Here is a 56642-nt window from a genome sequence, read left to right on the forward strand (position 1 = left end):
GCCGGGCCTCCGAGGGCAGCGCCGCCTCCCGCGACGAGGGCCTCTACATCGTCGGCGAGGACAACAAGCCCGGCGCCCACGCCCCCGCGCAGGCCGTGTCCACCGGCGGTGCCTCAGCCATCCACGTCCTGGCTCCCGGCCGGACGGCCGCCGCCCAGAGCGCCGCCCTGCGCCGTCAGGCCGGCGCCCTCGGCGAGGGCGGCGCCGTCTCCGCCCAGGACAAACAGCCCGGGGGAGCCGCCGGAGCGTACGCCCCCGTCGGCACCGCCGCCCCGGCGCCCGCGGCGGCCAAGGGACAGCTCGGCAAGGACGGCAAGGCGCTGACCCTGCGCTTCGTGCTCCCCTCCGGACCCGGCTCCCAGTCGCTGCGCGGCGTCGGCGACAAGATCGCGGTGATGCTGGAGAAGATCGGCATCGGCACGGAGATCATCAAGGTCCCCGACGAGAGCTACTTCAAGGACCACGTCGCCTCCGGCGCGTACGACCTGGCGCTCTACTCGTGGCCCGCCACCGCCTACCCGGCCACCGACGGACGCCCGATCTACGCCAAGCCGGAGCCCGCCACCGACGGGTCGCTCCTCGTGGAGCAGAACTACACCCGGGTCGGCACCGACCACATCGACCAGCTCTTCGCCCAGGCCGCCGCCGAACTCGACGAGAAGGCCGCGCGGGAGCTGATGAAGCAGGCGGACGCCCGGATCTGGGCCGCCGCCGGATCGATTCCGCTCTTCCAGCGTCCGCAGCTGGTCGCGGTCGACAAGAAGCTCGTGAACGTGGGGGCGTTCGGTTTCGCGGCCCCCCGGTACCAGGACATCGGGTTCAAGAACCGGCAAGCGGCAGGTTCTCCCGCAGACCGCAAGAAGTAGCGGGGAACCACCCCAACGCCCCGCCGCCAAGCTCAGATGCACCTCAAAACCCTTGCCCGCCGGTTCCGCCGGCGGGCAATGTGGTGTCTGCCCTGACCCGGGCCGTTCATCGCTTCACCGCTCCTCACCCCCCCACAGCTCCGCCCAAATCCGGCCACACCGATGGCTCGACTGCACCTTGACACCGGCTGAATATTGCCTGAATCACAGGGGAAGACCGCCTCCGCGGATCGGTCCGGGAAGCCCGGTGGGCCCCGGGCCCGTACGATGGGACGAGCCGTGGCGTGCCGCCCGGCGGGCGTACGAGGACTCGAAGACCGACTGAGACGCCTGATCCCACGATCCGAGAGAAGCGCAAGCCACCCATGCCCACGCGCCACGACATCCGTAACGTAGCCATCGTCGCCCACGTCGACCACGGCAAGACCACGCTGGTCGACGCCATGCTCAAGCAGGCCGGAGCGTTCGCCGCCCACGCCGCCGAGCACCTCGACGACCGCATGATGGACTCGAACGACCTGGAGCGTGAGAAGGGCATCACGATCCTGGCCAAGAACACGGCCGTCAAGTACCACCCGAAGGATGGCGGCGACGTCATCACCATCAACATCATCGACACCCCGGGCCACGCCGACTTCGGCGGCGAGGTCGAGCGCGGTCTGTCGATGGTGGACGCGGTCGTGCTGCTCGTCGACGCCTCCGAGGGCCCGCTCCCGCAGACCCGCTTCGTGCTCCGCAAGGCGCTCACGGCCAAGCTGCCGGTCATCCTCTGCATCAACAAGACCGACCGTCCGGACTCCCGGATCGCCGAGGTCATCGACGAGACGTACGACCTCTTCCTGGACCTGGACGCCGACGAGGACCAGATCGAGTTCCCGATCGTCTACGCCTGCGCCCGTGACGGCGTCGCCTCGCTGACGAAGCCGGAGGACGGCACCGTCCCGCCGGACAGCGACAGCCTGGAGCCGTTCTTCAACACGATCCTCTCCACGGTTCCGGCCCCGGAGTATGACGCGGACGCCCCGCTGCAGGCCCACGTCACCAACCTGGACGCCGACAACTTCCTCGGCCGTATCGCGCTCTGCCGTGTCGAGCAGGGCGAGCTGCGCAAGGGCCAGACGGTCACCTGGATCAAGCGCGACGGCACGATGTCCAACGTCCGCATCACCGAGCTGATGATGACCGAGGCGCTCACCCGCAAGCCGGCCGAGATGGCGGGCCCGGGTGACATCTGCGCCATCGCCGGTATCCCGGACATCATGATCGGCGAGACCCTGGCCGACCCCGAGAACCCGATCGCGCTGCCGCTGATCACGGTCGACGAGCCCGCGATCTCGATGACCATCGGCGCGAACACCTCGCCGCTGGTCGGCAAGGGCGGCAAGGGCCACAAGGTCACGGCCCGCCAGATCAAGGACCGCCTCGATCGCGAGCTGATCGGTAACGTCTCGCTGCGCGTCCTGGACACCGAGCGCCCCGACGCCTGGGAGGTCCAGGGCCGCGGTGAGCTCGCGCTCGCCATCCTGGTCGAGCAGATGCGCCGTGAGGGCTTCGAGCTGACGGTCGGCAAGCCGGAGGTCGTCACCAAGCAGATCGACGGCAAGACGCACGAGCCGATCGAGCGCATGACGATCGACTCGCCCGAGGAGCATCTCGGTGCCATCACGCAGCTGATGGCCACCCGCAAGGGCCGTATGGAGACGATGACGAACCACGGTTCGGGCTGGGTCCGCATGGAGTGGATCGTTCCTTCCCGGGGCCTCATCGGCTTCCGTACGGAGTTCCTGACGCAGACCCGCGGTACGGGCATCGCGCACTCCATCTTCGAGGGCCACGAGCCGTGGTTCGGCGATCTGCGCACCCGTCACAACGGCTCGCTGGTCGCGGACCGCTCGGGCACGGTGACGCCGTTCGCGATGGTCAACCTCCAGGAGCGCGGTGTCATCTTCACGGAGGCCGGCACCGAGGTCTACGAGGGCATGATCATCGGCGAGAACTCCCGCGCCGACGACATGGACGTGAACATCACCAAGGAGAAGAAGCTCACCAACATGCGTGCGGCTTCCGCGGACACCACCGAGAACGTGGTGCCCGCGCGCAAGCTCTCCCTGGAGCAGTCCCTGGAGTTCTGCCGCGACGACGAGTGCATCGAGGTGACCCCGGTGACCGTGCGTATCCGCAAGGTGGTCCTGGACGCCAAGCAGCGTGGCCGCACGGCCTCGCGCGCCAAGAACGGCTGACACCAGGCCCGTGCACGGCTGACACGTGGCCCGTACGGTTGACACGTGGCCGGCCAGCAGCCCTGAGGACCGCCCGGACGCCCCTGAGGGCTCCGGGCGGCCCTGTGTGCCCAGCCGGAAGCCGGGGAGGCTCGGGAGCTCCCGGAACCCTCTGTGCTTCCCGGAGCCGCACACTCCGTATGGGGAGACGCTCCGCGCCCTCCCGGGGGCCCGTCGGACGGGCCGTCAGTACAGGCATGGACAGAGGCCCGACCCGCCACGGAAACTGTGGGGGCCGGGCCTCCGTCAATCCCTTTTTCTGACCAAGGTGTCCGGATATCGGGGGTCGCTCTCCGGAACATGTGTTAACAGTCCGTTTCGGGTGTGTCTGTCTGGGATCGCTTTGTCCGGATTTCGGGCACGCAGAGGGTACTGATGTTGTCAAACCGAGACCCTTTAAGTGTGGTTTACAGCCCGGCCGTACCCAATAGTTGGCTCCATTGAGCTCGGGTCAATGGGTCACGCACTGTGGGGAGTGCCGACTCACGAGCACACTCGGGGCACTGAACGATCACCGTCAGGGGTGTCGGTGGATCTCTCCAGTGCCCTTCTTGTAGTCAAAAGTGGACTCATGAGGAGGAAACCCATGCGCGGTGCCAAGAGCGCCAAGTGGGTCGCGGGAGCGGCCGTCATCGCCCTGGCCGCGACTGCCTGTGGCGGCGGCGACAGCAGCGACGAAAACAAGAAGAACACGTCGGGGCAGCCCGCCGGTTACGTCTCGATCGACGTCGGCGAGCCCCAGAAGCCTCTGATGCCGGCCGACACGAACGAGGCCAACGGCTCCTACGTCATCCAGTCGCTGTTCACCCAGCTGCTGGACTTCGACAACAAGGGCGAGATCGTTCTCACGAACGCCGAGTCCGTCGAGTCCGAGGACTCCAAGACGTGGACCGTCAAGCTCAAGGCCGGCTGGAAGTTCCACAACGGTGAGGCCGTCACCGCGCAGTCGTACATCGACGCGTGGAACTGGTACGCCAACATCGACAACAAGCAGCAGAACGCGTTCTGGTTCTCCGACATCAAGGGCTACACGGACGTCCACCCCGAGAAGGGTGCGGCCAAGTCCAAGGAGATGTCGGGTCTCAAGGCCGTGGACGACACCACGTTCACGATCGAGCTGACCGACAAGGTCCCGTACTTCAACTACAAGCTCGGTTACGCGACGTTCGCGCCGCTGCCCAAGGTCTTCTACGACGACCCGAAGGCGTTCGGCAAGAAGCCGATCGGCAACGGCCCGTACTCGTTCGAGAAGTGGACCCACAAGAAGCTCATCCAGGTCAAGGCCTATGACGAGTACCAGGGTCCGAACAAGGCTGCCAACAAGGGCATCCAGTTCAAGAACTACTCGACCGTCGAGGCCGCGTACGCGGACGTCATCTCCGGCAACCTGGACATGATCCGCCAGGTCGGCCCGCGTGACCTGCCGAAGTACAAGACGGACCTGGGCGACGGCGCGATCGAGCAGCCCTACGCCGCGATCCAGACGCTGGTCCCGGCCTTCTACACGGACACGTTCAAGGACATCGACCCCAAGGTCCTCCAGGGCCTGTCCATGGGCATCGACCGTGACACGATCACCAAGACCGTCCTGAACAACACCCGTACCCCCGCGACGAGCTTCACGCCGCCGCAGGTCAAGGGCAACCAGCAGCTCGAGTCGGACTTCCTGAAGTACGACCCGGTCCAGGCGAAGGCTCTCATCAAGGAGGGCGGCGGTGTTCCCGGTAACAAGTTCTCCATCCAGTACAACGCCGACGGCGGGCACAAGGAGTGGGTGACCGCGGTCTGCGAGTCCATCCGCAACGCCACCGGGGTCGACTGCGTGGGCGACGCGAAGCCGGACTTCCCGACCGACCTCGAGGCTCGTGACAACAACCAGGTCAAGGGCATGTACCGCGGTGGCTGGGTGGCCGACTACCCGGTCAACGTGAACTTCCTCAAGGAGCTCTACCACTCCAAGGCGGAGTCGAACAACGGTCGCTTCGCCGACAAGGAGATCGACGAGCTGATGGCCAAGGGCGACAAGGCCGAATCCCTCGAGGAGTCGGTCGCCGCCTACCAGGAGGTCGAGAAGGCGCTCGTCGAGAAGATGCCGGCGATCCCGCTCTGGTACTACCGCATCAACGGCGGCCACGGCAAGAACGTCGACAACGTCGTTGTCGACTTCCACGGTGACCTCGAACTGACCGGCGTCACCACCAAGTAACGCCTGCGGGTCATTCCCCAACTGGCCGTCATCCGCCCGTGCTGCCCCTCAGCACGGCCGGAGGCGCGGGGGTCGCCTCTCTTCGCAGAGGCGGCCCCCGCGCCGCAGTTATCCCCACACGGAGGCACCCATGGGGCGCTATGTCGCACGACGACTGCTCCAGATGATCCCGGTCTTCCTCGGGTCGACCTTGCTGGTCTTCCTGATGATGTACGCACTGCCCGGCGACCCCGTCAGAGCTCTTGCCGGTGAACAGCACGTAGACGCAACGCAGATCGCCGCGCTGAAGGCCCAGTACGGCCTCGACAAGCCGATCTGGGAGCAGTATCTGAACTACCTGGGCAATCTGTTCCAGGGCGATCTCGGCACACAGATCGGGACGCAGCGTCCGGTCGCCGAAGTCATCGCCGACGCCTACCCGATCACCGTCAGACTGGCGATCTTCGCCTTCGTCTTCACGGTGGTCGCCGGGATCTCGCTCGGCATCGTCGCGGGGCTGAAGGCCGAGTCCATCCGGGACCGCGGGCTGCTCGGCCTGACGCTGGTGCTGATCTCCATGCCGTCCTTCGTGCTGGGCTTCCTCGTCCAGTACCTCTTCGCGTTCCAGCTCGGCATCGCCAAGCCCAACGTGAGTCTCGAACCGACGAACACCGAGTTGATCATGCCGGCCATCGTGCTGGCATCGCTGTCACTCGCCTACGTGGCCCGGCTGACGCGTACCTCGGTCGCCGAGAACATCCGCGCCGACTACATGCGTACCGCGGTCGCCAAGGGCCTGCCGCGCCGCCGCGTCATCGGCGTGCACCTGATGCGCAACTCGCTCATCCCGGTCGTCACCTTCCTCGGCACCGACATCGGCGCCCTGATGGGCGGCGCGATCGTGACCGAGGGCATCTTCAACATCAAGGGCGTCGGATCGCTCGTCTTCGAGGCTCTCGGCAAGCGTGAAGGTGCCACCGTCGTCGGCGTCGTGACGCTGCTCGTCATCGTGTATCTCATCTGCAGCCTGCTCGTCGACCTGCTCTACGCGGTCCTGGACCCGAGGATCCGGTATGCCTGACACCACCGCACTCAAGAGCACCGACGGTCCGGCCGACGCCGTCGACGCGCCTCCCGCCACGGACGCCGGGCCCGCGCCCGGCAAGCCGCGCAGCCTCTGGTCGGACGCCTGGCACGACCTGCGCCGCAACCCGCTCTTCATCATCTCGATGGTGCTGATCCTGCTGCTCGCCGTCATGGCGATCTTCCCGAGCCTGTTCACCAGCGCTTCGCCGCGGGACGCCAACCTGGCCGAGCACTACCTCCAGCACCCGAAGTGGGGCAACTTCTTCGCCCCCGACTGGCTCGGGTACGACGTACAGGGACGCTCGATCTACGCGCGCGTCGTCTACGGGGCCCGCGCCTCGATCACCGTCGGCGTGGTCGTGACCATCGCGGTCACCATCACCGGCCTGGTGATCGGCATGCTCGCCGGCTACTTCGGCGGCTGGATCGACACGATCCTGTCCCGTGTCACCGACGTCTTCTTCGGCGTCCCCTTCATCGTCGGTGCCATGGTCATCCTGACCACCTTCGAGGAGCGCTCCGTCTGGGTCGTCATCCTGTCGATGGCCTTCCTCGGCTGGACGTCGATCGCCCGTGTCGCCCGCGGCTCGGTGATCACGATCAAGCAGGCCGACTACGTGGTCGCCGCCAAGGCGCTCGGCGCCTCCACCACCCGGATCCTGACGCGGCACATCCTGCCGAACGCCATCGCCCCGGTGATCGTGGTCGCCACCATCGCGCTCGGCGGTTACATCGCCGCCGAGGCCACCCTGTCGTTCCTCGGCATCGGCCTCGCCGAGCCGACGGTCTCGTGGGGCATCGATGTGTCCGCTGCGAAGGACCAGCTCCGCAACGCTCCGTTCGTCCTGGTCATCCCCTCGGTGATGGTCTCGGTCACGGTGCTGTCCTTCCTGATGTTCGGCGATGCGGTCCGCAACGCCCTCGACCCCAAGATGCGCTGAGGGAGGCGTTCGTGACCACCATCGACAAGACGGCTCACGTCCCCGCACCGCGGGAGTCCGTGAGTGGCGACGGTCCACTGCTCGACGTCCGTGACCTGCACGTGGAGTTCCACACCCGTGACGGTGTGGCCAAGGCGGTCAACGGTGTGAACTACACCGTCAGCGCCGGTGAGACGCTCGCGGTGCTCGGCGAGTCCGGCTCCGGCAAGTCCGTGACCGCGCAGACCATCATGGGCATCCTCGACATGCCGCCGGGGAGGATCACGCAGGGCGAGATCCTCTTCCGCGGCCAGGACATGCTGAAGATGTCCAACGAGGAGCGCCGGAAGGTCCGCGGCCGCAAGATCGCGATGATCTTCCAGGACGCGCTGTCCTCGCTGAACCCGGTCCTCTCCGTCGGCTACCAGCTCGGCGAGATGTTCCGCGTGCACCAGGGCCTGTCCAAGAAGGAGGCCAAGGCCAAGTCCATCGAGCTGATGGACCAGGTCAAGATCCCGGCGGCGGCGGCCCGTATCTCGGACTACCCGCACCAGTTCTCCGGCGGAATGCGCCAGCGCATCATGATCGCCATGGCGCTGGCCCTGGAGCCGGACCTGATCATCGCGGACGAGCCGACCACCGCGCTCGACGTGACGGTGCAGGCCCAGGTCATGGACCTGCTGGCCGAGCTCCAGCGCGAGTACAACATGGGTCTGATCCTGATCACCCACGACCTCGGCGTCGTCGCCGACGTCGCGGACAAGATCGCCGTGATGTACGCGGGCCGGATCGTGGAGACGGCCCCGGTCGGCGAGCTGTACAGCCGCCCGGCGCACCCGTACACCAAGGGTCTGCTGGAATCGATCCCGCGCCTGGACCAGAAGGGCCAGGAGCTCTACGCGATCAAGGGCCTGCCGCCCAACCTGACGCGTATCCCCGCGGGCTGTGCCTTCAGCCCGCGCTGCCCCATGGCACAGGACATCTGCCGCACCGACGTCCCGTCGCTCGCCCCGGTGAGCGAGCAGGACGGCCTCGAGCTCGTCGGCCGCGGCAGCGCCTGCCACTTCTGGAAGGAGACGATCCATGGCTGAGCTCAAGAAGGAGCCCGTGGACGCCACCCCGAACGTCTCCGACGTGGAGATCGTGGACGTCGCGACCGAGGCGGAGGCCGTAGCCGCCATCGACGCGCCCGTCAGCCAGGGCGAGCCGATCCTCCAGGTGCGGAACCTCGTCAAGCACTTCCCGCTCACGCAGGGCGTCCTCTTCAAGAAGCAGATCGGCGCGGTCAAGGCCGTCGACGGCATCTCCTTCGACCTGTACGCCGGTGAGACCCTGGGCATCGTGGGGGAGTCCGGCTGTGGCAAGTCCACGGTCGCCAAGCTCCTGATGACGCTGGAGCGGGCCACCGCCGGCGAGGTCTTCTACAAGGGCCAGGACATCACCAAGCTGTCCGGCCGGGCGCTGAAGGCCGTGCGCCGCAACATCCAGATGGTGTTCCAGGACCCGTACACCTCGCTGAACCCGCGGATGACGGTCGGCGACATCATCGGGGAGACCTTCGAGATCCACCCCGAGGTGGCCCCGAAGGGCGACCGGCGCCGCCGCGTCCAGGAGCTCCTGGACGTCGTCGGGCTGAACCCGGAGTACATCAACCGCTATCCGCACCAGTTCTCCGGCGGCCAGCGCCAGCGCATCGGCATCGCCCGCGGCCTCGCGCTCAACCCGGAGATCATCATCTGCGACGAGCCGGTCTCCGCGCTCGACGTGTCGGTGCAGGCGCAGGTCATCAACCTGATGGAGAAGCTCCAGGACGAGTTCAACCTGTCCTACCTCTTCATCGCGCACGACCTGTCCATCGTCCGGCACATCTCCGACCGGGTCGGCGTCATGTACCTCGGCAAGATGGCCGAGATCGGCACGGACACGCAGATCTACGACCACCCGACGCACCCCTACACCCAGGCGCTGCTCTCCGCGGTCCCGGTCCCCGACCCGTCGGCCCGCGAGGGACGCGACCGGATCATCCTGACCGGTGACGTTCCGTCGCCGGCGAACCCGCCCTCGGGCTGCCGCTTCCGCACCCGGTGCTGGAAGGCGGAGGAGCGCTGCGCGACGGAGGAGCCCCTGCTGGCGATCCCCGAGCGCTTCGTCGCGGGCACCACGCCCGCCACGCACGAGTCGGCGTGCCACTTCGCTGAGGAGAGGTCCGTTCTCGTCAGCTGAAGAAGCGCACGCGGTGTGACCGCTTCCGGTTCCTGAACGGCAGATGCCCGGTCCCCCGGCGGGGGACCGGGCATCGTCGCGTCTGCCCGCGGCCCTGCCCGTACGGGGTAAGCCCGCATGCGCTGTATAGCGTTTTGAGGTGATATGAGGCATTGGGCTACTCGATGACTCTAGGAGGCACTTCATGCGCGGAGCCACACAGGTCAGGTGGGCCGCATGTGCGGTGGCCGTCGCCCTGGCGGCGACGGCCTGCGGCGGCGGTGGCGGTGACGGCGGCAGCAGCGGCGCCGACGGCATCGTCAGCTCCTCCTGGGGAGACCCGCAGAACCCGCTGGAACCGGCCAACACCAACGAGGTCCAGGGCGGCAAGGTCCTCGACATGGTCTTCCGCGGACTGATCCGCTACGACCCGAAGACCGGCGAGGCCAAGAACATGATCGCCGAGTCCATCGACACGAAGGACTCACAGGACTTCACCGTCAAGCTCAAGGACGGCTGGACGTTCTCCAACGGCGAGAAGGTCACCGCCACGTCCTTCGTCGACGCCTGGAACTACGGCGCGGCCCTGAAGAACAACCAGAAGAACGCCTACTTCTTCCAGTACATCGAGGGCTACGACAAGGTCCACCCGGCGTCCGGCTCCGCCTCCGCCGAGACCCTGTCCGGCCTGAAGGTCCTCGACGACCTGACCTTCACCGCCAAGCTCAGCCAGAAGTTCTCCCTGTGGCCCGACACCCTCGGCTACTCCGCCTTCGTGCCCCTCCCGAAGGCGTTCTACGACAACCACGACGCCTGGCTCTCCAAGCCCGTCGGGAACGGCCCGTACACCATCGAGTCGTACGCCAAGGGCTCCTCGATGAACCTGCGCAAGTGGGACGACTACCCGGGCGACGACAAGGCGAAGAACGGCGGCGTCGACCTCAAGGTCTTCACCGACAACAACACCGCCTACACCGACCTGACGTCGGGCAACCTCGACCTCGTCGACGACGTGCCCGCCTCCCAGCTCCGCAACGTCGAGGCGGACCTCGGCAACCGGTACATCAACACCCCCGCCGGCATCATCCAGACCCTGGCCTTCCCCTTCTACGACAAGAAGTGGGACACCGACGACGCCCGCAAGGTCCGCCAGGGCCTCTCGATGGCGATCAACCGGCCGCAGATCACCGACCAGATCTTCCAGAAGACCCGCACCCCCGCCTCCGACTGGACCTCCCCGGTCCTCGGCGACGACGGCGGCTTCAAGAAGGGCCTCTGCGGCAAGGAGTGCACATACGACAAGGCCGCGGCCAAGAAGCTGATCGACGAGGGCGGCGGCATTCCCGGCGGCCAGCTGAAGATCTCGTACAACGCGGACACCGGCTCCCACAAGGAGTGGGTCGACGCCGTCTGCAACAGCATCAACAACGTCATGGGCGACAACAAGTCCTGCGTCGGCGGCCCCGTCGGCACCTTCGCCGACTTCCGCGCCCAGGTCTCCACCCAGAAGCTCAGCGGCGCCTGGCGTGCGGGCTGGCAGATGGACTACCCGCTGATCCAGAACTTCCTCCAGCCGCTCTACTACACCAACGCCCCGTCCAACGACGGCAAGTGGAGCAACAAGCAGTTCGACGGACTGGTCGACAAGGCCAACGCGGAGAGCGACAAGGCCACGGCCGTCAGCACCTTCCAGGACGCGGAGAAGATCCTCGTCGAGCAGATGCCGGTCATCCCGCTCTGGTACCAGAACGGCAGCGCCGGCTACTCGGACCGGGTGGCCAACGTCGCGCTGAACCCGTTCAGCGTCCCGGTCTACGAAGAGATCACCGTCAAGTGACGCGCTGAGACGCGGACGGCCGGGACGCCCGACACGCGCCCCGGCCGTCCGCGCACCCGCACCGCGCCCGCCGGGTCCGCCCCGGCCGTCCGCGCACCCCTTGCCCGGTACTGCTCGCCCCGACCCCCGGAGCCCCTCATGGGACGTTATGTGATCCGGCGGCTGCTGCAGATGATCCCCGTCTTCTTCGGCACCACGCTGTTGATCTTCCTCATGGTGAACGTGATGGGCGACCCCATCGCGGGCCTCTGCGGCGACCGCCAGTGCGACCCGGCCACCGCCGCCCAGCTGCGCTCCGAGTTCGGCCTCGACAAACCGGTCTGGCAGCAATACCTCACCTACATGGGCAACGTGTTCACCGGCGACTTCGGCACCGCGTTCAACGGGCAGAAGGTCACCGAGCTGATGGCCACCGCCTTCCCCATCACGATCCGGCTCACCATCGTCGCGGTCGTCTTCGAGATCGTCATCGGCATCAGCCTCGGCGTCGTCACCGGCCTGCGGCGCGGCCGGCCCATCGACACCACCGTCCTCATCCTGACGCTGGTCGTCATCGCCATCCCGACCTTCGTCACCGGTCTGCTGCTCCAGCTCCTCCTGGGCGTCAAGTGGGGCATCATCAAACCCTCCGTCTCCGCCGACCCCACCTTCGACGAACTCCTCGTCCCCGGGCTGGTCCTCGCCTCGGTCTCGCTGGCCTACGTCACCCGGCTCACCCGGACCTCGATCGCCGAGAACGCCCGCGCCGACTACGTACGCACCGCCGTGGCCAAGGGCCTGCCCCGCCGCCGGGTCGTCGTACGGCATCTGCTCCGCAACTCCCTGATCCCCGTCGTCACCTTCATCGGCACCGACGTGGGCGCGCTGATGGGCGGGGCCATCGTCACCGAGCGGATCTTCAACATCCACGGGGTCGGCTACCAGCTCTACCAGGGGATCCTGCGGCAGAACTCCCAGACCGTCGTCGGGTTCGTCACCATCCTCGTCCTCGTCTTCCTGGCCGCCAACCTGATCGTCGACCTCCTGTACGCCGTACTCGACCCGAGGATCCGCTATGCCTGAGCCGCAGTCATCGGACGGAGCGATCTCCCCGGCGGGCGCCGGCGGCCCCATGGACCTCGCCCTGGAGGAGGGCACCAGCCTGGAGAAGGGTCCGGGCGGCGCCGATGGCACGGGCCCGGCCGGCAAACCGCGCAGCCTCTGGTCGGACGCCTGGCGCGACCTGCGGCGCAACCCGGTCTTCATCGTCTCCGGGCTGGTCATCCTCTTCCTGGTGATCATCTCGATCTGGCCCTCGCTCATCGCGAGCGGCGACCCCCTCCAGGCCAACCTCGACGACGCCCAGAAGAGCTCCGAGCCCGGCCACCCCTTCGGCTTCGACCCGCAGGGCCGCGACGTCTACACCCGGGTCGTCTACGGCACCCGCACCTCGGTGACCGTCGGCGTCTGCGCCACCCTCGGCGTCGCCATCCTCGGCAGCGTGCTCGGCGGACTCGGCGGCTTCTTCGGCGGCTGGTGGGACTCGATCCTCTCCCGACTCACCGACGTCTTCTTCGGCATCCCCGTCGTCCTCGGCGGCCTGGTCTTCCTGTCCGTCGTCACCAGCTCCACCGTCTGGCCCGTCATCGGCTTCATCGTCCTGCTCGGCTGGCCCCAGCTCGCCCGCATCGCCCGCGGCTCGGTCATCACCGCCAAACAGAACGACTACGTCCAGGCGGCCCGCGCGCTCGGCGCCTCCAACTCCCGCATGATGCTGCGCCACATCACCCCGAACGCCATCGCCCCGGTCATCGTCGTGGCGACCATCGCGCTCGGCACGTACATCTCGCTGGAGGCGACCCTCTCCTACCTCGGGGTCGGCCTGAAGGACCCGGCGGTCTCGTGGGGCATCGACATCTCCGCCGCCTCCAACTACATCCGCAACGCCCCGCACATGCTGCTCTGGCCCGCCGGAGCGCTGGCGATCACCGTGCTCGCGTTCATCATGCTCGGCGACGCGGTGCGCGACGCCCTCGACCCCAAGCTGCGCTGAGGAGCCGGTTGCCATGTTGCTCGAAGTGCGCGATCTGCACGTGGAGTTCCACACCCGCGAAGGCGTCGCCAAGGCCGTCAACGGGGTCGACTACTCGGTGGCCGAGGGCGAGACGCTCGCCGTCCTCGGCGAGTCCGGTTCGGGGAAGTCCGTCACCGCCCAGGCGATCATGGGCATCCTCGACATGCCGCCCGGGAGGATCGCCGGCGGGGAGATCCTCTTCAAGGGCCAGGACCTGCTGAAGCTCAAGCCGGAGGCGCGGCGCAGGATCCGCGGCCAGGAGATGGCCATGATCTTCCAGGACGCCCTGTCCTCGCTGAACCCGGTCCTCACCGTCGGCGAGCAGCTCGGCGAGATGTTCGTCGTGCACCGCGGCATGTCCCGCAAGGACGCCAGGGCCAGGTCGGTCGAGCTGATGGACCGGGTCCGCATCCCGGCCGCCAAGGACCGGGTCGGCAACTACCCGCACCAGTTCTCCGGCGGAATGCGCCAGCGCATCATGATCGCCATGGCGATGGCCCTGGAACCGTCCCTGATCATCGCCGACGAGCCGACCACCGCCCTCGACGTCACCGTCCAGGCCCAGGTCATGGAGATCCTCGCCGAGCTCCAGCGCGAGCTGAACATGGGCCTCATCCTGATCACCCACGACCTCGGCGTCGTCGCCGACGTCGCGGACAAGATCGCCGTGATGTACGCGGGCCGCATCGTCGAGACCGCCCCCGTGCACGACATCTACAAGGCCCCCGCCCACCCGTACACCAAGGGCCTGCTCCGGTCGATCCCGCGCCTGGACCAGAAGGGCCGGGAGCTCTACGCGATCAAGGGCCTGCCGCCCAACCTCACGCGCATTCCGCCCGGCTGCGCCTTCAACCCCCGCTGCCCGCAGGCGAGGGACGTGTGCCGCAGCGACGTGCCGCCGCTCTACGAGGTGGACGAGCGGCGCCGGAGCGCCTGTCACTTCTGGAAGGAGACGCTCGATGCACGCTGACCGCGACGAGAACGCGGGGACCGGCGGTGGCGCGACCGGCTCCACCCTGCTGTCCAGAGCGCGGGAGGACGCCGTCACGCCGTACACGGAAGGCGACCCGATCCTCCAGGTCCGCGACCTCGCCAAGCACTACCCGCTGACCCGGGGCATCCTCTTCAAGCGGCAGATCGGCGCGGTCAGGGCCGTCGACGGCGTCGACTTCGACCTGTACGCGGGCGAGACACTGGGCATCGTGGGGGAGTCGGGCTGCGGCAAGTCGACCGTCGCCAAGATGCTCGTCCACCTGGAACGTCCCACCGCGGGCGCGATCCGCTACAAGGGCGAGGACATCGCGAAGCTGTCCGGCCGGGCGCTGAAGGCCGTGCGCCGCAACATCCAGATGGTGTTCCAGGACCCGTACACCTCGCTGAACCCGCGGATGACGGTCGGCGACATCATCGGGGAGCCGTACGAGATCCACCCCGAGGTCGCCCCGAAGGGCAGCCGACGCCAGAAGGTGCGGGACCTGCTGGACGTCGTCGGGCTCAACCCCGAGTACATCAACCGCTATCCGCACCAGTTCTCCGGCGGCCAGCGCCAGCGCATCGGCATCGCCCGGGGCCTCGCCCTCAACCCCGAGATCATCGTCGCCGACGAGCCGGTCTCCGCGCTCGACGTGTCCGTACAGGCCCAGGTCGTCAACCTGCTGGACCGGCTCCAGGCGGAGTTCAGCCTCAGCTTCGTCTTCATCGCGCACGACCTCTCGATCGTCCGGCACATCTCCGACCGGGTCGGCGTGATGTACCTCGGCCGGATCGTGGAGATCGGCTCCGACGCGGAGATCTACGACCACCCCACCCACCCGTACACCCAGGCGCTGCTCTCCGCCGTCCCCGTACCGGACCCGACGGCCCGGGACCACCGGGAACGGATCATCCTGCACGGCGACGTCCCCTCGCCCGCCAACATCCCCTCGGGCTGCCGTTTTCGCACCCGGTGCTGGAAGGCGCGGGAGCGGTGCGAACTGGAGGTCCCGCTGCTGGCGGTCCCCGCGGAGTTCCGGTTCGTCGACACCCCGGCCCGGCACGACTCCGCGTGCCACTTCGCGGAGGAGAGGAGCGCGGTGCCGCCGGAGGGCGAGCGGGAGGTCCCGGGGCCCGCGGGGCGGGGGTCCGAGGAGCCGGGGCGGGAGCCGGGGCGACCCGAGGGCGAAACGTCATGAAGCCGCGTCGGATTCGTTAACGGACCGGTAACTTCACCGTCGCCGCACCGATATACGGACGCTCCATGCTGAACAGCGTACGGCCGTGCGGGTGCCGTGGTCCGGCCGGAGCGTCGTCCTGTCGCTCCGGCCGGCTCCCGCGGCTTCCGGCCCGTCCCGTCCCGTCCTGCCCCGTCCTGTCACCCTCGCGGACTTGTTCATCCGTTCGGGGCAATGGACCATCGCAGCGTGACACTTACACGGGGAGCGAGAATCACCGGCGCCGTTCTGTGCGCGGTGCCCGCACTGATGGCCGTGGCCTGGCTGGTGCGGGACTTCAGGGTGGTGGACGGACCAGGGATGCTCTGGGACATCTGGACGGGCGCCGCGAACGTCTGGGCCGTACCGTCGACCGCCACCACCGCCACCACCCTCATCCTGCTGGTCGTCCACGTCGCCGCCGCCGTGGCGGCGCTCCGGTCCGCCATCGCGGCTCCGGTCCTGATCGTCACCGGCATCGTCACGTTCGCCGTGCGGCTGCCCGGTGTCTGGACCATCGCCGACGCCCCGGCCCCGCAGGAGCTGCGCGACCGGGCGCTGCTCACCACGTACGTGGTCCTGGCGGCCGGACTCGCCATGGCCGTCGTCGGGGTGGCGGGGCGCCGCCCGGTGGCGGACGGTGAGGAGCGGCCCGCGGGACCGGGCCGGGCGGCCGGGGTGGCGGCCTTCCTGCTCCTCGGTTTCCAGGCGGTGGTCTTCGCCGGCTGGGAGCTCCGGCAGGCCTTCGTCTTCCCGGACAGGCTGTATCCCGCGTGGTTCACCGGCGGGAGGTCCGTGCTCGTCCCGCTGACCGAGGCCCCGCCCGGCTGGACCAACGTGGTGCTCATCCTGATGTTCCTGGTGGCGGCCGTCGGCGCGGTCGCCGGAGCGGCCTACGCGCGACCGCTCGGCCTGATCGCGGGCGGGTTCATGCTCTCGTCCGGTGTGCTGGGCGTGGGGCGCGTCGTCCGCTTCGAGATGTACGAGCGGTTCGCCGGCCTGGACATCGAGACGCAGCTGAACACGCTGAGCTTCGTCACCTCGCTCCTCGCCGGGGCCGCCGTGCTCGTGGTCCTCGCCCGCGAGGGCGTCGAGCGGACCCCCGCCGGTGGCGCCCCGGGCCCCTGGGGCGGGGCCGGCCCCTGGGGCGCCCCGCCCCCCGGCTACCCGCCTCCCCAGGCGGCCTACCCGCCTCCGCCGGCGGCCCCCGGTCAGCAGCCGCCCGCCCCCGGCTTCGGACCTCCGCAGGGCGGCGGCTTCGGGCCCCCGCCCCCCTCCCCGCCGCCCCGCTGGTGAGCGGGTGACGGGGAGAGCGGGCCGGGCCGGTCGGGCGCCGCTCAGGCTCCGGTCAGCCCCAGCGACCGCTTGAGGAAGTCCACCTGGAGCAGGAGCAGGTTCTCCGCGACCTGCTCCTGCGGCGTCATATGCGTCACCCCGCTCAGCGGCAGCACCTCGTGCGGACGCCCGGCGGCCAGCAGCGCCGAGGAGAGCCGCAGGGCGTGGGCGACCACCACGTTGTCGTCGGCCAGGCCGTGCACGATCATCATGGGCCGGACCTCGGCGGCGGGCTCGGAGAGACCGTCGTCGGTGAGCAGCGAGTTGTACGCGTACACCTCGGGCTGCGTCGCCGGGTCGCCGAGATAGCGCTCGGTGTAGTGGGTGTCGTACAGCCGCTGGTCCGTCACCGGGGCGCCCACGACCGCCGCGTGGAAGACGTCGGGCCGCCGCAGCACCGCGAGCCCCGCCAGATAGCCGCCGAAGGACCAGCCTCGGATCGCCACCCGGGACAGGTCGAGGGGGAACCGCCCGGCGAGCCCGTGCAACGCCTCGACCTGGTCCTCCATCGTCATCACGAGATTGTCCCGCACCGCCTTCTCCCAGCCCGGGGAGCGGCCCGGTGCGCCCCGGCCGTCCGCCACGACCACCGCGAAGCCCTGGTCCGCGAACCACTGCGAGGTCAGGTGCGCGTTGTGGGCGGCGACCACCCGGCGGCCGTGCGGACCGCCGTACGGGTCCATCAGGACCGGAAGGGGGCCATCCGCTTCCTGGTAGCCCGAGGGGAGCAGCACGGCGCACGGAATCCGCCGTGCGCCCCCCTCGGTGAGCGTCACACGGGCGGAGAGCACCGGCTCCTGGGCGAAGCTCGTGATCCGGGTCAGCCGCTTGCCGTCCCGCACCACCCACGCGGCGGCTCCGGGCTCGTCGGGGACCGCCGAGACCACGACCGCGAGACCGCCCGAACGGACGGCCGAGTGCACACCCACCCCTTCGGAAATCCGCTCGATTCCCAGCTCGTTCACCCGGTACACATGGATCTGCCCGATCTCCGGCTCGACCGCGTCCTCACCGGCCACCGCCGAGACCAGGATGTCGGACTCCCCGATGTCCAGCACCGACTGGACGTGCAGCTGCGACCCGGTGAGCAGCCGGTCCCCGACCGCCAGCACCCGCGCGCCGCCCTCGTCGACGATCCGCACCAGGCGCCCGTCCGGCGCCCACGCGGGCACCCCGGGGAAAAGATCCAGCCACACCGGGTCCTCGTCGACATGCACGATCCGGGTCGCCCCGGTCTCCGGGTCCACCGCCAGATACCGCTGGCTGCGCTGGTCCCGGGCCTGCACCAGCAGCAGCGGAGCGCCCGCGGAGGACCAGTGCACCTGGGCCAGGTACGGGAACGCGGCCCGGTCCCAGACCACTTCGGTCCGGGCCCCCTCCAGGTCCATGACGAAGAGCCGCACCTCCGCGTTGGGCGTGCCCGCCGCCGGGTAGGCGATCTCGGCGGGCTCGCGCCCGGGGTGCGCGGGATCGGCGATGTACCACCGCTGTACGGGGCTGTCGTCGGCCCGCGCGACCAACAGCCGGTCCGACTCCGGCGACCACCAGAAGCCCCGGTAGCGGTGCATCTCCTCGGCCGCGATGAACTCGGCCAGACCATAGGTGACATGGGTGTTCTCCGGCTCGGCCAGCGCCCGGTCGCCCTCGCCCCCCGCGCCCACGACCCGCAGCGCGCCCTTGGCCGCGTACGCGATGTGGCGGCCGTCGGGGGACGGGCGGGGGTCGATCACCGGGCCCGGCACCGGCAGCGCCCGCGCGGTCCCGGCCCGCAGTTCGGCCACGTACACCTTTCCGGACAGGGCGAACGCGGCCACCTCCGCGGCCGCGTCCACCGCGTAGGAGACGATGCCCGACGAACCCTCCCGGGTCCGCTCGCGCCGTGCCCGCTCCTGCGCCGACAGCTTCTCCGCGGCACCGCCCAGCAGGACTTCGGGATCGGCGGCGACGCGCTCCTCGCCGGTCGCCGGGTCGAGGACCCAGAGCCGGGTGGTGCGGTCCGTTCCGGACATCGACCGGAGGAAGATCACGCGCGTCTCATCCGGTGAGACGGTGAAGGCCCGAGGTGCGCCGAGAGTGAAGCGCTGGGTCCGTGCTTGCTGGCGGGGAAAGGACAGCTTCTGCGAGGTCATGGCTCCGAACTTAGCCTCGTGCGGCGGTTCGTGCGCCCCTCGTGCTGCTGTGCACCGATCAATGCGTTGGCACGGATAGTTATGATCCGTAGCGCTCGGTGGGTAGGAACCCGCTGGCTCCGCGTGTGCTCCTGCTCCCGACCGTACTGATGGAGGTGAACCGCCGTGGCGCTCTCGATTTCGGCGGTAGTGCTGCTGGCGATCATTGTCTTCCTGCTGATCCGGAAATCCGGGTTGAAGGGGGGACACGCGGTGGTCTGCATGCTGCTCGGGTTCTACATCGCGAGCTCGTCCATCGCGCCGACCATCTCCGATCTGACGAGCAACGTGGCGGGGATGATCAGCGGCATCAAGTTCTGACCCCGGGAGACGCGGGGACGGGGGCAGGGGGCACGGAGGGCGGGGTGCGCGGGGGCACGGGGGGCCTCCGAGCTCGTAGGGTGGTCCCCATGAAGGACCTCCCCGCCCGCCGTCTGCTGCTGGTGCACGCGCACCCCGACGACGAGTCGATCAACAACGGCGCCACCATGGCCAGGTACGCGGCCGAGGGCGCCCACGTCACCCTGGTGACGTGCACGCTCGGCGAGGAGGGCGAGGTCATCCCGCCCTCCCTCGCCCGCCTCACCGCCGACCGGGACGACGCCCTGGGGCCCCACCGCGTCGGCGAGCTGGCCGCGGCGATGAAGGAGCTCGGCGTCGCCGACCACCGCTTCCTCGGCGGGCCCGGACGCTACCGGGACTCCGGAATGATGGGCGCCGAGCAGAACGGCCGCCCCGGCTCCTTCTGGTCCACCCCGGTGGACGAGGCGGCGGCCCACCTCGTCGAGGTGATCCGCGAGGTCCGCCCCCAGGTCATGGTCACCTACGACCCGGACGGCGGCTACGGCCACCCCGACCACATCCAGGCCCACCGCGTCGCGACGCGCGCCGCCGACCTGGCCGCCGATCCGGCCTACGGCTCCGGGACACCGCACGCCGTCGCGAAGATCTACTGGAACAGGGTGGAGCGGACCGTGGCCGAGGCCGGCTTCGAGCGGCTGCGCACCACCGCCCCGGAGGCCTTCCCCGGCATCGCCTCCGTGGACGACGTCCCGGGCGTGACCGACGGGGAGCGGATCACCGCCGAGATCGACGGATCGGCGTACGCCGGGGCCAAGTCGGCGGCGATGAGCGCCCACACCACCCAGATCGCGGTCGACGGCCCGTTCTTCGCCCTCTCCAACGACCTCGGCCAGCCCCTGCTGACGACCGAGTACTACCAACTGGTGCGGGGCGCACCGGGCGTGCCCGAGGGGGCGCGCGAGAGCGACCTGTTCGCGGGCGTCCCGGACACCGAGGGAGGCGCGGCATGAGCGAGCACCCCGGAGGCGAGCACCCCGGAAAGGCTCGTGGGAACCCCGCGAAGGCCCGGGGCCGCGCCGGTTCCTCCCACGCGCCGCGGCGGAACGCGCCTCCCAGGGAGCCCGATCCCACCGGTTTCGCGGCCCGGCCGAACCCGGCCCGGATCGCCGCCCACCTCGGCTTCGCCGTGCTCGGCGCCCTGGTCGCGATCGCCGGCACACTCGTCCAAGCCGCCTGGTTCCCGGGCGGGTTGATCATCGCGCTGGCAGCCTCCGCGGGCCTCTTCTACGGCGGCCGGATTCTTACCCGCACCCAGATCGGCGCGCTCGCCCCGGCGGCCGGATGGTTCATCACGGTGTTCCTTCTGCTGAGCGGGCGGCCGGAGGGCGACTACGTCTTCGGCGACGAACTCGGCCTGGTGCTGTTCATGCTCGGTGGGACCGCCGTCGCTGTGATGTGCGCCACCACATCCAAAGTGCCGCAATCAGCCATCCGCAGCGGCCGGTCCGGTACGTGAAGTGCCAAGTCCGGGTCGGGAACGACCCCCACAGGTGTGACGCACGGGTGGAGGTTCCACCCGGTCGCGCAGTGTCCGGCGGCGGCGGCAAGTATGGTGGTGCGCGCGCCGAGCCGTCCCCTGGCCTGCGACATGGGGGAAGTACGGGCGGCGGAGCCAATCGGGAGAACCTGCTTTGAGTCGTGAAACTGACAGTTCGTCCTCCGGGCCCCAGGGCCGCGGCCCAGCCGCGTACCCCTCGGGTACGCCGCCGTACGGATCCCGCCAGTATCCGTCGCTCCACCCGCCGCAGGACGGCTCTGACGAGAACCCGGAACCCGTGGCTCCGCCCCGGCCCGAGGAACCGAAGACCGAGACGACGCTGACGACGCGCATCCGGATCAACATCCCCGGGTCGCGTCCCATCCCGCCGGTCGTGATGCGTACGCCGATGGCGGAGAGCGATATCGCCGGCGGCCGTTCCGACGCGGAGCGCACCGGCGCCACCCCGCGCCCCGGCACGCCGCCGCCCGCGCCCGGAGCCGGACTCGCGGACCGTTCCGCGGGCCCGAACGGCGCGGCGCCCGCGGACCGGCCCCGGGACGGCGGCCCTGCCGCCGACCCGGCGCCCGCGGAGAAGCCGGCCCGGGAGAAGAGCGGCAGCGACTGGTTCGCCCCGCGCAAGGCCTCGGCCACCGGACCGGGAGCAGCCGCTCAGGGCGCCGGCACGGGCGGTCCGGGCACGCCCGGTGGCCCGAGCGCGGGCACGGGTGGCCCCGGTGGCGGGTCCGGCGGCGACGCGGGCCGCTCGCATCCCGACCTGCCGTACTTCTCGGACGCCCCGCAGTCCGGCGGCGGCCCGGGCGTACCCGGCTCCGCCCGCAGCGCGCTCGACGCCTACGGCACCGAGCCCCCCGGCACAGGCCCCCGTGCCACTCCCGGCCCCGGGGTGAGTCCGCCCGGTCCGTCCGGTCCCACGGCGGGACCGGTCACCGGCAGCTCTTCGCTGACCCCGAACCTCGACGGCGTCCCGGGCCTCGGCGGCCCCGGCCCGATGGTCCCGGGCGTCCCCGGCGGCGGACCGCCCCGGCTGTCCGACGACACCACGATCCTCACACCGCAGGCCCCGGCCCCGGCCCCCGAGTCCGGGCATGACTCGGGCTCCACGCCGACCAGAGGCATCCCCGTGGTGCCCAGCGAGCCCCGCGCCGCGTTCCCGGGCGGCCCGGGCATGCCCGGCGGCCCGATGCTCGGCGGTCCTGGCGGACCCGGTGGTCCCGGTGTTCCCACGCCCGGCTCCGCCGCCCCGCGTCCCGCGTCCCAGGCCGCCGCTCCCGTCCCCGCGAAGAAGGGCCGCTCCAAGCTGGTCCTCCTCGGGGTGGCCGCGGTCGTGCTGCTCGGCATCGCGTACGGGGCGGGTCTCCTGCTGAACCACTCCGAGGTCCCCAAGGGCATCACGGTGCTCGGCGTCGACATCGGCGGCGGCACGAAGGAGGAGGCGGTCACCAAGCTCGAAGCCGCCCTCGGGGAGCGGGCCAAGACGGCCCTGACGCTGTCGGTGGACGGCAAGGAGGAGAAGCTCGACCCCGAGAAGGCCGGTCTTACCCTGGACAGCCAGGAGACCGTGCGCGGCGCGGCGGGCAGCGACTACCACCCCGTCTCGGTGATCGGTTCGCTGTTCGGTGGGGAACGTCCCGCCGACCCGGTGATCCCGGTCGACGAGGAGAAGCTCGGCGTGGCGCTGACCGACCTGGCCGGCGCTCTTGGCTCGTCCGGCGACGGCACGATCCGCTTCGAGCCGAACAAGGCCGTGGTGGTGCCGGGCAAGCCGGGCAGGACGCTGGACGCCGGCCAGTCCCTGATCTCGGTCCGGGACGCCTACCGCGCCCAGGTGCAGACCGGGCAGACCCGGCTGGTCGAACTCCCCGTCACCACCAGCGAGCCCACCATCACCAAGGCCGAACTGAACCGGGCGATGAAGGAGTTCGCCGAGCCCGCGATGTCCGATCTGGTCACCATCAAGGCCGGTCCCAAGGAGATCCAGTTCGGCCCGGCCCGGTCGCTGCCGCAGATCCTCTCCATGAAGCCCGTGGACGGCCGGCTGGTCGACGTCTACGACAAGCAGGCGATCGACAAGCTCCTGGACGGCGTCTTCGACGGCATCATGGCGGTCAAGGGCGACGGCAAGAAGTACCAGGTCGGCGCGGACGACGTGGCCCAGGCGATGAAGACCGCCCTGGCCGGGAAGACCCCCGCCGACCGCACCGTCACCATCGACCTGACCGGCCAGGGCTGACGCCCGGACCGGACAGCCGCTCCATCCTTCGCCCCCGCCCGGGAACGTCTCCGGCCGGGGGCGAAGTCGTCGGCGGCCGGGTTCCGGGCCGGCGCGTCCAGCGGACGGCGCCGGCCTGCGGGGACTCCTGCTTCTTGAGGATCGCGTCGACCTTGCCCTGGTGCGGTGGGGGGAGCATGCGTGGGGTACGTCTCCTGGGTCGTGGTCCGCGTGCACGACGAACGGTCGGGAGAGTCTGGGGGGAGGCGCCGGGAGAGCGCTCTCTCGTCGGCGATGACGTCGTGCCCGGTCGTGGGGTCCGCAGGCGGGCGCGCCGCATGCGGGGGACCATGGGGCCATGAGTTCCCCCGCCGGTCCGCAGCGCCCGCCCCGCGAAGCCGATCGGATCAAGGTCTGGTTCCGTTTCGTCCCGCGCGAGGACCGGCCGCCCTACGACACCGAGGGCTTGTGGGCGACGCGCCTGGGCCCGGACACCGCGAGGGTGGACAGCGTGCCCTTCCTCCAGGACGGGGTCGCCGAGGGGGAGACCGTACGGTTGCGCACGGACGGCGACGGGGTGCACTGGGCCGTCGGCCGCGTGGCCGACTCGGGCAACTGCACCGTACGGGTGCTGCCGTTGCCGGACGGGCCGCTCGGGCGCGACGCCCGGGCCGTGCACGAGCGGTTCGCCGCCCACGGGCTCACCGGCGAGGTCTTCAGCGCCGAGTTCCCGCTGGTCGCCCTGACCGTGCCGGGCGGCGCGGACCTGCGCGGGGTCAAGGCGCTGCTCGCCCGCGGCCGGGACGAGGGCTGGTGGCACTTCGAGGTCTCGTGCGTCACGGATGCCTGGCGGGCCGCGTAGCGCTTGGGGCGCCGCGGCCCGCCAGGCGGTCGCACCCGGGCGTTACGCCCCCTCCTCGCCGATCCTCCGGATCACCCGGGCCGGGTTGCCGACCGCCACCACGTTCGCGGGCAGGTCCTTCGTGACGACCGACCCCGCCCCGACCACCGTGTTCTCACCGATGGCCACCCCGGGGCAGACGATCACCCCGCCGCCCAGCCACACGTTGTCGCCGATGGTGATCGGCCGCGCGGCCTCCCACTTGGCCCGGCGCGGTTCGGGGTCGATCGGGTGGGTCGGGGTGAGCAGCTGGACGTTCGGGCCCATCTGGACGTCCGCGCCGATGGTGATGCGGGCGACGTCCAGGAGGACCGCGCCGAAGTTGATGAACGTCCGGGGGCCGATGGTCGTCAGGTAGCCGTAGTCGACCCGCAGCGGCGGACGGACCTCCACGCCCTCGCCCAGCTCGCCGAGGAGCTCGGCGAGGGCGGCGCGCCGGGCCTCGGGGTCGGCGGCCGAGGTGGCGTTGAAGCGCTCGGTGAGCACGGCCGCGTGTTGCGCCTCCGCCGCCAGTTCGGGGTCGTCGGCGAGATAGAGCTCGCCGGAGAGCATGGCTTCCTTGTGGCTGGGCCTGATCTCGTCGCTCATGTGGTCTCTTCCGTGCGGGGTGTACGGGGCGCTCGCGGTGATCCGTCCGCTTCCAGCAGTCTGCCCCCGACGTCCCCGGACCGGTCACGCAATCCCGGGGCCAGCGTCAGTGTCACCGCCACCGAGAGCGCCGCGACCGCCGCCATGCCCGAGGCGGGTGAGGTCAGCTGGGCGATGCCGCCCGCCAGGGCCGCCCCCACGCCCTGCATCGCGAGCATCCCCGAGGAGCTGAGTCCGAGCGCCTGGCCGCTCAGCTCCTGCGGGGTGAGGGCCATCAGTCGTTCCTGGAGCAGCAGACTCGCGGCGAAGCCCACGCTCGCCAGGACGACCGCCGCCAGCGCGAGGGGCAGCTCCGGGCGCAGCGCGAAGAGCAGATAGGGCGCGGCGAGGAGCAGCCGGAGCGGGGCCCCCAGCCGTGCCCGCCACCGTGCCGTGACGAACCGGCCGACCAGCGTGTCCCCGGCCAGCATGCCCAGGGCCCCGCCGGCGAAGAGGAGCCCGGCGTGCCCGGGCGCGTACGCGACATACAGGGACTCGGCCCCGACGACGAGCCCGTTGGGCACCCACAGCGCCAGGAACACGTACCGGCGCGGCGTGGACGACCAGAGCAGCGCGTTCGTCCGCCGCGTCTCGCGGACCGACGGGCGGCCGGTGGCCCGGGGCGGCCGGGCCGTCAGCCCGAACCGGGTCATGCCCGCCGCGACGACGTACAGGCCCGCCCCGATCAGCAGGGTGCCGCGCGCCGAGAACACCGTCACCAACAGCCCGCCCACCGCGTACCCGCAGATCTGCATCGCGCCGCCCGTCATGTTCAGCACGGAGCGGCCGAGCAGGAATCCCTCGCGCGGAACGATCTCGTTGAGCAGCCCGTACCGCACGCCCCCGCCCGGTGACGAGGCCGCGCCCACCACCAGCAGGACGGCGAACGCGGCCCACAGTGGCAGTCCGGGAGCGGCCTGGACGCCGGCGGCCCCCGCGGAGAGCAGCGCCAGGGCGGTGAGCGCGGCGCGCGGCGGCAGCCGGTCCGCCGCCGACAGCAGGGTGAGCGCCCCGGCCACCTGGGCCAGCGACGGACCGAACATCGCCAGGGCCGACAGCAGGGGTGAGCCCGTCCGCGTGTACACGAGCGTGCCCAGTGCCAGGCCGGTCGCGGTCTGGGCGGCCGTCTGCACGGAGACGGCGGCGAAGAAGGGCGTGAACTCCGGGGTCCGGAACAGTTGGCGGTAGGTGCGCATGCGGTGGAGTCTCCGGACGCCGCCGCCGGGGCCGTTATTGTTTCGCGCGGAAGCGAAAGTCCGGGGCAGGATTCGGCGAGGTCGGCGAGGTTGACGGGACCAGCGAGGTCGGCGGGACCAGCGAGGTCGGCGGGACCAGCGAGGTCGGCGGGACCAGCGAGGTCCGCGGGACCAGCGGGGTCGGCGGGGCCAGCGGGGTCTGCGGGGCCGCCGGGGCCCGAGGGCGGACTGGGAGAACGGGGCGGTGGGGCGCGTGGGCTGGTGGCAGGTCGGTGCGGACACCCTCGCGACCAGCAGGTTCGTCGTCTCGCCCCTGGCGGAGGCCGTCGCGAGCCTGCTGGTCCTGGAGCGGGCCGCCGCGGCGCATCCGGGTGAGCGCGCCTGGCTGGAGACCCACCTGCCCGCGTACCGGCGGTGGAAGACCGACGACCCGGTCTCCGCGCTGGTGGTCAGCTCCGCCCTCGCCCCCCGGTGGATCGCCGACTTCCTCATCCCCGTGCCGGACCCCGGCCCGCCCGGTCGGGCCCCGCCCTCCTTCGCCGACGAACTGGCGCCGGTCCGGGCCACCGGGCCCGGCCGGGCCCGTGCCGAACTGGCCGAGGCGCTGCGCGGGCCGTTGCCCACCGCGCTGGACCGGGACGACCTGGCGCGGCGCGCCGCCGACGCCCTGGAGTGGGTCTGGACGTACACCGTGTTGCCCGACTGGCCGAGGCGGCGGCGGCTCCTGGAAGCCGATGTGGTCGCCCGTTCGGCCCAGTTGGGGCGTGGCGGCTGGGCCGAGGCGCTGAACGGCATGCGCCCCGGTGTCCGTTGGCTGGGCGGCAGTCGGCTCCAGATCAACACCCACGACAACCCGCCCCGTGAACTGGGCGGCGCGCGACTGCTGTTCGTTCCCGTGACCCCGTACCAGTCCTGGGTCTGCTGGGACATTCCACGCCGGTACGGGCTGGTGTACCCGTGCTCCGGCGTGCTCGCCGAGGCCGGGCGCGTCCCGGTTCCCGCCGCCCTGGGTGCGCTGATCGGTCCGGCGCGGGCGGCCGTCCTGCTGCTGCTCGCCTCCCCGCTCAGCACGACGCAGCTCGTCGCGCTGACCGGCCAGGGGCTGGGCTCGGTGGGCCGCCATCTGCGGATCCTGCTGGACGCCGGACTGGTCCGCCGCCGTCGCGCGGGCCGCTCCGTGCTCTATTTCCGCACGGAGGCGGGGGACGTCCTGGTGCGGGGCGTGGGCTGACGGAGCCCGTACGGGTGCGGGGCGTGGGCTGAGTCCGGTGTGAGGGCGCCCCTCGCGCGCCCCAGCGCGCCCCCGGCCCACCCCTGTCCGGAGCTGGGCGGAAAGCCAATACCCATCAGTACGCCGTGCGCTCCGCATGGTTGGCGCGCATGTACGAGTCGTGACAACAGTGACTAGGGGAACCCCTCGTCGTTATGGCAACTTCGTTCTCGCCACGAAGGAGCCGAGTGAGGGGACCGTGCGTGAATCCGGAGTACGCCGCGTACTGCCAGGCGGACCGCCGTTTCTACGACGCACCCCACCGTTCCCCCGGACCGGGCGGAGCCGCCGACGAGGAGCGCTCCTTCTACGCGCCGCTCCGTGGCGCCGTACCCGACGGCTGGACGCGCTCCCGGCGCGGCGACTGGCTCGCGTACCACCCCGACGGGCTGCGACTGCCGCCCCAGGGCTGGAAGATCCACGTCTCGGCCGCCCTCGACAACGCCACCTCCGTGCTGGAGCGGGTTCTCGCCCACTGCCTCGAACACCGGCTGGCCTTCAAGTGCGTTCCGAACGCCGGGCTGTTGGCCCTGCGGAACGCCAAGTACGCGGACCGGGCGGGCAGTGGGAAGTTCATCACCGTCTACCCGCCGTCCGACGAGGCGTTCCCCGAAGTGTGCACCGCCCTGACGCGGTTGCTGGAGGGCGAGCACGGCCCGTACATCCTGAGCGACCTGCGGTGCGGGAACGGACCCGTGCACACCCGGTACGGGGCGTTCGCCGCCCGCTTCTGCTCCGGCCCGGACGGGCGGCCCGTGCCGGCCGTCGCCGATCCCGAGGGCCGGCTCGTCCCGGACGACCGCGGCCCGTCCTTCCGCGTCCCCTCCTGGGTGACCCCGCCCGGGTTCCTGAAGCCGCACCTCGAAGCCCGCGCCGCCGTAGGCCTCGCGGACCTCCCGTACACCGTGGAGAAGGCGCTGCACTTCTCCAACGGCGGCGGGGTCTACCTCGGCCGCGACACCCGCACCGGCGAGCAGGTCGTCCTCAAGGAGGCGCGGCCGTACGCCGGTCTGGCCGCCGACGGGGCGGACGCCGTGGCCCGGCTGGAGCGCGAGAGGGCCGCCCTGGAGCAACTGGCCGGGCTGGACTGCGTACCGGCCGTCCGGGACGTGTTCGAGGTCGGCGACCACCACTTCCTGGTCCTCCAGTACATCCCCGGCACCACCCTCAACACCGTCTTCGCCCGCCGCTTCCCGCTCGCCCGGCAGCACCCGTCCCCCGAACTGCTCGCCGAACACGCCTCCTGGGCAGAGGGGTTGTACGGGCAGGTCGAGCGTGCCGTCGAGGCGGTGCACGCCCGGGGCATCGTCATCAGCGACCTGCACATGAGCAACGTGATGGTCGACGAGGAGAACGCGCGCATCGTCCTGCTCGACTTCGAGGCAGCTTCCCCGGCCGCCGAGCGCCGCCGTCAGATCGTCGCCAACCCGGCCTTCGTCGCCCCGCCCGACCGACGTGGCGCCGACATCGACCGCTATGCGCTGGCCTGTCTGCGACTCGCCCTGTACCTGCCGCTCACCACGCTGTTCGGCATCGACCGCACCAAGGCCTCCGGCCTCGCCCGGGACATCGCCCGCGTCTTCCCGGTCGAGGTTCAGACGCTGCGGCCCGCGGTCGCGGAGATCCTGCGGCAGACGGGCGAGCCCGCCCCCCGGCCCGCTCCCGTCGCCGACCCCGACCTCGGAGACTGGCCGCGCAGCCGTGACGCGATGGTCCGGGCCATCACCGCCTCCTGCACACCGGAGCGCGAGGACCGCTGCTTTCCCGGGGACATCGCCCAGTTCGCCACGGCCACCGGCGGACAGTCCTTCGCGTACGGGGCGGCCGGAGTGCTCTACGCCCTCCACGAGACGGGCGCCCCGCCGTGCGGGGAGGCCGAGGACTGGCTCCTGCGGCACGCCAAGGACCCGGCGTCCGGCAGCCCCCTCGGCTTCTACGACGGGCTCACCGGCATCGCCTGGACCCTGCACCGGATCGGCCGCACCGCCGAGGCGGCCGACCTTCTCCGGATCATCCTCGACCAGCCCCTGGAGGGCCTCGCCCCCGGCCTCCACAACGGGTACGCGGGCATCGGCCTCGCCCTCGACGACCTGGCCCGCACCGCCTCCGCCACCGACGCACCCGCGCTGTCCGCCGCAGCCGCCCGGTGCACCGCCCTCGCCGTCCGCGCACTCGTCGACGGTCCGCCGTCGCCCCGCACCGGGCTGCTGCACGGCGCGAGCGGCATCGCCCTGCTCCTGGTGCGCCGGTACGCGACCACCGGGGACGCCGCCCTGCTCGACCTGGCGGCCACCGCGCTCCGCCGCGACCTGGAGCGCTGCCGGGCCGGGGACGACGGCGAACTCCTCGTCGTCGAGGGCAAGCGGCTGATGCCGTACCTCGGTTCGGGCAGCGCCGGCATCGCGGCCGTCATCGACGCCTACCTGGCCCACCGCCCGGACCCCGCGTTCGAAGCGGCGGGCCGCGCCCTCCTGCCCGCCGCGCTCTCCGCCTTCTACGTCCAGCCCGGACTGCTCCGGGGCTCCGCCGGACTCCTGACGCACCTCGCGGCCACCCCGCTGTGCGACGAGACCGGCCGGCGGCGCGCGATCGCCCGCCACACCGAGCTGCTGGGCAGCCACGCCCTGACGTACGAACGCGGACTCGCCTTCCCCGGCGAGCAGTTGATGCGCCTGTCGATGGACCTGGCCACCGGGACCGCCGGTGCTCTCCTCGCCCTGGGCGCCGCGCTCGGCGGTTCCACCGGACTTCCCTTCCTGCCCGCCGCTCCGGCGGCGCACCCCGGCCGCGCGAGCGGCCCCCCGAACCGGCCCCGTCAGGGGTCGTAGCAACACACCGCTCAGCACCACCAACGTCCCCGAAAGGACATCATCATGGCGCTTCTCGACCTTCAGGCGATGGACACCCCGGCCGAGGACTCCTTCGGCGAGCTCGCCACGGGCAGCCAGGTCTCGCTGCTGGTCTGTGAGTTCAGCTCGCTCAGCGTGGTCCTCTGCACCCCGTGACCCGCACCGGCCGGCCCACCGGTGTTCCTCACCGGTGGGCCGGCCGGCCACGTGCCCCCCAGGGGGCGTCCCGCCAGAAAGGCCACCCCGTGCGGCTGCGTCCACACCCGGGCACGGAGTCCGGCATCCGGCGGCTCGCCCGGCGGCATCCGGCGGCCCTTCTGGGGCTCCTTCTCTGCTCCACCGGCGGGGCGCTCGCCGCCCTCGCCCTGCCCGCCGCCCTCGGCCACACCGTCGACCGGCTCGTCGCCGGCGGCCCCGTGCCCTGGTCCGGACTGCTGCTCTGCGTCGTTCTGACCCTCGCCGAGACCGGGTTCGACGCGGCGGCCGTCGTGACCGGCACGAGCACCACCGCCCGGCTCACCGCGTCCCTGCGCACCCGGACCGCCGCCCGGGTCCTGGCCGCCGAACCCCGCCGCGCCCTCGCCCTGCCCACCGGAGACCTCACCGCCCGGCTCACCGCCCGCACCGCCGACGCCGCGTCCGCGCCCGTCACCGCCGCCGGGGCCGTCTCCGGTGTCCTGCTGCCACTCGGCGCGCTCGTCGGCCTCCTCCTCATCGACGTCTGGACGGCCGCCGCCCTCCTCCTCGGCGCCCCCCTCCTCGTCGCACTGCTGCGCACGTTCACCCGCCGGACCGCCGACGCCGGGGCCGACTACCAGCGCGCCCAGTCGCTCATCGCCCACCGCCTCACCGAGGCCCTCGACGGTGCCGACACCATCCGCGCCGCCCGCACCGGGGCCCGTGAGCACCGCCGCGTCCTGGAACCCCTGACCGCCCTCGCCGAACACGGCAGGCGCACATGGGCCGTGTACGGGCGGGCCGTCGGCCGCAGCGGCCTCCTGCTGCCCCTGCTCATGCTGCTGGTCCTCGCGGTCGCCGGACTACGGCTCGGCACGGGCGCGATCAGCGTCGGCGACCTGGTCGCCGCCGCCCGCTACGCGAGCCTCGCCACCGGCATCGGCGCCCTCACCGGCGCGCTCGGCTCCCTGGCCCGCAGCCGTGCCGCCGCCCGGAGCCTGGATCCCCTCCTCACCCTCGCACCGCTGCCGCACCGCGGTCTGGGCCCGGCGCCCGGCGCCCCCGGACACCTCGAACTCCGGGACGTCGGCGTCGAGCAGGACGGCGGCCCGCTGCTGACCGGCGTCCACCTGACCGTCCCCGGCGGCACCTCCCTGGCCGTCGTCGGCCGCTCCGGCTCCGGCAAGTCGGTGCTCGCAGCGGTCGCCGGGCGACTGCTCGACCCGGACACCGGCCACGTCCTGCTGGACGGCGTCCCGATGGACGGCATGGAACCGGCCCGGCTGCGCCGCGAAGTGGCGTACGCCTTCGCCCGCCCGGCCCTCCCCGGCGTCACCATCGAGGACACGATCGCCTACGGGCCCTCGACCGCGTCCCCCGAAGCCGTACGCGACGCCGCCCGCGCGGCCCGCGCCGACGGGTTCCTCGCGCTGCTCCCGTACGGCTACGCCACCCCGGTCGCCGAGGCCCCGCTCTCCGGCGGAGAACGCCAACGCCTGGGTCTTGCACGCGCGTTCGCCCACCCCGGCCGCCTGATGATCCTCGACGACGCGCTGTCCAGCCTCGACACCGTGACCGAGCACCACGTCCGGCGCGCGCTAGACGCACGGGCCGGGCACTGCACCCGGGTCATCGTCGCCCACCGGCTGTCCTCGGCCGCGCGGGCGGACCGGGTCGCCTGGCTGGAGGACGGCCGGATCCGCGCGACGGGCCGGCACGAAGAGCTCTGGGCGGACCCGGACTACCGGGCGGTCTTCCGCACGGACACCCCCGCGGAGGGCCCGGTTCCCGCGAGCCGTACGCCCGTGACGCCGGCCGCCGGAACGGAGGCCCGGTGAACGCCGACAAAGCGCCCCCCGGCCGCGACGAGCGGCAGGAGGCTCACCCCCGGCGCGAGACGCAGGGCAGGTCTCACTCCCGGAGCGACGCGCAGGACACCTCTCACTCCCGGAGCGACGCTCAGCAGCACGGAGTGGACCCCCGGCACGGCGCACACCCCGGGCGCGACACATCGCTGCGTCGGGTCGGCCGCGAGGCCCGGCCCTTCCTGCGGGCGCGGACCGGCGTGGTCCTGCGGCTGGCCGGCTGGTCCCTGCTGGAATTCGCCCAGACCTTCCTCGGCGGATTCGGCGTCGCCCGCGCGCTCGACGACGGCTTCCTCGCCGGACGCCCGCTGACCGGCCTCCTCTGGCTGGCCGTCGCCGCGGTCGCCGTGCTGCCCTCCGTGCCCGCCGCCCGCGGAGTGTTCGGCCGGCTCGCGGACCTGGTGGAGCCGCTGCGCGACGGACTGGTCCGGCGCGCCGTGTCCCGGGCGCTGTCCGGCGCGCTCGACCGCTCCGGCGACGTCAGCACCCGGTCCCTGTCGCAGGTCACTCATCAGAGTGAGATCGCTCGGGACGGCTGGGCCGGACTCGTCCTGACGTTGCGCTCGTTCGTGTTCACGGCGGCCGGGGCCGTCACCGGCCTGCTGGCCCTCTCGCCCGCCCTCCTCCTGGTCGTGCTGCCCCCGCTGTTCCTCGGGTCCGCCCTGTTCCTCTCCACCCTGCCGCCGATGGCCGCCCGTCAGCGCGACTACCTGGCCGCCGACGAGGCCTACGCCGCCCACGCGGGCCAGCTCGCCGCCTCCGTACGCGACATCGCCGCCGCCGGGGCCGCCGAGCGGACGGTGGCCGAGTCCCGGAGCCTCGCCGGGACTCAGCTCGCCGCCTCCCGCTCGCTGGCCCGCTGGTCGGGCGTACGGGTGCTGGCACTCGCCGTCTGCGGCCGGTTCCCGCCGCTCCTGCTGCTCCTGGGGGCGCCCTGGCTGCTGCGGAACGGGCTCACACCGGGCGCGCTGGTCGGCGCGCTGACCTACCTCACCCAGGCGCTCGCCCCCGCCGTCCAGGCACTGATGACCATGCTGGGCACGGTCGGAGGCCGGCTCGTCGTGGTCCTGGACCGGTTCACGGACGCGCCGCCACCCCCCGTCGCCGACCCGCCGTCGCCCGTCCGGGACGCCGCCCCGCCGCCGCGCGGGACCCCGGTCGCCGAGCTCCACGAGGTCAGTTTCGCGTACGGGCCCGGTGCCCAGCCCGTCCTGGACCGGCTCTCCCTGACCATCGGCGCGGGAGAGCACCTCGCGGTCGTCGGCCCGAGCGGCAGCGGCAAGTCGACCCTGGCCGCCGTCCTCGCCGGGACCGAGCGTCCCACCGGGGGAGCGGTGCGGTGGCGGGGGCGGCCGGTGCGCCCGGCCGACGCCAGCTCCGTACGCGTCCTGCTGCCCCAGCACGCCTACGTGTTCAGCGGCTCGCTGCGGGACAACCTCCGCTACCTCCGCCCCGACGCCCGCGACCGGGAGATCGCGGCCATGGCGGACGCGCTCGGCCTGGACGCGCTGCTCTCCCGGCTCGGCTCCCTCGACGCGGCGCTCGAACCGGACCGGCTCTCCCAGGGCGAACGTCAGCTGGTCGCCCTGGGCCGGGCCTACCTCGCCGCCCCGCCGCTGCTGATCCTCGACGAGGCGACCAGCCGGCTCGACCCGGCCGCCGAGACCCGCGCCGAGCTGGCGTTCGCGGCCCTGCCGGGCGCGCTCGTCGTCGTCGCCCACCGGCTCAGCTCGGCCCGCCGCGCCGGGCGGACCCTGGTGATGGACGGCCCGCGCACCCAGTGCGGCACCCACGGTGAACTCCTGCGCTCCTGCGCCCTCTACCGGGACCTGGCCGGCCTCTGGGAGCCGGAGGAGACGAGGGAGCCGGAGGAGACGAGAGAGCCGGAGGAGACGGGTGAGACGGGCGGGGCCCATGACGTCGCCCGGGAAGAGGGGCGCGGCATCAGATCCACCCCGCCTCCTTCGCCCGTCTGATCGCATCCAGCCGATTGCGCGCCCCGGACTTCCTTATGGCGGCGGCCAGGTAATTGCGGATCGTCCCCGGCGTCAGGTGCAGCCGACCGGCAATCCCGGCCACGGTGTCACCCCCCTCGGCCATCGAGAGCACGCTCAATTCCCGCGGCGATAGCGGCATGTCGGCCACCTGTAAGAGGCTGAAAGCCAGCGACTCGTCGATATGCCGCCCCCCGTCCGCCAGTTTGTGCATCACCTCGGGCAGGTCGTCCACCGGGCGGTACTTGTCGATGTAGCCGAGCGCTCCCGCCTCGTACGCCCGCCGCAGACCGCTCGGCCGGTCGCTGCGGGTGAGCACGGCGAGCGGAAACGGTTCGCCGCGCGGTGGGGTCATCGTCCTCACCTCGTCGAGGACGTCCAGTGCGCCCGGACAGTCGAGGTCGGTGAGCAGCACGTCGGGACCCGGCCCGCTCAGTGCGGCGCCTATCGCCCCGTGTTCGGCGGTGCGGACCTCTATCCCCCGCCCCATGCCGAGGAGCGACGCCAGCGACGCGCGCCACAAAGGCACGGTGTGGACCAGCAGCACGGTTGTCATCAATCTGCCCTCAGCTTTTCTCTTCCGGCCCGCCCGACGCGGAACGCGATGGGCTGTACGCATCCGGTGACGGGTATCCAGTTGAGCGCATGGGCATTCGCGTACGCCGACAAACGGCGTGAATAGCACGCCCGTTGGGCGCGGAAGGGGGCGTTCGGATGTAAAACAGGAGCGCACTTCGCTCACGGACCCATCCGTCTCGCCCCGTACGGTCGCCGGAAAGGAGCCTGCTACGGGGCGGACTCCCGCCGCATTCCCGCCGGGCGGCCGGTTCAGTTCAGCAGGGCGCGCGCGGCCTGGGCCTTGCGTCGGATGTTCTCGGCTGTTGTCGGCTCGATTCCGTCGAGGATCTCCGCATATTCCTCCATCTCCGCCGCCCCGCGCAGGAATTCACCGCGCTGGACCAGGAGCTGGGCGCGCTCGAAGCGGAGCCTGGCCGGATGCGAGGGCAGGAGCAGCGACAGCTCCACCGCCCACAGGGCCACATCCGTGCGCTCGGGCCGGGCCGCCGCCCACGCCCGTACGTTGTTCAGGATCCGCAGCACGATCTCCAGCGGTCGCGCGGGCACCATCATCGACGGCTCGATGGCCGCCCCGGTCATCCCCGTGACCAGCAGCTCCGCGTCCTGACCGGTCAACGGCGCGCCCCCGGCGGACGGATCGGCCAGCACCGGGTGCTCCCGATCGCCGAAACCGACCACGAAGTGGCCGGGCAGCGCCACCCCGTACACCGGAGCACCCGCCCTCCTGGCGACCTCGATCCAGACGACCGACAACAGGATCGGCAGGCCCCGGCGGCGGCGCAGCACCTGTTGGAGGAGCGAGGAGTCCAGCCGCTGGTAGTCGACGGAGGAGCCGCCGAACCCGCAGCGCCCGCCCAGCAGTTCGGCCAGGGCCGAGGCCCAGGCGGCGGGGGAGCGGGAGCCGTACGGCAGTAGTCCGGCCAGCCGGTCCAGCTCGATCTGCGCGGCGTCGATGCCGTACGGGTCGGGAACGGCCTCCCCCGGAGTCACCGGGCGGACCTCGGCCGGGCCCACCGGTCCGGCCTCCGCGCCCAGCAACAGGCACAGGAGGGCGAGGTCCGGCCGCTCGGACCGGGCCTCCTCGGCGAACTGCCGCCGCCGCTCGGCCGTTCCGGAATCCAGCGCGCTCATATCCGCCCCATGTTCCTGTCCCTGCCCCTGCTCATGTGCGTCGATCCACCGGAGGGCCCGGTGCGGGGACCACCGGGCCCGTCACGCCGAGCGGTAGTGGTGGTAGCGGTGATGGGCCGCGAAGCCCATGCCGTCGTACAGCGCCCGCGCCCCCTCATTGTCCTCCTCGACCTGGAGCCAGGCCGCCGAGGCGCCCTCGTCCAGAGCACGGCGCGCCAGCGCGGCCATCACGGTGGTGGCGAGACCGCGCCGCCGCTGCTCCGGGGCGACCTCGACGGCCATGAACCCCGCCCACCGCCCGTCCACGACACACCGCCCGATCGCGGCCGGCGCGGCGTCCGGATCCGCGTCCCCGTCTGGGTCTGGGTCTGGGGCTCCCGCGCCCCCCGGCACCGTGGCGAACCAGACCGAAGGGCCGCCGCCCAGTACCCGCAGCACATGGGGGCCGGGGGTGGAGAAGCGCTGGTAGCGGGCGAGCCAGGCCGCGTCCGGTTCCCGGGTCAGGCGGACCGCCCGCACATCCGCGTCCAGGTCACCGACCGGCGCCAGCGCGGCGATCCGCACCGCCGCCGAGACCTCGCGCCGCCAGCCGTGCCGCTCCAACTCCGCGCACAGCGGCTCCTGCGTGCCCTCGGCCCCGGTCGCCGTCTGGACGTACGCGGGCAGGCCCCGCTCCTCGTACCAGCCCCGGACCCGTCCGAGCGCCTCGCCGACCGGCAGGCCCGGATCGCCGAGCGGCAGCACGGAGTTGGCGCGCCGGGTGAAGCCCCCGGCGGCACGCAGCCGCCAGTCGCCCAGCGCCGCGCTCTCCACGGGCTGCCAGGCGCGCGCGGTGACGGAGGCCAGTTCGCGGAAGGAGGCGGCGGGGCCACGACGGCGGGCCGGGGCGGCGGGAACGACCTTGCCCGCGGCCAGGGAGGATTCCACGATGTGGACGGATTTCCCGCTCTTGTCTGTGATCGAGAGCACATCGTTGTTCCATGATGTGAGCACCCCGACCACGTCGGTGAACTTCGCGCCCATGCCGCCGTCGCCCGTCCGGCATCGCACGGACACGCGTTTGCCCACGTCAGCGGGTGTTATGCGGACTTCCAGCCGTCCGCCGATGGTGAATTCCACAGCTCTGTCCGCCCCTCCTGTTCGGATCGTGCCCGAGAACGGAGATACTAGAGGCGGGCATCGACGACGCCGCGCTCCCGCGCGAGAGCCAACGCCCTACCGAGGAGGAACGACAGCGTGACCTACGTCATCGCGCAGCCTTGTGTCGACGTGAAGGACAAGGCCTGCATCGAAGAGTGCCCCGTCGACTGCATCTACGAGGGCCGGCGGTCCTTGTACATCCACCCGGACGAATGCGTCGACTGCGGAGCCTGTGAGCCGGTCTGCCCGGTCGAGGCGATCTTCTACGAGGACGACACTCCGGAGGAGTGGAAGGACTACTACAAGGCGAACGTCGAGTTCTTCGACGACCTCGGTTCGCCGGGCGGTGCTTCCAAGCTCGGTCTCATCGAGCGCGACCACGTGTTCATCGCCGGACTGCCGCCGCAGAACCAGTAAGCGGCGGGCACCACGCGCGCGGCTCCGGTCCCGTACGGCTTGTCACCGTGCGGGGCCGTGGTGTTTCCCCGTACCCGCGGGGCCGCCACCGGGTCCCGGTAACGCCGGGGCCGCCACCGGGTTCCGGCACCGCCGGGCCCGTCACCGCGCGCCCGTTCCGCCGCCCCGTACGAGAACACCCGAGAAAGCAGAGCGCCGTGTCCGCAGTCTCCTCCCGCCTCCCGGTCTTCCCCTGGGACAAGCTCGCGCCCTTCAAGTCGACGGCCCAGGCCCACCCGGACGGCATCGTGGACCTGTCCGTCGGTACTCCGGTCGACCCGGTCCCCGAGCTGATCCGGCGGGCGCTCGTCGCCGCCGCGGACAGCCCCGGCTACCCGACCGTGTGGGGTACCGAGGCCCTGCGGGACGCGCTCACCGGCTGGGTGGAGCGCCGCCTCGGCGCGGTCGGCGTGACCCATGCCAACGTGCTGCCGGTCGTCGGATCCAAGGAGTTGGTGGCCTGGCTGCCGACGCAGCTCGGGCTCGGCGCCGGCGACAAGGTGGCCTACCCCCGGCTCGCCTACCCCACGTACGAGGTGGGCGCCCGGCTCTGCGGCGCGGAGCCCGTCGTCTACGACGACCCGACCGAGCTGGACCCGGCGGGGCTGAAGCTGCTCTGGCTCAACTCGCCCTCCAACCCGACCGGGAAGGTGCTGTCCAAGGAGGAGCTGACCCGGATCGTCGCCTGGGCGCGCGAGCACGGGGTGCTGGTCTTCAGCGACGAGTGCTACCTGGAGTTGGGCTGGGACGCCGAGCCGGTATCGGTGCTCCACCCGGATGTCTGCGGCGGCCACTACGACGGCGTCGTCGCCGTCCACTCGCTCTCCAAGCGCTCCAACCTGGCCGGATACCGGGCCGCCTTCATCGCGGGCGACGCGGCCGTCCTGGGTGAGCTGCTGCTCATCCGCAAGCACGGCGGGATGATGACGCCCGCCCCCGTCCAGGCCGCGGCCGTCGCCGCGCTCGGCGACGACGTGCACGTGTCCGAGCAGCGCGCCCGCTACGCGGACCGGCGCCTCGCCCTGCGCGCGGCGCTGGAGGCGCACGGCTTCCGGATCGAGCACAGCGAGGCGAGCCTCTACCTGTGGGCGACCCGCGACGAGCCGTGCTGGGAGACCGTGGCGTACCTCGCGGAGCTGGGCATCCTGGTGGCGCCCGGCGACTTCTACGGCGCGGCGGGCGCGAGTTTCGTCCGGGTGGCGTTCACGGCGACCGACGAGCGGGTGGCGGCGGCGGTCAAGCGCCTGTCCTGACCGGAGCCGTCGTCGCGCGGCGGCGCAACGCGTCGAGGGCCTCGGGAGTGCGCACTCCCGAGGCCCTCGACGCGTTTGCGGTACCGCGGTGGATCAGCCGCCGATCGGGAGGCCGCCCAGCGGGAGGCCGCCCTTGGTCAGGGAGTCGGTGGGCAGGCCACCGCCGAGCGCGTCCGTGGGCAGGCCGCCCTGGGTGAGCGCGTCGGTCGGCAGGCCGCCGCCGGCCGCCCCGGCCACGCCGCCCACGGCCTGGCCCGCGTTGCCCGCGGCCTGGCCGGCGGTTTCCTGGGCGGCCGGGATGGCCACCCCGGCGGACTTGCCGACGGTCTTGCCCGCGGCCGGGAGCGCCGTGCCGACGAGCCGGCCACCGGTGTCGCCGGCCGCCTGGGTGCCCTGCTGGACGGCGCTGTCCACGGTGTCGCCGAGACCGGCGCCGTCCAGCGCGGTCAGTCCGCCCAGGTCCGGGGTCGCCGGGAGCTCTGCGGCGCTCGCGGCGCCGGCCGCACCGACCACGGGGGCTGCGCCTGCGGCGATCAGCAGTGCGGCGCGAGCGATCCGACGGGTCAGGGGGAGGGACATGATGCTCCTTCAGCGGGTGGTGCGCGAATCTGTCTGTCCGGTGATCGGACGCACTGACAACCGCTTCGGGGGAGGGGGAGGTTGCGGTGGGCAAAGGTAAAGACTGAGCAATGCGTCCGATTATCCGCAGTGGAAGAACCCGGGCAAACAATCCATACCGCCACCGTCCGATGAATCGTCACTTCCCTTGGGCGGCAAGGGAACAGGGGCGCTCCACCAGGGTCGTGACGGGGTGCGCGGAGAACGTCCGGAGTCATGGCCCCCAGGGCCCGTACGGGTGACGGGGTGTACTACTGAACGACCTGGATCCTGACCGCCGTCGTGCCCGGTTTCTCACTCTTCACGCGTTCCGTCCGCCAGCCCGTACCTGCGTCCCAGACCCGGTCCGCGAAGCTCACGCGCTCGATCCGCAGCGCCTCGGACTGCGCCACGGCCCAGTGCGCCAGCTCCCAGCCGCGCTGCGGAGCCGTCTTCTCCTTAGACCGCGCCGCGGCCGCCGGGACGGGCACCGAGACGGTCGACGCGGCGGACGCGCCCGCGGCCACCGTGCCCGGCAGCACGCCCTTGCCGAAGGCGCGTACCAGCTCGGCCCGCACCTGCGCGGCGTCCCCCGGCCCCTTTGCCGTAGCCGTCGACGGGGTGCAGTTCAGCGAGGCCGGCCTGCGCCCGGTCAGCGCGGCGGCCAGCAGCGCGGCGTCCGGCTCGTGCTTCGCGTACGCCTGCGGGAACCCGCTGCGCTGCACACGCTGCGCGGCCACGGTCAGCGGCAGCCGCGAGTAGCCGGGAACCTCGGCGAGATGGTCGTAGAACTCACCGGAGGAGTAGACCGGGTCCATGAGCTGCTCGGGAGTGCCCCAGCCCTGTGACGGGCGCTGCTGGAACAGCCCCAGAGAGTCCCGGTCCCCGTAGTCGATGTTGCGGAGCGTGGACTCCTGGAGCGCGGTGGCCAGGGCGATCGTCACCGCCCGCTCGGGCATGCCCCGGGTGGTGCCGACCGCGGAGATCGTCGCCGCGTTCACCGCCTGGGCCAGGCTCATCTCGTAGCGCTGGGTCTCGCCCTCGTCCCCGCCCGTCGCCTCCACGACACAGTGCGGCGGGTTCTTCGAACCGGAGGAGTCGTACCGCACGGTCAGATAGCCGCCCAGGGCCGCGAGCACGGCGAAGCCCGCCGCGCATCGAATGAGGCGGCTGCGGCGGGCGGGGCTGGCTTTCCGGGGCACGAGCCCACCGTACTGGAGGTCCCGGCCGGGGCCGATACCCAAGTCCCTTAGGGTCGGGTCCATGGCCGACAGCACCCTTGACCTCACCCTGGACGGACCGGCGCTCACCGCCCGGCTCGTCGACTTCCCCTCGGTCAGCGGGGAGGAGAAGTCCCTCGCCGACGCGATCGAATCGGCCCTGCGTGCCCTGCCCCACCTCACCGTCGACCGCCACGGCAACAACGTCGTCGCCCGCACGAATCTGGGCCGCGCCGAGCGTGTCGTCCTCGCCGGGCACATCGACACCGTGCCGATCGCCGACAACGTCCCCTCCCGCCTCGACGGGAACGGGATCCTCTGGGGCTGCGGGACCTCCGACATGAAGTCCGGCGTAGCCGTCCAGCTCCGGATCGCCGCGACGGTCCCCGAGCCCAACCGCGACCTGACCTTCATCTTCTACGACAACGAAGAGGTGGCCGCGCACCTCAACGGCCTCGGCCACATCGCCGACGCCCACCCCGACTGGCTCGTAGGAGACTTCGCGGTCCTGCTGGAGCCCTCCGACGGCGAGGTCGAGGGCGGCTGCCAGGGCACGCTCCGGGTCCACCTGCGGACAGCGGGGGAGCGGGCCCACTCCGCGCGCAGCTGGATGGGCTCCAACGCCGTCCACGCCGCCGCCCCGATCCTCGCGAAGCTCGCCGCGTACGAGCCCCGCCGCCCGGTCATCGACGGCCTCGAATACCACGAGGGCCTCAACGCCGTCGGCATCGAGGGCGGCGTCGCCACCAACGTCATCCCGGACGCCTGCACCGTCGTCGTCAACTACCGCTACGCCCCGGACCGCGGCGAGGAGGAGGCCATCGCCCACGTCCGCGAGGTCTTCGCCGACTGCGGCGTGGCCGAGATCGTCATCGACGACCACTCCGGCGCCGCCATGCCCGGACTGTCCCACCCCGCCGCCCAGGCGTTCATGACCGCCGTCGGCGGCACCGCCCGGCCCAAGTTCGGCTGGACCGACGTCTCCCGCTTCGGCGCGCTCGGCGTTCCCGCGGTGAACTACGGACCCGGCGACCCGATGTACGCCCACAAGCGCGACGAGCACGTGGCGGTCGCGAGGATCACCCACTGCGAGGACCGGCTGCGCTCCTGGCTGACCGGCTGACGGGCAGACGCACGGCATTTCCCCGCACGTAACCTCCGCCGATCTACGCTGGCCTTACGCAGTACGACACGACCGGCGCGACGCGGGTCGGTGGAGGGAGCGGAACATGGGCGACGCCGAGGACGCACGGATCCCCGAGAGCGCGGAGGCTCCCGAGGGTGCGGTCAGCCCCGGGGAACAGTGGCTGGGCCCGGTCCTGCGCCGCAGGGAGCAGGTCCAGCCCGGCACGACCGACCAGCGGCTGCTGGACTCCGAGGGCGACTCCGAATGGGTGCACACCGACCCCTGGCGGGTGATGCGGATCCAGTCGGAGTTCGTCGAGGGCTTCGGCGCGCTGGCCGAACTGCCGAGCGCGATCAGCGTCTTCGGCTCGGCCCGCACCCCGGACGGATCGCCGGAGTACGAGGCCGGTGTCCAGCTCGGAAAGGCACTGGTCGACGCGGGCTTCGCGGTGATCACCGGCGGCGGCCCGGGCGCGATGGAAGCCGCGAACAAGGGTGCCCGGGAGGCGAAGGGCGTCTCGGTCGGCCTCGGCATCGAGCTGCCCTTCGAGTCGGGCCTCAACCCGCACGTCGATATCGGCGTCAACTTCCGCTACTTCTTCGTCCGCAAGACGATGTTCGTGAAGTACGCCCAAGGCTTCGTGGTCCTGCCCGGCGGCCTCGGCACCCTGGACGAACTCTTCGAGGCGCTGACCCTCGTCCAGACCGGCAAGGTCACCCGCTTCCCGATCGTCCTGTTCGGCACGGCCTACTGGGGCGGCCTGATCGACTGGCTCCGCGACACGGTGGTGGCCCAGGGCAAGGCCTCGGAGAAGGACCTGCTGCTCTTCCACGTGACGGACGACGTGGAGGAAGCGGTGATGCTGGTCACGAAGGAGGTCGGGCGCTGACCCGCGGCCCGGCGCCCCTCGACCCGGGGCCGGCCGCCCTCGGCCCGCCCGGCGCTTGAGGAGCGGGGTTCCGGGGCAGCGCCCCGGGACCCCGCCCGCCGGGCAGGCGGCAGAACTACGCGAGTCCCCGCCGGGCCACGGCCGGAGGCCGATGCCCGGCGACGGACGCCACCATGTCCAGAACCTGCCGCGTCTCCGCCACCTCATGCACCCGGTACACCCGCGCCCCCAACCACGCCGACACCGCGGTCGTGGCCAACGTCCCGATCACCCGCTCCTTCACCGGCCGGTCCAGCGTCTCGCCCACGAAGTCCTTGTTGGACAGGGACACCAGCACCGGCCACCCGGTCTCCGTCATCTCCCCGAGCCGCCGTGTCGCCTCCAGCGAGTGCCGGGTGTTCTTCCCGAAGTCGTGACCCGGATCGATCATGATCCCGTCCGGCCGTACCCCGAGCTCCACCGCCCGCTCGGCCAGCCCCACCGTCACCCGCAGGATGTCCGCCATCACATCCTCGTACGCGATCCGGTGCGGCCGGGTCCGCGGCTCCGCGCCGCCCGCGTGCGTGCACACGAGGCCCGCCCCGTACCGCGCGGCGACCTCCGCCAGCTTCGGGTCGACCCCGCCCCACGCGTCGTTCAGCAGGTCCGCGCCGGCCTCGCAGACCGCCTCGCCCACATCGTGCCGCCAGGTGTCCACGCTGATCACCACGTCGGGGTGACGGCGGCGGACCTCGGCGACGAACCCGACCGTGCGGCGAGCCTCCTCCTCGGCGCTCACCTCCTCACCGGGACCTGCCTTCACCCCGCCGATGTCGATGATCGCGGCGCCCTCGGACACCGCCTGCCCGACCCGGGCCAGCGCCGGCTCTTCCCCGAAGGTGGCGCCCTGGTCGTAGAAGGAGTCCGGGGTCCGGTTCACGATCGCCATGATCACCGGCTCGTGCGGACCGAATTCCCGCCGCCCCAGCCTGAGTGCACCGCTTCGCATCCCGTGTTTCCTCCTCAGATAGCCCGCTTGCGACCCTAAGGCCTTATCGGGCCGGCCCCGACTTGTCCGTGTCGCATGGCACGATCGGAGCCGGACGAGGTTTCCGCCCCCGGGGAGATGCGCGTGTTCTGGTTCTTGCTGCTCACGATGGTCGTGGTCGTCACCGCGGTCACCCTCGCGGTGGTCGGGGGCGGTGGGAGCGCGGTGCTCAGGGACGTCCCGCCCGACCGGTTCACCGATCCGCTGCCCGCGACCCGCCCGGTCGGCCGGGCGGACGTCGAGGCGCTGCGCCTGCCGATGGCCCCCCGCGGCTACCGGATGGCGGACGTCGACGAGGCGCTGTCCAGGCTCGGCGCCGAACTGGCCGAGCGCGACGCCCGGATCGCCGAGCTGGAATCCGCCCTGGCCGGGGTGCAGGCGACCGCGGTGAGCACGGGCACCGATCTGTTCAAGCAGCTCGGCGACCGGCGCGCGGAGCCGGGCGACCAGGCGGACAGCCCGGACCGCACCGAGGAGGACGGGCGATGAGCGGCGACGCCGTGGCCGCCCCCGACGGCGGGCTGCGCTGCCCGTGGGGCCTGTCCGCCGAGGACTACCTCGCCTACCACGACACCGAGTGGGGCCGGGCGGTCCACGGGGACGACGCCCTGTTCGAACGGCTCTGCCTGGAGGCCTTCCAGTCCGGGCTCTCCTGGATCACGATCCTGCGCCGCCGCGAGACCTTCCGTACCGCGTTCGAGGGATTCCGGATCGAGGCGGTCGCCGAGTTCACCGACACCGACCGGGAACGGCTCCTGGCCGACCCGGGGATCATCCGCAACAAGGCCAAGGTCGACGCGACCCTCGCCAACGCGAAGGTGCTCGCCGACTGGGCGGAAGGGGAGCTCGACGAGCTGATCTGGTCCTACGCCCCCGACCCGGCCGCCCGCCCCGCCCCGCGCACGCTGACGGACGTCCCGGCCGTCACGCCGGAGTCCACCGCGCTCGCCAAGGCGCTGAAGAAGCGCTCGATCCGCTTCGTGGGCCCCACCACCGCCTACGCGCTGATGCAGGCCTGCGGACTGGTCGACGACCACCTCGCGGACTGCGTGGCGCGCGGCGGCGGGGGAGCGCCGCGCTGAGCCGCGGCTACCTCCCGAGGTAGACCGGCTTCTCCTTGGCCAGGAACGCCTCCACAGCGATGGTGTGGTCCTGCGACGCGCCCGCCCGGGTCTGGAGTTCGCCCTCCTTCTCCAGCGCCTCGGCGAGTGTGTGCCCGGCGCCGTACGCCATCGACTCCTTCAGCGCCGCGTACGCCACCGTGGGGCCGTCCGCCAGGGCACGGGCCACCGCCGTCGCCCGCTCGGCCAGCTCGGCCGCGGGGACCACCCGGTTGACGAGACCCAGCTCCCACGCTTCCTGCGCGGAGATCGACCGCGGGAAGAACAGCAGATCGGCGGCGCGGCTCTGCCCGATCAGCCGGGGCAGGGTCCAGGACACGCCCGAGTCGGCGGTGAGCGCGACGCCCGCGAACGAGGTGTTGAAGGAGGCGGTGTCGGCGACCACCCGGTAGTCGGCCGCGAGCGCGAATCCGAATCCGGCACCCGCCGCGACGCCGTTCACCCCGGCGACGACCGGCTTCGCCATCTTGGTGATCGCCCGCACGATCGGGTTGTAGTGCTCCCACACCGTGCTCAGCGCGTTCCCGCCACCCGCCTCGCGGGTGGCCGCGAGCGTGGCGACGTGCTCCTTGAGGTCCTGGCCGACGCAGAAGGCGCGCCCGGTGGCCGTGAGCAGCACCGCCCGGACCCCCGCGTCCTGCGTCGACGCCAGCAGCGCGTCCCTCAGCGCGACCTTCGCCGCGGTGTTCATGGCGTTCATCGCGCCGGGTCGGTTGATCGTGATCGTTGCGAGACCTTCGCTCACGTCGTACAGGACGGTGTTCGCCGGCTCGTCGGCCATTCCGGTATCCCCTCGCTGCTCGGGCATCGTTGCCACTGCTGGCAAGCATGGCCGATCCGGAGCTGGGCAGAGATGTGACCTGCGTCTAACAATTGGCTCTCACCTGGGGGTCCTGGGCGGCGCAGTATCGCAGCCGGATCGCCGAATTGGGTGGTTTTGAGAGAGTGCGTTGCGCAAGCGATGCAGACCGATGTTGGTCATCGGGGTCCTTGATGCGGGATAATGGCGAAGAAGCAATGTGTTCGATGCCGGTGAGGCAGCACCTGTCATGGGGCCGCCGGTTGCGATGAGCTGGTTTCAGGAAGGGGAACGAGCATGGCGGCCATGAAGCCGCGGACGGGCGACGGCCCGCTCGAGGTGACAAAGGAGGGGCGGGGCATCGTCATGCGCGTTCCGCTCGAGGGCGGCGGTCGGCTTGTTGTCGAGCTGACTCCGGACGAGGCCGACGCCCTCGGCGACGCGCTGAAGAAGGTCGTCGGCTGAGGCGGAACGCCCATCACCTTCACCACTGCCCGGTACGGATTCCGTACCGGGCAGTGGTGCGTCCTGCTGAGGTTCTACGTGTTCACCATGAGGTTTTGCGCGCTCAGCCGCGCCGGACCGCGCAGAGCAGGCCGTCACCGACCGGCAGCAGGGTCGACATCAGCTCCTGGCTCTCGCGCACCGCCCGCAGCAGCTCCCGCAGCCGCAGCACCTCGGCCGGCTGGGCCGCGGAGTCGACCGTGCGGCCGTCCGCGAAGACGCCCTCGAAGCAGACCAGCCCGCCGGGCCGCAGCAGGCGCAACGATTCAGCGAGCACATCGAGGCTCTCCAGTCGGTCGCCGTCGCAGAAGACGAGGTCGTAACCGCCGTCCGCGAGCCGGGGCAGGACGTCCAGGGCGCGGCCGGGAATGAACCGGGCCCGGTTGGTGGCGAAGCCCGCCTCGCGGAACGCCGCCCGGGCGAACTGTTGACGCTCGGGCTCGGGGTCCACCGTGGTCAGGACCCCGTCCGGCCGCATTCCGTGCAGGAGATAGATGCCGGACACGCCGGTGCCCGTGCCGATCTCCGCCACCGCTTTGGCGTCCGCGGCGGCTGCCAGCAGGCGCAGCGCGGCACCGGTGCCCGGTGACACCGAGCGAAGCCCCAGCTCGCGAGCCCGGTCCCGGGCCCCGTGCAGTGCTTCGTCCTCGGCGACAAAGGCGTCGGCGAACGCCCAGCTCGTCTGCCGGTTGGCGGTGATGGCCCTCTCCTGTCCCCGTAGTTGGCGCAACGGTGACTGTATCCGCTGAACCCGGGAACCCGCAGATGGGACCGGGCGTTGTGCAAGCAGTGGGGAAAGCGTGGTGACCGGGTCCGCCGATCGGACCGGCGAACTGCGGGAAAGTCCCGGGCGACGCCCGGCCCCAGCAGGGAAAAAGGCTTATCCGGAGCTAACGGGCGAGGTGGCTATGGTAGGGGCTCCACTGGACACCACCAGAGCCGATAGGGGAGGTGCGGCTGCGCCTGTGGACCGGGGAGGGATGCTGCGGCGTCTCCTCAGGTCGGCCGGTGAGCCGAAATCCGTGACCAACATTGCTGACCGTTCTTCCGAAGACTCCGCACCAACCGCGACCTTCGCCTCCGATGCGGCTTCTCAGGCGTGGACCCCGCCCTCATGGGAAGAGATCGTCAGCACGCACAGCGGCCGTGTGTACCGCCTCGCCTACCGGCTGACGGGAAACCAGCACGACGCCGAGGACCTGACCCAGGAGGTCTTCGTCCGGGTGTTCCGCTCGCTGTCGACGTACACGCCCGGCACCTTCGAGGGCTGGCTGCACCGCATCACGACCAATCTCTTCCTGGACATGGTCCGGCGCAAGCAGCGCATCCGCTTCGACTCGCTCGGCGACGACGCGGCCGAGCGCCTGCCGAGCCGTGAGCCGTCCCCGCAGCAGGTCTTCAACGACACCCACTTCGACGCCGACGTGCAGCAGGCGCTGGACACCCTCGCGCCCGAGTTCCGTGCGGCGGTGGTCCTCTGCGACATCGAGGGCCTCAGCTACGAGGAGATCGCCGCCACCCTCGGGGTGAAGCTCGGCACCGTCCGTAGCCGTATCCACCGCGGTCGCTCGCACCTGCGCAAGGCGCTCAAGCACCGTTCGCCCGAGGCCCGCGCCGAGCAGCGCTCCCTGGCGGGCGCGGTCCTGGCAGGGGAGGGCGGAACGGCGTGAGCGGCACAGGACCCACCCCCGCGGAAGCGCATCTGGGGGACCGCCTCGCCGCGCTGGTCGACGGCGAGCTGAAACACGACGCCCGCGAGCGGGTCCTGGCCCACCTGGCGACCTGTGCCAAGTGCAAGGTCGAGGCCGATGCCCAGCGCCGCCTCAAGAGCGCCTTCGCCATGTCCGCCTCACCCTCGCCCTCCGAGGGGTTCCTGGCCCGGCTACAGGGCCTTCCCGGGGGTCCTGGCGGCGACGACACCGGCTCCGGCGGACCGTTCGGCGGTCGCGGGCCCTTCGCCGACGAGATCTTCCCCCGGCTGCGGTCCTCCGGCGGCAGCACCCGCGCCGATATCGCGCCCTCCCCCCTGGACGGCTTCGGATACCTCCCCGCCACCCACGGCTCCACCGCCGTGCTGACCGGCGGCCCCGGTTCCGGCTCCGTCCTGCGCATACACGAGGTGGCCCGTGACGCGGACCGCTCGCCCTGGCGCGGGAGGCGCTTCGCGTTCGCCGCGGCCAGCGCCGTCTCCCTCGCGGCCATCGCGCTGGGCGGCACCCTTCCGCTGGACTCCGGCCCCGAATCCGCCCTGCGCGCCGAGGGCGCCGGGAGCAACGTCAACCCGCTCGACGCCGCGACCCGAGCCGAGAACGGCGCGAAAGCGGTCAGCCGCCAGGGCGGCGGCGCCCTCGCGGTGACCGGCGACGGCCGGCCGGCCGAGCGGCCCGCGTCCGGCACGGCCCCCGCCGGGACGAACCGGATGCCCTCGACGCTCACCGGTACGACACCGGTGGTTCCGGTCGGCACCCCTCCGGTGAACCGGCAGGGGCCGCCGACCGCTCCGCCGCTGTTCGGCGTCCAGGCCTCGGGCGGACACCCCTTCACCTTCCCCGTGCTGAACGTGTCCGTGTCGCCTCTGATACGCCCGGCGATGTCCGGCACCCCGCTGTTGGCGGCGGCGCTCGGCAGCGGTGCGGCGCCGAAGACGGTCCCCTCCTCGGGGCCGTCCCCGGGCTCGCCCGCCAACGATCTGGCAAGCCCCCTTTCCCCCCGGCCCTGACCGGACCCTGCGCGGGGATTCGCAAACCTGGTTGAATTCCGGTGAGGGACGCCTCGGTGGGGCGTACAGAGGCCAGTTGCGGGGAGAGCATGGACGACGGGAAGCCCACCGGGCCGCAGGCGAAGTGGTGGAGCCGCCCCACGGCGGGGCGTGCCGACCGCACGGAGCCGGACAGCGGGCCGGCCCCGTCGGACGCTCCGCCGGCCGAGGACCGTGAGCCGACGATCCCGGGCCCGGCCACGCCCCCGGCCCCGGACACGAACCCGGTTCCGGAGGCTGCTCCGGCCCCGGACACGAACCCTGTTCCGGAGGCTGCTCCGGCCCCGCCCTCCGGTGCCTCCGGCCGGCCGGAGGCACACGACGGCCAGGAGGTTCCGCGCCCCCGTCCGTCCGGGACCCCGCTGCACGAGCCCGACGAGTACAGCACCCCGCCCTACGGCGGTCCCGGCCCCTGGGCGCCCGCCCCGCCGGTGCAGCGGCCCACCCCGGCCCACGGCACCTTCGTACCGCCGGGGGCCGGAGCACCGCCCCCGCGGTACGCCGAGACGGCGGGCGCCGGAATCCCGGCCCCCGCGTCGACGCCCGCCCTGGCACCGCAATCCGCGCCCGCCGACGGCTGCACGCCCCCGCACGCCCAGCCCGCCGACGCCTTCGCGCCCCCAGGGCCCCACGCACAGCCCCAGGCGCCCGCCCAGCCCACGGCGGCCCCCGGGCCCCACCCGGCGCATGGAGCCCACGCACCGCAGCCGTCGCAGGGTGCCCCAGAGCTTCAGGGGCAGCACCCCGCACCGCATCCGGCTCAGCAGCCGCACGCGCAGCAGCACACGCAGTGGCTCCAGTACGACCCGTGGGGTGCTCCGGGGCAGCCGCTGACCCGGCCGGGACCCCCCGAGGGCGCCGAGCCCGGCCGCAGGAAGAAGCGCCGGGGCGGGGCGTTCATGGGAGTGCTCCTGCTCACCCTGGTCGCCGGCGGCATCGGCGGCGGGGTCGGCGCGTACATCGAGCGCAACGGCGGCCTGACCACCGTCGAGCTGCCGCAGGCGGGCCGCGGCGACGGCGACCGGGCACCCGAGAGCGTCGCCGGCATCGCCGCCAGCGCCCTGCCCAGCGTGGTCACCCTGCATGTCAGCGGCACCGCCGAGTCCGGCACGGGCACCGGCTTCGTCCTCGACGGCCAGGGCCACATCCTCACCAACAACCACGTCGTCGCCCCGGCCGGGTCCAGCGGGGACATCACCGTGACGTTCAGCAGCGGCGAGACGGCCTCCGCCGAGCTCGTCGGCAAGGACAGCGGCTACGACCTCGCGGTCGTCAGGGTCCGCGGGGTCTCCGGGCTCAAGCCCCTGCCGCTCGGCAACTCCGACAACGTCCAGGTAGGCGACCCGGTGGTGGCCATCGGCGCCCCCTTCGATCTGTCCAACACGGTGACCTCGGGCATCATCAGCGCCAAGCAGCGGCCGATCACCGCCGGCGGCGAGAAGGGCGACGGCAGCGACATCAGCTACGTCGACGCCCTCCAGACCGACGCGCCGATCAACCCGGGCAACTCCGGCGGACCGCTGGTCGACACACAGGCCCACGTCATCGGCATCAACAGCGCCATCCGCGCGGCCGACAGCGCCCGGGGCCCCGAGGCGGGCGGCCAGTCCGGTTCCATCGGCCTCGGGTTCGCGATACCCATCAACCAGGGCAAGCGCGTCGCCGAGGAGCTGATCAGCACCGGCAAGGCCACCCACCCGGTCATCGGCGTCACGCTGGACATGAAGTACACCGGCGACGGGGCCAAGGTCGGCACGAAGGGCGCCGACGGCGCGCCCGCCGTCGCGAAGGACGGCCCTGCGGCCGAGGCGGGCATCGAGTCCGGCGACATCATCACCCACGTCGAGGGCCGGCGGGTGCACAGCGGCGAGGAGCTGATCGTGAAGATCCGCGCCCACCGCCCCGGCGACGAGCTCGACCTCAAGCTGACCCGCGGCGGCGAGGAGCGGACGGTGACCCTGACGCTCGGCTCGGCCAGCGGCACCTGACGGCCACCGCGAGGTACCGCCCGGACACCTTCGACAGGTACCTTTGAGCGGTCCGGGCAGCTGGGAGACCCGGGCCGCGATCGCACGGAGAACACGCGGAGAACACGAGGAGCAACAAGGTGTTCAATGACATAGGCGCACTGGAGCTGTTGACGCTCGGGGTGCTGGCCGTGCTGGTCTTCGGCCCCGACAAGCTGCCCAAGCTGATCCAGGACGTCACGCGCACCATCCGTAAGATCCGCGAGTTCTCCGACAGCGCCAAGGAAGACATCCGCTCGGAGCTCGGCCCGCAGTTCAAGGACTTCGAGTTCGAGGACCTCAACCCCAAGACGTTCGTCCGCAAGCAGCTGATGGACGGCGACGACGCCCTGGGGCTGAAGGAGATCCGCGAGAGTTTCGACCTGCGCCAGGACCTGGCCGACGTCACCGACGCGGTCAACGGGCGCACCCCGGCCGCGTCCGATACCGCCAACAGTGCGGCGAACGGCTCGGCGGGCGGCTCGGCGACCAGCCTCACCAAGACCGGCGACACCGGTCCTGACCTGCTGAAGAAGACCCCGCAGCAGACGCAGCCCGAGCGCCCGCCGTTCGACGCAGACGCCACCTGACCCCGGTCAATCCCGACTCGTCCGGACGGTATGGCTATTCTCCATCTGTCCGGTTGCGAGGATGCCCAAGCCCGCGGGGGGCGGGCCGCTCCGGATCATGACTGATCGAGGAGGCGGCCGCGCAGATGGAGACGACGAGTCGGAGTGATACGGACGGTGTCCCGGGCACGGCCACGGCGGAGGAGGTGCCGACGACGCGGCGTACCGTCGACGGCTACCTGGAAGCGACCTTCCCCTGGTACGGGCTGGACGAGGCCTTCACCGGCCCGCGCTGGCTGATGCAGGTCGGCACCGCGGCGGACGGCACGGTGCAGCACGGCGCGACGGGACACGGCGACGAGCCGTCGGTGAAGTCGGACGGCTCCGCCGACAAGGAGCGGTTCGCGGCGGTGATCACCGTGGCCGCGAGCCCGGTGAGACGCAGCGGCGACGGTACGGGCGTGCTGGACGCCACCACGGTGTCCTCGGCGGCCTGGCTCGCGGGTTCCGGCCTGCTGGCGTACACCTGGCCGCCGCAGATGGACCACACCCTGCGCGACGAATGGCTGGACCAGCAGACCGAGACGGCGTTCACCCTCGCCGACGACCTCGCCGGCGCGCCCTGGTCGACGCTCTCCCTCCCGGTGGACGGGGTGCCGGTGGAGTTCCACTACCGCGAGTCCGAGTTCGGCTGGGTCCTCGCCGGATCCGCCCACGAGGGCGTCCATATCGGGGCGTACGGGCGGGGGATGAGCGCGTACGGTCTCGGCTTCGCGGCCGTCAAGGACATCGCGACGTACGCGTAGCGACGCAGACGGGCGGGCCGGTCGACCACCGGCCCGCCCCCGTGCTCCGTACCGCCCCCGTGCTCCGTACCGGCGCCGGGTTCCGTACGGGTGTCAGAACTTGTTGCGCGGAGTGATCCCCAGCGACATGCCCGACAGGCCGCGCTGACGGCCGCCCAGCTTCTCCGCGATCGAGCGCAGCGCGCTGCCGGCCGGGGAGTCGGGGTCGGACAGGACGACCGGCTTGCCCTCGTCGCCGCCCTCGCGCAGCCGTAGGTCGATCGGGATCGAGCCGAGCACCGGCACCTCGGCGCCGATCGTCCGCGTCAGCCCCTCGGCGACCCGTGCGCCGCCGCCCGAGCCGAACACGTCGACCATCTCGTCGCAGTGCGGGCACGGCATGCCCGACATGTTCTCCACCACGCCGACGATCTTCTGGTGGGTCTGCACGGCGATCGAGCCGGCCCGCTCGGCCACCTCGGCCGCCGCCTGCTGCGGGGTCGTGACGACCAGGATCTCCGCGTTCGGCACGAGCTGCGCGACCGAGATCGCGATGTCGCCGGTGCCCGGCGGCAGGTCCAGGAGCAGGATGTCCAGGTCGCCCCAGTACACATCGGCGAGGAACTGCTGGAGCGCCCGGTGCAGCATCGGACCGCGCCAGACCACGGGTTCGTTGCCCGGGGTGAACATGCCGATGGAGATGACCTTCACGCCGTGCGCGGACGGCGGCATGATCATGTTCTCGACCTGGGTGGGCTTGCCGTCCGCACCGAGCATCCGGGGCACGCTGTGCCCGTAGATGTCAGCGTCCACGACGCCGACCTTCAGCCCGTCGGCCGCCATCGCCGCGGCGAGGTTCACCGTCACCGAGGATTTGCCGACGCCGCCCTTACCGGAGGCGACCGCGTACACCCGGGTCAGCGAGCCGGGCCGGGCGAAGGGCACCTCCCGCTCGGCGGTGCCGCCGCGCAGCGAGCTCGCCAGGTCCTTGCGCTGTTCGTCGCTCATGACGTCGAGGGTCACCTCGACCCGCGAGACGCCCTCGACCCGGGCGACCGCCTCGGTCACGTTCCGGGTGATCGTCTCGCGCATCGGACACCCGGAGACCGTGAGATACACCGTGACAGCGACTACACCGTCAGGATCGATCTCGACCGATTTCACCATGCCCAGCTCGGTGATCGGGCGGTGGATCTCCGGGTCGTTCACTGTCGACAGTGCCTCAAGCACCGCGTCTTCCGTAGCCATACGGACGATGTTACGGCGCGGAGTACCACGGGCGGGCAGCCCCTCAGCGGTCGCCTTCGTCACTCTCGGCCGGGAGCAGCACCTGCCGGTCCTCCATGTCCCTCACCATGTCCTGGAGTTCCGAGCGGATCCAGTCCCGGGTGGCGACCTCGCCCAGGCCCATGCGCAGGGCCGCGATCTCCCGCGTCAGGTATTCGGTGTCGGCGATGGACCGCTCGTTCTGCTTGCGGTCCTGCTCGTGCGTGACCCGGTCGCGGTCGTCCTGCCGGTTCTGCGCGAGGAGGATCAGCGGCGCGGCGTAGGAGGCCTGGAGCGACAGCATCAGCGTCAGGAAGATGAACGGGTACCGGTCGAAGCGCAAGTCCCCCGGCGCGAAGATGTTCCACAGCACCCAGATGATGATGATCAGCGTCATCCAGACGATGAACCGCCCGGTCCCCAGGAAGCGCGCGATCCGCTCCGAGAACCGGCCGAACGCCTCCGGGTCGTACTCCGGCAGCAGCCGCCGGCGCGGGTCCTTCGGCTGGTCCAGCCTAGTGCGAGGGGGCCGCACCAGGCCCGAGGCGCCGGTCGACGCCGCCTTCGCCCGCTCATCACCCGCCATGACCGATCCCCTCCTCCCCGTGCAGGTCCGTCTCACGCCAGTCGTCCGGCAGCAGGTGGTCCAGGACGTCGTCCACGGTCACCGCGCCCAGCAGCGAACCGCTCTCGTCCACGACGGGCACCGAGACCATGTTGTACGCGGCGAGATAGCTGGTGACCGTCGGCAGCGGGGTGTCCGGCGGCAGCGGCACCAGGTCGCTGTCGACGATCGAGCTGACCAGGGTGAACGGCGGGACGCGCAGCAGCCGCTGGAAGTGCACCGTGCCGAGGTACTTCCCGGTCGGGGTGTCGTCGGGGGAGCGGCACACGTACACCTGCGCGGCGAGCGCCGGGGACAGGTCCGCCTGCCGCACCCGGGCCAGCGCGTCGGCCACCGTGGCGTCGGGCAGCAGCACGATCGGCTCGGTCGTCATCAGACCGCCCGCCGTCCGCTCCTCGTACGACATCAGACGGCGGACGTCGGCGGCGTCGTCCGGCCGCATCAGCGCCAGCAGCCGTTCCTTGTCCTCCTCCGGCAGCTCGGAGAGCAGGTCGGCCGCGTCGTCGGGGTCCATCGCCTCCAGGACGTCGGCGGCCCGCTCCTCGGCGAGCTTGCCGATGATCTCCACCTGGTCGTCCTCGGGCAGCTCCTCCAGGACGTCGGCGAGCCGGTCGTCGTCCAGGGCGGCGGCGACCTCCGCCCGGCGCTTGGGCGAGAGGTGGTGCAGGGCGTTCGCCACATCGGTGGGCCGCAGCCGCTCGAACGTGGCGACCAGACTCTCCGTACCCTGGCCGTGCTCCTCCAGCGAGAAGCCGCTGACCGCCGACCACTCCACCGTCAGGGTCTCGCCCTTGCGGCGCAGCGCCCCGCCGCGCCCCCTGCGCACGAAGTACTTGTCGATCTCCCAGTCGCGGCGGGCCGGCAGCTGCTGGATGGCCACGTCCAGGACGGTGACCTCCTCGTCGCCCTCCACCAGCCGCACCCGCCGGTCCAGGAACTCGCCGAGGACGAGACGTTCGGTGGGCCGCTGTTCGAAGCGCCGCATGTTGACGACGCCGGTGGTGATGACCTGGCCGGACTCGACGCCCGTCACCCGGGCCATCGGCAGGAAGATCCGCCGGCGGCTGATCACCTCGACCACCAGGCCCAGGATGCGCGGCGGGCGTCCGCCGACCCGCAGCATCGCCACCAGATCACGGACCCGGCCGACCTGGTCCCCGTTCGGGTCGAAAACGGGTACGCCGGACAGGTGCGAGACGAAGACCCTGGGGGTGACTGCCGCCATCCTCGGCCTCCTTCGCCCGTCCGTGTCCACCGTGTCGTCACGCTCCGCGTGGCCGTCCGCGCCCGACCGTCCCGGACCGACTCCGCCGACCGGCGGATTCGCCGGTACGCCGGGATCAGGCTAGCCCGAACCGCCGCACCGCGCCCCGGCGGACCCGTCCGTGCGGCTGGCTGCCGGACGGTGCGCGCCGCCCGGGTACGCTGCCGTCTGCCACCCCTGATCGCAGTTGAGAGGCAGTGCGCCCGTGACCTCTTTCGCCCCGGCCGTGCGGAACCATCGCCGGACCGCCCTCGCTCTCGTGCTGTGCGGAGGGCTCACCGCGGCCCTGGCCGCCTGCGGCACGGAGGAGGACCCGGACAAGGGGACCAACGGCGTCGCCAAACTCTCCGCCGCCGAGATCGACGAGAAGGCCAGAGCGGCGGCCGAAACGGCGAGTGCCGTACGCCTGTCGGGCACGCTCGTCAGCAAGGGCGGCACCTACCGGCTGGAGATGAGGCTCAACGCGGAGGGCGGCATGGGCTCGGTGACCTCCAAGCAGCAGAGCTTCGCCCTGCTGCGGGTGGACGACGAGCTCTACCTGAAGGCGCCCGCGGAGTTCTGGACCCATGAGGAGAGCGGCGGCGGGGGCAAGTCCTCCGACGTGGCGGCCGCCGACAAGCTGGGCGGCAAGTATGTGAAGGTCCCCGAGGGCGACCCCAGCTACCGCCAGCTGCGCGGCTTCACCGACAAGAAGGTCCTGCTCGACGGGATTCTCGCGCTGAACGGAAAGGTCAACAAGGGTGGCCGGGACACGGTCGCCGGGCAGCGCACCATCCAGATCCTGGGCGGCAAGGGCGAGGGCGGGGCGTTCGACGTCTCGCTGGAGGACCAGCCCTATCCGATCCGGGTGGCCCGGGGCGGCGGCGGGGGCACGGTCACGCTCGCCGACTGGGGCCAGGCCTTCCCCCTGGAGGCGCCGCAGGAGGACGACACCGTCGACTACGGCGGTCAGCTCCCCTCATCATCCGGCTGAGCGAACCGGACCACTCGGCTCAGCGTTTCCCGCGACGCTCCAGCGGTTTCCCGCGGCGCTTCGGCGCTTCCCGGTCGGCTCAGTGCCTCCCGGTCGACTCAGTGCCTCCCGCGGCGTTTCAGCAGCAGCCGGGGGAGCGCTGCCGGAGCGGGCTGCCGAGTGGTGGCCCCGGTCGGCAGCGGGACGGCCGCCAGGGAGCTGTTCGGCAACGTGGTGCTGACGGTCTCGGGTGTCAGCCGCACCACGGTGCACTCGCGCGCCCACCGCTCCGTCATCGACTCGGCGTCCGGCGCGTTCAGCCGCTTGCCCTTCAGCTCGGCGACCGCCGCCTCCCACTCCTCGGAGTGCGGCGGGAGGAAACGGGAGGCCGCGGTCCAGGCGACGATCCGGCCGCCCTTGTCCTTGCTGCGTACGGTCACCTCGGCCCGGCCGCCGTCGGCCAGTCCCTCGGGCAGCGGCTGCTCGCCGGGACCGCCGCCGAC

Annotated in this window: 51 protein-coding genes (2 of these 51 only partly in view); 36 read left to right on the plus strand and 15 right to left on the minus strand. The window is 71.8% G+C overall.

Annotation, left to right across the window (positions count from 1 at the left end; genetic code table 11):
- From ACZ60Q_RS16710 to ACZ60Q_RS16770, 13 genes are all read left to right on the plus strand, one after another.
- Window positions 1–866, plus strand: partial view of an ABC transporter family substrate-binding protein gene (locus ACZ60Q_RS16710; RefSeq protein ID WP_469634392.1) — the 3' end only. It extends 1591 nt beyond the left edge of the window; only the last 866 of its 2457 coding nucleotides appear in the window; its start codon lies off the left edge, out of view; it ends in the stop codon at window positions 864–866.
- A 365-nt stretch (window positions 867–1231) separates the two neighbouring features.
- A complete protein-coding gene (gene typA / locus ACZ60Q_RS16715) occupies window positions 1232–3106 on the plus strand; it encodes a translational GTPase TypA (protein ID WP_469634395.1) in 1875 nt (624 codons plus the stop codon).
- Between the two features lie 625 nt (window positions 3107–3731).
- Window positions 3732–5351, plus strand: coding sequence for a peptide ABC transporter substrate-binding protein (locus ACZ60Q_RS16720; RefSeq protein ID WP_469634398.1), 1620 nt, complete (start codon window positions 3732–3734; stop codon window positions 5349–5351).
- A gap of 130 nt (window positions 5352–5481) precedes the next feature.
- Complete coding sequence (locus tag ACZ60Q_RS16725) at window positions 5482–6411, plus strand: ABC transporter permease (protein WP_469634401.1); 930 nt, start codon at window positions 5482–5484, stop codon at window positions 6409–6411.
- A complete protein-coding gene (locus ACZ60Q_RS16730; RefSeq protein ID WP_469634404.1) occupies window positions 6404–7357 on the plus strand; it encodes an ABC transporter permease in 954 nt (317 codons plus the stop codon). Before ACZ60Q_RS16725 ends, ACZ60Q_RS16730 begins: the two co-directional genes overlap by 8 nt.
- Window positions 7358–7368: 11 nt before the next feature.
- Window positions 7369–8427, plus strand: coding sequence for an ABC transporter ATP-binding protein (locus ACZ60Q_RS16735; RefSeq protein WP_469634407.1), 1059 nt, complete (start codon window positions 7369–7371; stop codon window positions 8425–8427).
- Window positions 8420–9559 carry an ABC transporter ATP-binding protein gene (locus tag ACZ60Q_RS16740; RefSeq protein WP_469634410.1) on the plus strand — a complete coding sequence of 380 codons (1140 nt, stop codon included), beginning with the start codon at window positions 8420–8422 and terminating at the stop codon, window positions 9557–9559. The genes ACZ60Q_RS16735 and ACZ60Q_RS16740 overlap by 8 nt, the downstream gene beginning before the upstream one ends.
- Before the next feature lie 184 nt (window positions 9560–9743).
- On the plus strand, window positions 9744–11375 hold the full coding sequence (locus ACZ60Q_RS16745) for a peptide ABC transporter substrate-binding protein (RefSeq protein WP_469634413.1): 1632 nt from the start codon (window positions 9744–9746) through the stop codon (window positions 11373–11375).
- Between the two features lie 138 nt (window positions 11376–11513).
- Window positions 11514–12437 carry an ABC transporter permease gene (locus ACZ60Q_RS16750; protein ID WP_469634416.1) on the plus strand — a complete coding sequence of 308 codons (924 nt, stop codon included), beginning with the start codon at window positions 11514–11516 and terminating at the stop codon, window positions 12435–12437.
- Window positions 12430–13407 (plus strand): ABC transporter permease, encoded by a 978-nt coding sequence (locus ACZ60Q_RS16755; RefSeq protein WP_469634419.1) that lies wholly within the window; start codon window positions 12430–12432, stop codon window positions 13405–13407. The genes ACZ60Q_RS16750 and ACZ60Q_RS16755 overlap by 8 nt, the downstream gene beginning before the upstream one ends.
- Window positions 13408–13420: 13 nt before the next feature.
- Window positions 13421–14398, plus strand: a complete 978-nt coding sequence (locus ACZ60Q_RS16760) for an ABC transporter ATP-binding protein (protein WP_469634422.1) — start codon at window positions 13421–13423, stop codon at window positions 14396–14398.
- Window positions 14388–15599 carry an ABC transporter ATP-binding protein gene (locus tag ACZ60Q_RS16765; RefSeq protein ID WP_469634425.1) on the plus strand — a complete coding sequence of 404 codons (1212 nt, stop codon included), beginning with the start codon at window positions 14388–14390 and terminating at the stop codon, window positions 15597–15599. Before ACZ60Q_RS16760 ends, ACZ60Q_RS16765 begins: the two co-directional genes overlap by 11 nt.
- Before the next feature lie 228 nt (window positions 15600–15827).
- Window positions 15828–16913 (plus strand): hypothetical protein, encoded by a 1086-nt coding sequence (locus ACZ60Q_RS16770; RefSeq protein WP_469634429.1) that lies wholly within the window; start codon window positions 15828–15830, stop codon window positions 16911–16913.
- Window positions 16914–16954: 41 nt separating this feature from the next.
- On the opposite strand, the gene ACZ60Q_RS16775 is transcribed toward ACZ60Q_RS16770, so the two are convergent.
- Window positions 16955–19081: a prolyl oligopeptidase family serine peptidase gene (locus ACZ60Q_RS16775; RefSeq protein WP_469634435.1), complete on the minus strand. Its 2127-nt coding sequence runs from the start codon at window positions 19079–19081 to the stop codon at window positions 16955–16957.
- A gap of 165 nt (window positions 19082–19246) precedes the next feature.
- Here ACZ60Q_RS16775 and ACZ60Q_RS16780 point away from each other — a divergent pair, with 165 nt between their 5' ends.
- From ACZ60Q_RS16780 to ACZ60Q_RS16800, 5 genes are all read left to right on the plus strand, one after another.
- Entirely contained in the window at window positions 19247–19441 is a 195-nt protein-coding gene (locus tag ACZ60Q_RS16780; protein ID WP_469634437.1) for a hypothetical protein, read from the plus strand.
- A gap of 89 nt (window positions 19442–19530) precedes the next feature.
- Window positions 19531–20433 carry an N-acetyl-1-D-myo-inositol-2-amino-2-deoxy-alpha-D-glucopyranoside deacetylase gene (mshB, locus tag ACZ60Q_RS16785; RefSeq protein ID WP_469634440.1) on the plus strand — a complete coding sequence of 301 codons (903 nt, stop codon included), beginning with the start codon at window positions 19531–19533 and terminating at the stop codon, window positions 20431–20433.
- A complete protein-coding gene (locus ACZ60Q_RS16790) occupies window positions 20430–20939 on the plus strand; it encodes a DUF6113 family protein (protein WP_469634442.1) in 510 nt (169 codons plus the stop codon). The genes mshB and ACZ60Q_RS16790 overlap by 4 nt, the downstream gene beginning before the upstream one ends.
- Window positions 20940–21114: 175 nt before the next feature.
- Window positions 21115–23214 (plus strand): VanW family protein, encoded by a 2100-nt coding sequence (locus ACZ60Q_RS16795; RefSeq protein WP_469634445.1) that lies wholly within the window; start codon window positions 21115–21117, stop codon window positions 23212–23214.
- A gap of 337 nt (window positions 23215–23551) precedes the next feature.
- Window positions 23552–24055 carry a DUF4265 domain-containing protein gene (locus ACZ60Q_RS16800; protein ID WP_469634448.1) on the plus strand — a complete coding sequence of 168 codons (504 nt, stop codon included), beginning with the start codon at window positions 23552–23554 and terminating at the stop codon, window positions 24053–24055.
- A 42-nt stretch (window positions 24056–24097) separates the two neighbouring features.
- On the opposite strand, the gene ACZ60Q_RS16805 is transcribed toward ACZ60Q_RS16800, so the two are convergent.
- A complete protein-coding gene (locus ACZ60Q_RS16805; RefSeq protein WP_469634451.1) occupies window positions 24098–24682 on the minus strand; it encodes a sugar O-acetyltransferase in 585 nt (194 codons plus the stop codon).
- The gene (locus ACZ60Q_RS16810) at window positions 24679–25917 is read right to left on the minus strand and encodes an MFS transporter (RefSeq protein ID WP_469634454.1); all 1239 of its coding nucleotides are present in this window, start codon (window positions 25915–25917) and stop codon (window positions 24679–24681) included. The genes ACZ60Q_RS16805 and ACZ60Q_RS16810 overlap by 4 nt, the downstream gene beginning before the upstream one ends.
- 253 nt (window positions 25918–26170) lie before the next feature.
- Between ACZ60Q_RS16810 and ACZ60Q_RS16815 the strand changes: the two genes are divergently transcribed.
- The 5 genes from ACZ60Q_RS16815 (at window position 26171) to ACZ60Q_RS16835 (ending at window position 34054) form a co-directional block, all read left to right on the plus strand.
- Window positions 26171–27148, plus strand: a complete 978-nt coding sequence (locus ACZ60Q_RS16815; protein ID WP_469634457.1) for a helix-turn-helix domain-containing protein — start codon at window positions 26171–26173, stop codon at window positions 27146–27148.
- 242 nt (window positions 27149–27390) lie between these two features.
- Entirely contained in the window at window positions 27391–30015 is a 2625-nt protein-coding gene (gene lanKC / locus ACZ60Q_RS16820; protein ID WP_469634460.1) for a class III lanthionine synthetase LanKC, read from the plus strand.
- A gap of 45 nt (window positions 30016–30060) precedes the next feature.
- Window positions 30061–30192: a SapB/AmfS family lanthipeptide gene (locus ACZ60Q_RS16825; protein WP_030576627.1), complete on the plus strand. Its 132-nt coding sequence runs from the start codon at window positions 30061–30063 to the stop codon at window positions 30190–30192.
- A gap of 89 nt (window positions 30193–30281) precedes the next feature.
- On the plus strand, window positions 30282–32051 hold the full coding sequence (locus ACZ60Q_RS16830; protein ID WP_469634463.1) for an ABC transporter ATP-binding protein: 1770 nt from the start codon (window positions 30282–30284) through the stop codon (window positions 32049–32051).
- Between the two features lie 134 nt (window positions 32052–32185).
- Window positions 32186–34054, plus strand: a complete 1869-nt coding sequence (locus ACZ60Q_RS16835) for an ATP-binding cassette domain-containing protein (RefSeq protein ID WP_469634985.1) — start codon at window positions 32186–32188, stop codon at window positions 34052–34054.
- On the opposite strand, the gene ACZ60Q_RS16840 is transcribed toward ACZ60Q_RS16835, so the two are convergent.
- The 3 genes from ACZ60Q_RS16840 to ACZ60Q_RS16850 all read right to left on the minus strand — a co-directional run bounded on the left by ACZ60Q_RS16840 (window position 34023) and on the right by ACZ60Q_RS16850 (window position 36901).
- Window positions 34023–34628, minus strand: a complete 606-nt coding sequence (locus ACZ60Q_RS16840) for a response regulator transcription factor (RefSeq protein ID WP_469634466.1) — start codon at window positions 34626–34628, stop codon at window positions 34023–34025. The two genes, ACZ60Q_RS16835 and ACZ60Q_RS16840, sit on opposite strands and share 32 nt — an antisense overlap.
- A 272-nt stretch (window positions 34629–34900) precedes the next feature.
- Window positions 34901–35782 (minus strand): transglutaminase family protein, encoded by an 882-nt coding sequence (locus tag ACZ60Q_RS16845; RefSeq protein ID WP_469634469.1) that lies wholly within the window; start codon window positions 35780–35782, stop codon window positions 34901–34903.
- An 81-nt stretch (window positions 35783–35863) separates the two neighbouring features.
- Window positions 35864–36901, minus strand: a complete 1038-nt coding sequence (locus ACZ60Q_RS16850; protein WP_469634472.1) for a GNAT family N-acetyltransferase — start codon at window positions 36899–36901, stop codon at window positions 35864–35866.
- A 117-nt stretch (window positions 36902–37018) separates the two neighbouring features.
- Here ACZ60Q_RS16850 and fdxA point away from each other — a divergent pair, with 117 nt between their 5' ends.
- Both fdxA and dapC read left to right on the plus strand, forming a co-directional pair.
- Window positions 37019–37339, plus strand: a complete 321-nt coding sequence (fdxA, locus tag ACZ60Q_RS16855) for a ferredoxin (protein ID WP_469634475.1) — start codon at window positions 37019–37021, stop codon at window positions 37337–37339.
- Between the two features lie 197 nt (window positions 37340–37536).
- Complete coding sequence (dapC, locus tag ACZ60Q_RS16860; RefSeq protein ID WP_469634478.1) at window positions 37537–38631, plus strand: succinyldiaminopimelate transaminase; 1095 nt, start codon at window positions 37537–37539, stop codon at window positions 38629–38631.
- 93 nt (window positions 38632–38724) lie between these two features.
- Here the strand turns inward: dapC and ACZ60Q_RS16865 are convergent, their stop codons facing one another.
- Together ACZ60Q_RS16865 and ACZ60Q_RS16870 are read right to left on the minus strand one after the other, a co-directional pair.
- Window positions 38725–39210: an ATP-binding protein gene (locus ACZ60Q_RS16865; RefSeq protein WP_469634481.1), complete on the minus strand. Its 486-nt coding sequence runs from the start codon at window positions 39208–39210 to the stop codon at window positions 38725–38727.
- 290 nt (window positions 39211–39500) lie between these two features.
- Window positions 39501–40430 (minus strand): hypothetical protein, encoded by a 930-nt coding sequence (locus tag ACZ60Q_RS16870; protein ID WP_469634484.1) that lies wholly within the window; start codon window positions 40428–40430, stop codon window positions 39501–39503.
- Window positions 40431–40491: 61 nt separating this feature from the next.
- On the opposite strand from ACZ60Q_RS16870, the gene dapE reads away from it, so the two are divergent.
- Window positions 40492–41571, plus strand: a complete 1080-nt coding sequence (gene dapE, locus ACZ60Q_RS16875) for a succinyl-diaminopimelate desuccinylase (RefSeq protein WP_469634487.1) — start codon at window positions 40492–40494, stop codon at window positions 41569–41571.
- A 106-nt stretch (window positions 41572–41677) separates the two neighbouring features.
- Window positions 41678–42463, plus strand: a complete 786-nt coding sequence (locus ACZ60Q_RS16880; protein ID WP_469634490.1) for an LOG family protein — start codon at window positions 41678–41680, stop codon at window positions 42461–42463.
- Between the two features lie 115 nt (window positions 42464–42578).
- On the opposite strand, the gene folP is transcribed toward ACZ60Q_RS16880, so the two are convergent.
- Window positions 42579–43451, minus strand: a complete 873-nt coding sequence (gene folP / locus ACZ60Q_RS16885; protein ID WP_469634493.1) for a dihydropteroate synthase — start codon at window positions 43449–43451, stop codon at window positions 42579–42581.
- 75 nt (window positions 43452–43526) lie between these two features.
- Here folP and ACZ60Q_RS16890 point away from each other — a divergent pair, with 75 nt between their 5' ends.
- Together ACZ60Q_RS16890 and ACZ60Q_RS16895 are read left to right on the plus strand one after the other, a co-directional pair.
- The gene (locus ACZ60Q_RS16890; RefSeq protein ID WP_469634496.1) at window positions 43527–43979 is read left to right on the plus strand and encodes a DivIVA domain-containing protein; all 453 of its coding nucleotides are present in this window, start codon (window positions 43527–43529) and stop codon (window positions 43977–43979) included.
- Entirely contained in the window at window positions 43976–44572 is a 597-nt protein-coding gene (locus ACZ60Q_RS16895) for a DNA-3-methyladenine glycosylase I (protein ID WP_469634499.1), read from the plus strand. Before ACZ60Q_RS16890 ends, ACZ60Q_RS16895 begins: the two co-directional genes overlap by 4 nt.
- Window positions 44573–44579: 7 nt before the next feature.
- On the opposite strand, the gene chcB is transcribed toward ACZ60Q_RS16895, so the two are convergent.
- Window positions 44580–45392: a 2-cyclohexenylcarbonyl CoA isomerase gene (chcB, locus tag ACZ60Q_RS16900; protein ID WP_469634502.1), complete on the minus strand. Its 813-nt coding sequence runs from the start codon at window positions 45390–45392 to the stop codon at window positions 44580–44582.
- A gap of 315 nt (window positions 45393–45707) precedes the next feature.
- Between chcB and ACZ60Q_RS16905 the strand changes: the two genes are divergently transcribed.
- On the plus strand, window positions 45708–45875 hold the full coding sequence (locus tag ACZ60Q_RS16905) for a DUF3117 domain-containing protein (protein ID WP_003966491.1): 168 nt from the start codon (window positions 45708–45710) through the stop codon (window positions 45873–45875).
- Window positions 45876–45978: 103 nt separating this feature from the next.
- Here ACZ60Q_RS16905 and ACZ60Q_RS16910 read toward each other — a convergent pair whose 3' ends face one another.
- Window positions 45979–46644 (minus strand): O-methyltransferase, encoded by a 666-nt coding sequence (locus tag ACZ60Q_RS16910; protein WP_469634505.1) that lies wholly within the window; start codon window positions 46642–46644, stop codon window positions 45979–45981.
- 178 nt (window positions 46645–46822) lie between these two features.
- Between ACZ60Q_RS16910 and sigE the strand changes: the two genes are divergently transcribed.
- The 5 genes from sigE to ACZ60Q_RS16935 all read left to right on the plus strand — a co-directional run bounded on the left by sigE (window position 46823) and on the right by ACZ60Q_RS16935 (window position 52053).
- The gene (gene sigE, locus ACZ60Q_RS16915; RefSeq protein WP_469634507.1) at window positions 46823–47584 is read left to right on the plus strand and encodes an RNA polymerase sigma factor SigE; all 762 of its coding nucleotides are present in this window, start codon (window positions 46823–46825) and stop codon (window positions 47582–47584) included.
- Window positions 47581–48633, plus strand: a complete 1053-nt coding sequence (locus tag ACZ60Q_RS16920; protein WP_469634509.1) for an anti-sigma factor family protein — start codon at window positions 47581–47583, stop codon at window positions 48631–48633. The genes sigE and ACZ60Q_RS16920 overlap by 4 nt, the downstream gene beginning before the upstream one ends.
- A gap of 89 nt (window positions 48634–48722) precedes the next feature.
- Window positions 48723–50660, plus strand: coding sequence for a S1C family serine protease (locus tag ACZ60Q_RS16925; protein ID WP_469634512.1), 1938 nt, complete (start codon window positions 48723–48725; stop codon window positions 50658–50660).
- Between the two features lie 119 nt (window positions 50661–50779).
- Entirely contained in the window at window positions 50780–51268 is a 489-nt protein-coding gene (locus tag ACZ60Q_RS16930; RefSeq protein ID WP_469634515.1) for a sec-independent translocase, read from the plus strand.
- A 125-nt stretch (window positions 51269–51393) separates the two neighbouring features.
- Window positions 51394–52053: a hypothetical protein gene (locus tag ACZ60Q_RS16935; RefSeq protein WP_469634518.1), complete on the plus strand. Its 660-nt coding sequence runs from the start codon at window positions 51394–51396 to the stop codon at window positions 52051–52053.
- A 93-nt stretch (window positions 52054–52146) separates the two neighbouring features.
- On the opposite strand, the gene ACZ60Q_RS16940 is transcribed toward ACZ60Q_RS16935, so the two are convergent.
- Genes ACZ60Q_RS16940 through ACZ60Q_RS16950 form a run of 3 tightly spaced genes read right to left on the minus strand, consistent with a single transcriptional unit; the run spans window position 52147 to window position 55148 of the window.
- Window positions 52147–53280: an Mrp/NBP35 family ATP-binding protein gene (locus tag ACZ60Q_RS16940; RefSeq protein WP_469634521.1), complete on the minus strand. Its 1134-nt coding sequence runs from the start codon at window positions 53278–53280 to the stop codon at window positions 52147–52149.
- Between the two features lie 43 nt (window positions 53281–53323).
- Window positions 53324–53884 carry a DUF1003 domain-containing protein gene (locus tag ACZ60Q_RS16945; RefSeq protein ID WP_469634524.1) on the minus strand — a complete coding sequence of 187 codons (561 nt, stop codon included), beginning with the start codon at window positions 53882–53884 and terminating at the stop codon, window positions 53324–53326.
- Window positions 53874–55148 carry a magnesium transporter MgtE N-terminal domain-containing protein gene (locus ACZ60Q_RS16950; protein WP_469634527.1) on the minus strand — a complete coding sequence of 425 codons (1275 nt, stop codon included), beginning with the start codon at window positions 55146–55148 and terminating at the stop codon, window positions 53874–53876. Before ACZ60Q_RS16950 ends, ACZ60Q_RS16945 begins: the two co-directional genes overlap by 11 nt.
- A 244-nt stretch (window positions 55149–55392) precedes the next feature.
- Here ACZ60Q_RS16950 and ACZ60Q_RS16955 point away from each other — a divergent pair, with 244 nt between their 5' ends.
- Window positions 55393–56160, plus strand: coding sequence for a hypothetical protein (locus ACZ60Q_RS16955; protein WP_469634529.1), 768 nt, complete (start codon window positions 55393–55395; stop codon window positions 56158–56160).
- Window positions 56161–56258: 98 nt separating this feature from the next.
- Here the strand turns inward: ACZ60Q_RS16955 and ACZ60Q_RS16960 are convergent, their stop codons facing one another.
- Window positions 56259–56642 carry the 3' portion of a hypothetical protein gene (locus ACZ60Q_RS16960; protein ID WP_469634532.1) on the minus strand. The gene runs 150 nt beyond the window's last position, so 384 of the gene's 534 nt are visible here — the last part of the coding sequence; the start codon falls outside the window, past its right edge; it ends in the stop codon at window positions 56259–56261.

The organism is Streptomyces sp. NPDC104313 (assembly GCF_055583985.1).

What these genes read in the sequence shown, in the direction of transcription:
- typA (WP_469634395.1), top strand. Translation starts at nt 1,232, where the DNA reads ATGCCCACGCGCCACGACATCCGTAACGTAGCCATCGTCGCCCACGTC.
- ACZ60Q_RS16720 (WP_469634398.1), top strand. Translation starts at nt 3,732, where the DNA reads ATGCGCGGTGCCAAGAGCGCCAAGTGGGTCGCGGGAGCGGCCGTCATC.
- ACZ60Q_RS16725 (WP_469634401.1), top strand. Translation starts at nt 5,482, where the DNA reads ATGGGGCGCTATGTCGCACGACGACTGCTCCAGATGATCCCGGTCTTC.
- ACZ60Q_RS16730 (WP_469634404.1), top strand. Translation starts at nt 6,404, where the DNA reads ATGCCTGACACCACCGCACTCAAGAGCACCGACGGTCCGGCCGACGCC.
- ACZ60Q_RS16740 (WP_469634410.1), top strand. Translation starts at nt 8,420, where the DNA reads ATGGCTGAGCTCAAGAAGGAGCCCGTGGACGCCACCCCGAACGTCTCC.
- ACZ60Q_RS16745 (WP_469634413.1), top strand. Translation starts at nt 9,744, where the DNA reads ATGCGCGGAGCCACACAGGTCAGGTGGGCCGCATGTGCGGTGGCCGTC.
- ACZ60Q_RS16750 (WP_469634416.1), top strand. Translation starts at nt 11,514, where the DNA reads ATGGGACGTTATGTGATCCGGCGGCTGCTGCAGATGATCCCCGTCTTC.
- ACZ60Q_RS16755 (WP_469634419.1), top strand. Translation starts at nt 12,430, where the DNA reads ATGCCTGAGCCGCAGTCATCGGACGGAGCGATCTCCCCGGCGGGCGCC.
- ACZ60Q_RS16760 (WP_469634422.1), top strand. Translation starts at nt 13,421, where the DNA reads ATGTTGCTCGAAGTGCGCGATCTGCACGTGGAGTTCCACACCCGCGAA.
- ACZ60Q_RS16765 (WP_469634425.1), top strand. Translation starts at nt 14,388, where the DNA reads ATGCACGCTGACCGCGACGAGAACGCGGGGACCGGCGGTGGCGCGACC.
- ACZ60Q_RS16775 (WP_469634435.1), bottom strand. Translation starts at nt 19,081, where the DNA reads ATGACCTCGCAGAAGCTGTCCTTTCCCCGCCAGCAAGCACGGACCCAG.
- mshB (WP_469634440.1), top strand. Translation starts at nt 19,531, where the DNA reads ATGAAGGACCTCCCCGCCCGCCGTCTGCTGCTGGTGCACGCGCACCCC.
- ACZ60Q_RS16790 (WP_469634442.1), top strand. Translation starts at nt 20,430, where the DNA reads ATGAGCGAGCACCCCGGAGGCGAGCACCCCGGAAAGGCTCGTGGGAAC.
- ACZ60Q_RS16800 (WP_469634448.1), top strand. Translation starts at nt 23,552, where the DNA reads ATGAGTTCCCCCGCCGGTCCGCAGCGCCCGCCCCGCGAAGCCGATCGG.
- ACZ60Q_RS16805 (WP_469634451.1), bottom strand. Translation starts at nt 24,682, where the DNA reads ATGAGCGACGAGATCAGGCCCAGCCACAAGGAAGCCATGCTCTCCGGC.
- ACZ60Q_RS16810 (WP_469634454.1), bottom strand. Translation starts at nt 25,917, where the DNA reads ATGCGCACCTACCGCCAACTGTTCCGGACCCCGGAGTTCACGCCCTTC.
- ACZ60Q_RS16825 (WP_030576627.1), top strand. Translation starts at nt 30,061, where the DNA reads ATGGCGCTTCTCGACCTTCAGGCGATGGACACCCCGGCCGAGGACTCC.
- ACZ60Q_RS16840 (WP_469634466.1), bottom strand. Translation starts at nt 34,628, where the DNA reads ATGACAACCGTGCTGCTGGTCCACACCGTGCCTTTGTGGCGCGCGTCG.
- ACZ60Q_RS16845 (WP_469634469.1), bottom strand. Translation starts at nt 35,782, where the DNA reads ATGAGCGCGCTGGATTCCGGAACGGCCGAGCGGCGGCGGCAGTTCGCC.
- ACZ60Q_RS16865 (WP_469634481.1), bottom strand. Translation starts at nt 39,210, where the DNA reads ATGTCCCTCCCCCTGACCCGTCGGATCGCTCGCGCCGCACTGCTGATC.
- dapE (WP_469634487.1), top strand. Translation starts at nt 40,492, where the DNA reads ATGGCCGACAGCACCCTTGACCTCACCCTGGACGGACCGGCGCTCACC.
- ACZ60Q_RS16880 (WP_469634490.1), top strand. Translation starts at nt 41,678, where the DNA reads ATGGGCGACGCCGAGGACGCACGGATCCCCGAGAGCGCGGAGGCTCCC.
- folP (WP_469634493.1), bottom strand. Translation starts at nt 43,451, where the DNA reads ATGCGAAGCGGTGCACTCAGGCTGGGGCGGCGGGAATTCGGTCCGCAC.
- ACZ60Q_RS16890 (WP_469634496.1), top strand. Translation starts at nt 43,527, where the DNA reads ATGGCACGATCGGAGCCGGACGAGGTTTCCGCCCCCGGGGAGATGCGC.
- ACZ60Q_RS16895 (WP_469634499.1), top strand. Translation starts at nt 43,976, where the DNA reads ATGAGCGGCGACGCCGTGGCCGCCCCCGACGGCGGGCTGCGCTGCCCG.
- chcB (WP_469634502.1), bottom strand. Translation starts at nt 45,392, where the DNA reads ATGGCCGACGAGCCGGCGAACACCGTCCTGTACGACGTGAGCGAAGGT.
- ACZ60Q_RS16905 (WP_003966491.1), top strand. Translation starts at nt 45,708, where the DNA reads ATGGCGGCCATGAAGCCGCGGACGGGCGACGGCCCGCTCGAGGTGACA.
- sigE (WP_469634507.1), top strand. Translation starts at nt 46,823, where the DNA reads ATGGTAGGGGCTCCACTGGACACCACCAGAGCCGATAGGGGAGGTGCG.
- ACZ60Q_RS16925 (WP_469634512.1), top strand. Translation starts at nt 48,723, where the DNA reads ATGGACGACGGGAAGCCCACCGGGCCGCAGGCGAAGTGGTGGAGCCGC.
- ACZ60Q_RS16935 (WP_469634518.1), top strand. Translation starts at nt 51,394, where the DNA reads ATGGAGACGACGAGTCGGAGTGATACGGACGGTGTCCCGGGCACGGCC.
- ACZ60Q_RS16940 (WP_469634521.1), bottom strand. Translation starts at nt 53,280, where the DNA reads ATGGCTACGGAAGACGCGGTGCTTGAGGCACTGTCGACAGTGAACGAC.
- ACZ60Q_RS16945 (WP_469634524.1), bottom strand. Translation starts at nt 53,884, where the DNA reads ATGGCGGGTGATGAGCGGGCGAAGGCGGCGTCGACCGGCGCCTCGGGC.
- ACZ60Q_RS16950 (WP_469634527.1), bottom strand. Translation starts at nt 55,148, where the DNA reads ATGGCGGCAGTCACCCCCAGGGTCTTCGTCTCGCACCTGTCCGGCGTA.